General features: G+C 39.9%; 40 protein-coding genes. 21 read left to right on the plus strand and 19 right to left on the minus strand.

What is annotated here, in order from left to right; translation table 11 throughout:
* Positions 1–486: 486 nt before the first annotated feature.
* Positions 487–1,368 (minus strand): LysR family transcriptional regulator, encoded by an 882-nt coding sequence (locus H5079_RS12355; RefSeq protein WP_182684197.1) that lies wholly within the window; start codon positions 1,366–1,368, stop codon positions 487–489.
* 152 nt (positions 1,369–1,520) lie between these two features.
* Here H5079_RS12355 and H5079_RS12360 point away from each other — a divergent pair, with 152 nt between their 5' ends.
* Complete coding sequence (locus H5079_RS12360; RefSeq protein WP_058374655.1) at positions 1,521–2,126, plus strand: short chain dehydrogenase; 606 nt, start codon at positions 1,521–1,523, stop codon at positions 2,124–2,126.
* A gap of 517 nt (positions 2,127–2,643) precedes the next feature.
* On the opposite strand, the gene H5079_RS12365 is transcribed toward H5079_RS12360, so the two are convergent.
* Positions 2,644–3,288, minus strand: a complete 645-nt coding sequence (locus tag H5079_RS12365; protein ID WP_011329693.1) for a LysE family translocator — start codon at positions 3,286–3,288, stop codon at positions 2,644–2,646.
* A 104-nt stretch (positions 3,289–3,392) separates the two neighbouring features.
* On the opposite strand from H5079_RS12365, the gene H5079_RS12370 reads away from it, so the two are divergent.
* On the plus strand, positions 3,393–3,845 hold the full coding sequence (locus H5079_RS12370; RefSeq protein WP_011329694.1) for an Lrp/AsnC family transcriptional regulator: 453 nt from the start codon (positions 3,393–3,395) through the stop codon (positions 3,843–3,845).
* A 103-nt stretch (positions 3,846–3,948) separates the two neighbouring features.
* Here H5079_RS12370 and H5079_RS12375 read toward each other — a convergent pair whose 3' ends face one another.
* From H5079_RS12375 to H5079_RS12390, 4 genes are all read right to left on the minus strand, one after another.
* On the minus strand, positions 3,949–4,608 hold the full coding sequence (locus H5079_RS12375) for a class I SAM-dependent methyltransferase (protein ID WP_011329695.1): 660 nt from the start codon (positions 4,606–4,608) through the stop codon (positions 3,949–3,951).
* A gap of 73 nt (positions 4,609–4,681) precedes the next feature.
* The gene (locus H5079_RS12380) at positions 4,682–8,335 is read right to left on the minus strand and encodes an AAA family ATPase (RefSeq protein WP_182684198.1); all 3,654 of its coding nucleotides are present in this window, start codon (positions 8,333–8,335) and stop codon (positions 4,682–4,684) included.
* Positions 8,332–9,579, minus strand: coding sequence for an exonuclease SbcCD subunit D C-terminal domain-containing protein (locus H5079_RS12385; RefSeq protein ID WP_182684199.1), 1,248 nt, complete (start codon positions 9,577–9,579; stop codon positions 8,332–8,334). The genes H5079_RS12380 and H5079_RS12385 overlap by 4 nt, the downstream gene beginning before the upstream one ends.
* A gap of 92 nt (positions 9,580–9,671) precedes the next feature.
* Positions 9,672–9,914, minus strand: coding sequence for a hypothetical protein (locus tag H5079_RS12390; RefSeq protein ID WP_011329698.1), 243 nt, complete (start codon positions 9,912–9,914; stop codon positions 9,672–9,674).
* 470 nt (positions 9,915–10,384) lie between these two features.
* On the opposite strand from H5079_RS12390, the gene H5079_RS12395 reads away from it, so the two are divergent.
* The 4 genes from H5079_RS12395 to H5079_RS12410 all read left to right on the plus strand — a co-directional run bounded on the left by H5079_RS12395 (position 10,385) and on the right by H5079_RS12410 (position 15,228).
* Positions 10,385–12,835, plus strand: coding sequence for a M1 family metallopeptidase (locus H5079_RS12395; RefSeq protein WP_182684200.1), 2,451 nt, complete (start codon positions 10,385–10,387; stop codon positions 12,833–12,835).
* The gene (locus H5079_RS12400) at positions 12,835–13,329 is read left to right on the plus strand and encodes a DUF6702 family protein (RefSeq protein WP_058374662.1); all 495 of its coding nucleotides are present in this window, start codon (positions 12,835–12,837) and stop codon (positions 13,327–13,329) included. The genes H5079_RS12395 and H5079_RS12400 overlap by 1 nt, the downstream gene beginning before the upstream one ends.
* A gap of 430 nt (positions 13,330–13,759) precedes the next feature.
* Positions 13,760–14,371, plus strand: coding sequence for an HAD family hydrolase (locus tag H5079_RS12405; RefSeq protein ID WP_182684201.1), 612 nt, complete (start codon positions 13,760–13,762; stop codon positions 14,369–14,371).
* 131 nt (positions 14,372–14,502) lie between these two features.
* Positions 14,503–15,228 carry a YebC/PmpR family DNA-binding transcriptional regulator gene (locus tag H5079_RS12410; protein ID WP_011329702.1) on the plus strand — a complete coding sequence of 242 codons (726 nt, stop codon included), beginning with the start codon at positions 14,503–14,505 and terminating at the stop codon, positions 15,226–15,228.
* A 224-nt stretch (positions 15,229–15,452) separates the two neighbouring features.
* On the opposite strand, the gene H5079_RS12415 is transcribed toward H5079_RS12410, so the two are convergent.
* Complete coding sequence (locus tag H5079_RS12415; protein WP_011329703.1) at positions 15,453–17,636, minus strand: malate synthase G; 2,184 nt, start codon at positions 17,634–17,636, stop codon at positions 15,453–15,455.
* Positions 17,637–17,874: 238 nt separating this feature from the next.
* Between H5079_RS12415 and H5079_RS12420 the strand changes: the two genes are divergently transcribed.
* Positions 17,875–19,476, plus strand: a complete 1,602-nt coding sequence (locus H5079_RS12420) for an isocitrate lyase (RefSeq protein ID WP_011329704.1) — start codon at positions 17,875–17,877, stop codon at positions 19,474–19,476.
* Positions 19,477–20,570: 1,094 nt separating this feature from the next.
* Here H5079_RS12420 and H5079_RS12425 read toward each other — a convergent pair.
* The 6 genes from H5079_RS12425 to H5079_RS12450 all read right to left on the minus strand — a co-directional run bounded on the left by H5079_RS12425 (position 20,571) and on the right by H5079_RS12450 (position 28,241).
* The gene (locus tag H5079_RS12425) at positions 20,571–22,589 is read right to left on the minus strand and encodes a S9 family peptidase (protein ID WP_182684202.1); all 2,019 of its coding nucleotides are present in this window, start codon (positions 22,587–22,589) and stop codon (positions 20,571–20,573) included.
* Positions 22,590–22,740: 151 nt separating this feature from the next.
* Positions 22,741–23,469: a 5-oxoprolinase subunit PxpA gene (locus H5079_RS12430; protein ID WP_182684203.1), complete on the minus strand. Its 729-nt coding sequence runs from the start codon at positions 23,467–23,469 to the stop codon at positions 22,741–22,743.
* Between the two features lie 11 nt (positions 23,470–23,480).
* A complete protein-coding gene (locus H5079_RS12435) occupies positions 23,481–25,280 on the minus strand; it encodes a glycoside hydrolase family 3 protein (RefSeq protein ID WP_182684204.1) in 1,800 nt (599 codons plus the stop codon).
* A 196-nt stretch (positions 25,281–25,476) separates the two neighbouring features.
* Positions 25,477–26,262, minus strand: a complete 786-nt coding sequence (locus H5079_RS12440; RefSeq protein WP_182684205.1) for a heme ABC transporter ATP-binding protein — start codon at positions 26,260–26,262, stop codon at positions 25,477–25,479.
* Positions 26,263–27,318, minus strand: coding sequence for an iron ABC transporter permease (locus H5079_RS12445; RefSeq protein ID WP_182684206.1), 1,056 nt, complete (start codon positions 27,316–27,318; stop codon positions 26,263–26,265).
* A gap of 5 nt (positions 27,319–27,323) precedes the next feature.
* Positions 27,324–28,241, minus strand: coding sequence for a hemin ABC transporter substrate-binding protein (locus H5079_RS12450; protein WP_182684207.1), 918 nt, complete (start codon positions 28,239–28,241; stop codon positions 27,324–27,326).
* Between the two features lie 67 nt (positions 28,242–28,308).
* On the opposite strand from H5079_RS12450, the gene H5079_RS12455 reads away from it, so the two are divergent.
* From H5079_RS12455 to H5079_RS12485, 7 genes are all read left to right on the plus strand, one after another.
* Positions 28,309–29,061 carry an energy transducer TonB gene (locus tag H5079_RS12455; protein ID WP_220488988.1) on the plus strand — a complete coding sequence of 251 codons (753 nt, stop codon included), beginning with the start codon at positions 28,309–28,311 and terminating at the stop codon, positions 29,059–29,061.
* Between the two features lie 14 nt (positions 29,062–29,075).
* Positions 29,076–29,627 carry a MotA/TolQ/ExbB proton channel family protein gene (locus H5079_RS12460; protein ID WP_011329712.1) on the plus strand — a complete coding sequence of 184 codons (552 nt, stop codon included), beginning with the start codon at positions 29,076–29,078 and terminating at the stop codon, positions 29,625–29,627.
* Positions 29,620–30,033: a biopolymer transporter ExbD gene (locus H5079_RS12465; protein WP_182684209.1), complete on the plus strand. Its 414-nt coding sequence runs from the start codon at positions 29,620–29,622 to the stop codon at positions 30,031–30,033. Before H5079_RS12460 ends, H5079_RS12465 begins: the two co-directional genes overlap by 8 nt.
* A gap of 146 nt (positions 30,034–30,179) precedes the next feature.
* Positions 30,180–32,267 carry a TonB-dependent receptor domain-containing protein gene (locus tag H5079_RS12470; protein WP_182684210.1) on the plus strand — a complete coding sequence of 696 codons (2,088 nt, stop codon included), beginning with the start codon at positions 30,180–30,182 and terminating at the stop codon, positions 32,265–32,267.
* Between the two features lie 45 nt (positions 32,268–32,312).
* Positions 32,313–33,365 (plus strand): hemin-degrading factor, encoded by a 1,053-nt coding sequence (locus H5079_RS12475; RefSeq protein WP_182684211.1) that lies wholly within the window; start codon positions 32,313–32,315, stop codon positions 33,363–33,365.
* Between the two features lie 305 nt (positions 33,366–33,670).
* Positions 33,671–35,233, plus strand: a complete 1,563-nt coding sequence (locus H5079_RS12480; RefSeq protein ID WP_310736339.1) for a sensor domain-containing diguanylate cyclase — start codon at positions 33,671–33,673, stop codon at positions 35,231–35,233.
* A gap of 256 nt (positions 35,234–35,489) precedes the next feature.
* Positions 35,490–35,699 (plus strand): cold-shock protein, encoded by a 210-nt coding sequence (locus tag H5079_RS12485; RefSeq protein WP_002959120.1) that lies wholly within the window; start codon positions 35,490–35,492, stop codon positions 35,697–35,699.
* A gap of 1,013 nt (positions 35,700–36,712) precedes the next feature.
* Here the strand turns inward: H5079_RS12485 and H5079_RS12490 are convergent.
* On the minus strand, positions 36,713–37,936 hold the full coding sequence (locus tag H5079_RS12490) for a NupC/NupG family nucleoside CNT transporter (protein WP_011329720.1): 1,224 nt from the start codon (positions 37,934–37,936) through the stop codon (positions 36,713–36,715).
* A 17-nt stretch (positions 37,937–37,953) separates the two neighbouring features.
* Entirely contained in the window at positions 37,954–38,583 is a 630-nt protein-coding gene (gene udk / locus H5079_RS12495; RefSeq protein ID WP_011329721.1) for a uridine kinase, read from the minus strand.
* Positions 38,584–38,774: 191 nt separating this feature from the next.
* Between udk and H5079_RS12500 the strand changes: the two genes are divergently transcribed.
* The 5 genes from H5079_RS12500 (at position 38,775) to H5079_RS12520 (ending at position 43,399) form a co-directional block, all read left to right on the plus strand.
* Positions 38,775–39,992 carry a phosphopentomutase gene (locus H5079_RS12500; RefSeq protein ID WP_179807796.1) on the plus strand — a complete coding sequence of 406 codons (1,218 nt, stop codon included), beginning with the start codon at positions 38,775–38,777 and terminating at the stop codon, positions 39,990–39,992.
* Positions 39,993–40,005: 13 nt separating this feature from the next.
* Positions 40,006–40,707 (plus strand): purine-nucleoside phosphorylase, encoded by a 702-nt coding sequence (gene deoD / locus H5079_RS12505; RefSeq protein ID WP_011329723.1) that lies wholly within the window; start codon positions 40,006–40,008, stop codon positions 40,705–40,707.
* Between the two features lie 645 nt (positions 40,708–41,352).
* Positions 41,353–42,096: a ferredoxin--NADP reductase gene (locus H5079_RS12510; protein WP_182684212.1), complete on the plus strand. Its 744-nt coding sequence runs from the start codon at positions 41,353–41,355 to the stop codon at positions 42,094–42,096.
* 214 nt (positions 42,097–42,310) lie between these two features.
* The gene (locus H5079_RS12515; protein WP_182684213.1) at positions 42,311–43,051 is read left to right on the plus strand and encodes a nuclear transport factor 2 family protein; all 741 of its coding nucleotides are present in this window, start codon (positions 42,311–42,313) and stop codon (positions 43,049–43,051) included.
* Positions 43,052–43,078: 27 nt separating this feature from the next.
* Positions 43,079–43,399 carry a hypothetical protein gene (locus tag H5079_RS12520; RefSeq protein WP_011329726.1) on the plus strand — a complete coding sequence of 107 codons (321 nt, stop codon included), beginning with the start codon at positions 43,079–43,081 and terminating at the stop codon, positions 43,397–43,399.
* On the opposite strand, the gene H5079_RS12525 is transcribed toward H5079_RS12520, so the two are convergent.
* A complete protein-coding gene (locus tag H5079_RS12525; protein WP_011329727.1) occupies positions 43,389–44,282 on the minus strand; it encodes a TPR end-of-group domain-containing protein in 894 nt (297 codons plus the stop codon). The genes H5079_RS12520 and H5079_RS12525 overlap by 11 nt on opposite strands.
* Before the next feature lie 758 nt (positions 44,283–45,040).
* Positions 45,041–46,642 (minus strand): ABC-F family ATPase, encoded by a 1,602-nt coding sequence (locus tag H5079_RS12530; RefSeq protein WP_011329728.1) that lies wholly within the window; start codon positions 46,640–46,642, stop codon positions 45,041–45,043.
* 569 nt (positions 46,643–47,211) lie between these two features.
* Here H5079_RS12530 and H5079_RS12535 point away from each other — a divergent pair.
* Both H5079_RS12535 and H5079_RS12540 read left to right on the plus strand, forming a co-directional pair.
* A complete protein-coding gene (locus H5079_RS12535) occupies positions 47,212–47,811 on the plus strand; it encodes a bifunctional 2-polyprenyl-6-hydroxyphenol methylase/3-demethylubiquinol 3-O-methyltransferase UbiG (RefSeq protein WP_182684214.1) in 600 nt (199 codons plus the stop codon).
* Entirely contained in the window at positions 47,812–50,766 is a 2,955-nt protein-coding gene (locus tag H5079_RS12540) for a DEAD/DEAH box helicase family protein (protein WP_182684215.1), read from the plus strand. It begins immediately after the preceding gene.
* 288 nt (positions 50,767–51,054) lie between these two features.
* Here the strand turns inward: H5079_RS12540 and H5079_RS12545 are convergent, their stop codons facing one another.
* Both H5079_RS12545 and H5079_RS12550 read right to left on the minus strand, forming a co-directional pair.
* Positions 51,055–51,210, minus strand: coding sequence for a hypothetical protein (locus tag H5079_RS12545; protein ID WP_165744258.1), 156 nt, complete (start codon positions 51,208–51,210; stop codon positions 51,055–51,057).
* A 22-nt stretch (positions 51,211–51,232) separates the two neighbouring features.
* Positions 51,233–54,385: a DUF3427 domain-containing protein gene (locus H5079_RS12550; RefSeq protein WP_182684216.1), complete on the minus strand. Its 3,153-nt coding sequence runs from the start codon at positions 54,383–54,385 to the stop codon at positions 51,233–51,235.
* Positions 54,386–55,529 lie beyond the last annotated feature (1,144 nt).

A 55,529-nucleotide genomic window follows, 5' to 3' on the forward strand; every position in this document is an offset into this window, starting at 1 on the left:
GGATACTGCGAACACCTAAACAGAAAGCGGCGCACCAACGTGAGTAACTGCGAAAAGCTACTGGCTTAAAGCGTTACTTCAAAAAGTTACCCGTTATTTCCCTTCACTGTGAAAGCACAGTATTTTGCATGTCTAAAAATGAATAAAAACAGCGTTATTTGAATATTATTTAAATAAGCAGAGAGATTGTTAAAGCTAAGGGGATTTTAAGCTCAGTAATGTTTATTTAGATAAACATCAAAGGGATTAATTATTAGAGTGGGTGTCATTTTAATTTCTGACAGAGGTTGGTGAGGCTAGCTTGGCTTTAAATGTTAAGTGAGGGTATTTTAAGTTGATACAGCAATGATCTGAAGTGATGGTGACATTCGCCCGTTGGGTGGCGCTTCGCTTAACTGACCTGCGTTTTATGATGCTATTCCCCTAAAAGTTTTATAAAAAAGGTCTAATATCCGCTTTTTTTTATTACAAATAATAACTCTCGAATTACTCAACCACCAACTTTGATACTACCCATTTATGCAGCGGGTTTTTACTGTAGCGCGGATGCCACGCAGCTATTACGTCAAACGGGGCGGGCAATTGCTGCAAATCAATTTTTACCAGCTCTGAGCTTACCGCACGTGAAGGTAAAAATGCGATGGAGTCGGTAGTTTCTAGGTACATAGGTACAATAGAAAAACATGGCGCCGATACCACTACGTTACGCGTTAAATTAAAGCTTTTAAACCAATCGTCAATAGAACCTTTAAAGTTAGGGCGTGAAGGCGAGGCAATAATACTTGGATAACTGGCGATTTCAGCAAGGCTTGGCTTAGTACCTGCTATTGAAGAATTAGGTGATGTAACGCAAATGTGTTGCTCTTCAAACAATTTAATAATGGGATAAGTACTTGGAATATAGTCAGGAAATGCAATAGCTAGGTTTACTTTGCCGCTTTCCATTAGATCGTGCAGGTTATCTAGTTCGAAGTCTCTTATTATTAGCTTTAAATTTGGCGCTTGTGCCCGGAGTGCTTTAACTAATGCTGGTAAAACAACTTGTTGTGCATAGTCAGTAGCGGCTATTACGAAGGTGCCGTTAACTGTTTTTGGATCAAACACTTTAGGCGCAAGCAGTGCCTGAAAGTCATTTAATAGTTTGTCTATATCCACCGACAGCTCTTCAGCGTAGGGCGTGGGCACAAAGCCATTGGTTTTTCTTAAAAACAAATGATCGTCAAATACATCGCGTAGCTTTTTTAGTTGCTCACTCACTGCTTGTTGGGTTAAGCCCAATTTACTCGCTGCTTTTGAGGCGTTTTTCTCGCGAATGAGCGCTTGGAAAATACGTAATTGTTTTATATCTAATTGGTCTAACTTGCTCATACTGCTGCCAGTGTTGTTTAAGTAATAATACTTAACTTAGCACATAACCAAATTATCTTGTATCACTTACATAAAAGGGTTGTTTCTAATTGTTGAGATACCCCCTTACTATGCTCCTACACACTAAAGTGAACAAATGATTGGAGCAAACAATGAAAACAGTAATTTTAATAGGCGCGCTAGGAAAAATGGGTCAAGCGGCATTAACCGGTTTATCTAAGCATAAAGTAATTACAGCAGGTCGCTCTGGCGATGTAGATCATATTGTTGATATTACCAGCGAGCAATCAATTACTGAGCTGTATGAAAAAGTAGGCCATTTTGATGCCGTAGTTAATACCGTAGGTTTATGTGAGTACGAAACGTTCGCAGATATGAGCGAAGCCCAGTGGATGAGCACTATTATGAGCAAAATGATGGGGCAAATTAACCTTGTACGCATTGGCCAAAAGTACATTGCTGCTGGCGGTTCATTTACATTAATTAGCGGTATTTTAAACGTTAAGCCTATTCCGTTTGCGATTGCTGATGCAACAACCAGCGGCGCAATAGATACGTTTGTTAAATGCGTATCGCTTGAAATGCCACGTGGTACACGTATTAATGTTGTTAACCCTACCGTACTTGAAGAAGCATGGGACGTATACGGCGAAATGATGCCAGGTTTTCAGCCAGTACCAAGCAAACTTGTAGGTAAAGCGTTCGAGCGTTCGGTTGATGGTTTTATTACTGGCGAAGTTATTTTTGTTGATGCTTAACGGCTCATAATTAAAGCCTAATTGGTAGCCTGAAAATAATTATTCAGGCTGCTTATAAACCGACTATATAAGCCTTTTGAGAGTAAGCTAATGAAAAAATATATACTGATAATAATTTCGACACTAAGTACAGTCGCACTTTCTGGCTGCAGTAATGTGCCAGCAAGTAATATAAATAATGTTGTTGAAAGTGCTACTAATACAAAACAAGTATGTAAAAGAGTACCTAGGCATAAAACATATATTAATATTTGTAAGCCAGTAATTAAGCTTAATTGAGAAGTGTTGCTGGTTGAATAGTTTGCTTTAAAATAGTGTATTTATCTGGTTTGTTTATATCTTTGCTTACAGAGTTAAAGCTTAATGAATACCCTTAATACTTGAGAATTAAATTTTTATGAAGTTTAAATTACATGCTTATGTAGCAAAGTGGTTGATGCATATAATATTAGTAATAAAAAAGCCTAAGTGGTGTCTAAAGTACTACTTAGGCTTTATTTGTTTTATGAAGCGTATATTACTGTAAGTGTACTAGTAGCTTTTGTGCGCTATCAAACAGCATTAAAGAGCCTAAAATAAATAATATAATGGCAGAAAGTCGACCAAATTTAATCGCAAGTGCCGGGTTATTGCTTAATATTTTTCGGGCGCTAACACCAATAAACCAATATACAAAGCCACAGCCAATTAAATGAATTACGCTTAATACTAACAGCTGCTCGGTGATCGAAAATGAAAAGGTCGGAAATACAAATTGTGGCAATAATGCTAAAAATAGCAGCATTACTTTAGGATTTAACCCGCTAATAATAAAGCCTTTTTTCATCCACTTTAATGGTGTTTCGCCTAATTCACTAGCAGCGCCATTATATACTGCGGGTACTGGCGGGTTTTTATAAAGCGAAACCGCGATCCAAACAACATACAGTGCGCCAAATAAGGTTAAAAATTTCATTAACATCACATGTGAAGCTAAAATAGCACCCAAACCTACCACTACAATCAGCGCGGCAATAAGGTGGCCTAACAAGAGCCCTGAAACTGCCGGAATAATTTTATCTCCCGCAATTCCTGCGCTTATGGTATACGCCCAATCAGCACCAGGGGTAAGTACAAACAATATTGACACCAGCCAAAAAGAAAAAATAACATTAATATCCATCAACAATAACCTAAAATAATTGGGAGCTTATTTTATTGCTTTCTTATGGGGAAAAAATACTATATTTTACCTTATTAAACGCCATTATTAGGAAACAATTGAATATGGATAGCATAGATCGGAAAATTCTTGCTGAGCTGCAAGTTGATGGCCGACTCACTCTTTCAGAACTTGCAGATCGCGTGGGGCTTAGTGTTTCGCCATGTCACCGCCGAGTTAAAGAATTAGAAAAAACCAAAGCAATTGTGGGCTACAGGACGGAGATCTCTCCAGAAAAAGTAGGGCTTAATTTTTCTGCGTTGGTTTTTATTACTATTAAAGAAGGTGATAAAGCATCGTTGGCTAAACTTGAATTAGCAGTTGAAGATATTCCACAAATAACTAATGCGCAGCGTTTGTTTGGTACACCTGATTATTTAATACATGTGGTGACTAGGGATTTAGGCGCGTTTCAAAAATTATACGATGATAAACTGTCGGCGCTGCCAGGCGTGCAACGTTTAACCTCAACCATTGTGATGAAAGATATTGTTCGAGCCCGAAACCTGCATTTTTAATTATATACCCCATTAAAAAAGCCCTGCGCTAGGCGGGGCTGTTTAATATTTAAAGCTTAGCTACTAAGTGGTGTAGTTACTAAGTTACTAAGTTAAGCAGTTACTAAATTACATAGCCGCTAAAACCTAGCGCTTTAAAGTACAATTTAGGAATAGTGCTAAATCCACACTCATGCAGTAGCTCGCTAAAACGCATGCGATCTAACGGATAAAATTCATTTTCTAGGCTATGACGAATATGAGTTTGTCCGGCCTCACCTAAGCCTAGTTTTGCACAAGTTAAAAGCTGGGCATCACGCTCAAATAAGGTTTCTGGGCGCATTAAATCAGCAATATACAGTGCAGCTTCTTTGTTCAGACTTGCTTTAATGTTTTTAAGAACTTGCTTTTTATCGCCATTATCTTCTACAAACTGTAGCACTAATAAGCATAAGGCTGCATCGGCTTTAGTTTTAAGTTTTTCTAAAGGCCCGCAATGTACAGTTACTCTATCGCTTATTCCTTGCTCAGCAAACTTATCGCTAGCAACACTAAGCATGTCGTTTGAGGTATCTTGTGCGGTAAACTTCCATGTTGGATTAATGCTAGCTAATTCAATTACCTCTTTGCCAGTCCCCGCCCCTACCACTAAAATATGTGCGTTATCTTTTAATGTGGCTTGCAGTTGCGCATTAGTTAGTTGATGCAATAACTCGTAGCCTGGTACTAGTCGCGTAATGCGGCTATCGTATTGTGTTGCTTGATCATCTGTAAATGTTGGCATTATTACTTCCTTTATAGACCCCAAGTTTTTTGGGGATCATAAATACAATGGGTGTTATCAATATAAATTAATATCACACAATTTCTACGCTAGAATAACCGCCCGGCTTTTTAGCCACATGGACTTGTGTTGCTACGCGCTCACTCATTTCGCTTACATGCGATATAACACCTACTTTTCGCCCTTGTGCTTGTAATGAATCAAGTGCATCCATTGCAACACTGAGCGTTTCGCTGTCTAACGTACCAAACCCTTCGTCAATAAACAAAGAATTGATTTGTACTTTGTTTGACGACAATGAAGCAAGCCCTAAAGCCAGCGCCAAAGAGACTAAAAATGATTCACCACCAGAGAGCGTATTTACAGAGCGTTGCTCATCGGCCATGTCGCGGTCAATAATAGCAATATCTAAAGAGTGCTCAATAGCGGTTAATTCATAGCGTTTATTAAGGGTTTTTAAATGACTATTTGCATAGTGCAGCAGTATTTTTAAAGTTTGCGTTTGCGCTAAATTACGCATGGTTTTACCGGTTGCATCGCCTAATACTTTATTAAGTAAATGCCACTGATCAACTTGCGTTTTAAGCGTAGTTAACTCAGCTTGTTTGCCTTTGAGCGTTTTAGCATTTTGGTTGTGCTGCTCAATAGCGGTATTAGTGGCGAGCAAGCTATTTTGTAGCTCTGTTTGCTGGGTATTTAATACATTTAGCTGCTCAGTTAACTCATCGTGGTTTTTTGAAGGCTTGTCAGTATTTTGATGCTCAGTGTACGATTTTTGTTGCTGTTTAAGCGCTGCATTTGTATCGGTTAGCGTTTGTGATACTTGTTCAAACTGTTTTAAGTGCGCTTTAATTTGCTCGCTACTTAAGGTTAGTAAAATAGTGACCTGTTCGTGTGTTGCATCGCTATGTTGCGCTTTAAAGTCAGTAAACCACTCTAAGTAACGTGCCTCAAGGCTGGTTAGCTCCTGGGCGTGCTCTTGCAAGCGTTGCTCAACATTTTTAAGTGTTATGGCATGCTCGTCACGCTGTTTAATTGCGTTATCGTGCGCTTGTTGGCTGGCATTTAGCTGTGTTTGGCATTGCTCAAGCTGCATGGCTAGTTTGGTTTGATAGTCGCTTGCGCTTATTTGCTCATTATTAAATAAAGCTAATCGCTGGCTTTGCGTAATATTTTGCTGTTGCTGCGCTTTGGCTAAATCGTCATTTAATGCTTTAAGTGCGTGCTCACTTTTAGTCATTAATGGCGTTAATTGCTGTAGTTGCTGGTTTGCACTGTCGAGCTGTTTTTGGCTTTGCTCAAGCTGCGTTAGTGTTTGCTGGTATTGCTCAACCTGTTTGTTTAAATCGCTTAGGGTAAGCGATTCACTTTGCAGCTGCTGCCAAAAGTCGCTGTGTTCAAATTGCGCGTTAAGCGCTGCGCTTAGCTCGTTTATTTGTACGCTTAGCTCGTTATGTTTACTGCTTAATTGGTTTAGCTGATTAGTTAACTCAACATGCTGGTTTTGTAATTGCTGCTGTGCGTGTTGCTCGGTTTTTAAAGCATTAAGCTGCTGATTTACTTTTTCTTGTAAGGTACGCAGCTGTGTTTGTACTGCAAAGTACTGAGTTTTTTGCTCACTGAGTTGCTTATAGGTTTCATCAAGCTTCTCGGTTGTTAAATCGTTAAGCTCGGTGCGTGCGTCTTGCATGGTCGTTTTAATTTCTAGCTGCTTAGTCTGTGCAGTTTGTATTGCTTGGCTATGTTGCGTTTGCTCGGCTACTAACACAGCATGTTGTGTTTGGTGCTGATGCAGCTGGGTTTGGGCGCTATCGCGTTGCTGTTTTGCATTGTTATAAGCTGCTTCAAAGTCGGCTATTAAGTTATTTAATTGCTGGTTTTGAGTGCTTGCATAGGGGTGCTCAGTTGCACCGCACACTAAACATGGCTCGTTAGGAGCAAGTTGTGTACGTAAGTGTTCTACATTTTCACTGGCGCGAAGGCGTGCTTGGCTAAGCGTGTATTCGTTGTGCTTAAGCGTTTGCTCGCACGAAGCCAAATTTTGTAATAATGCGTTTTGCGCTTGCTCACTTTGGATAAGTTTTTCTGCAACGCGTGTTTGCTGTTGTGTGCTGTATTTTAGTTCATGATTAAACTGTTTATAGCGCTCGCGTTGATCTTTTAAGTAATCAATATTTTTAAGCTTTGCATCGCACTGTTCAATATTAAATTGGCGTTGCTGCTCATTTAATTGGTTAAGATTTTTTTGCTCACTAGCAAGTAGCTGTTCTTGTGACTCAACCTTTGTATTTTGCGCGGTTAAAAGCGTCGCTTGCTTAGCCTGCTCAGCCACTAATTTTTGGTTTTGATGTGCCGTTGTTTTTAATTGCTCAGTTGCGTTTAAAAACTGATTAAAACTGTGCTGATAGTAATTCCAATCATTGGCTAAAGGTTTTAATTGTGTGTGCGTAGTTAACCACTGCTGATGCTGGGCACTTAATTTTGTAGCTTCATCAAGCACAGATTGGCTTTGCTTAAATTGCTGCTGCAAATCGTTTAATTGTAATTGCTCTTTTTCGCTTTGCTGGGTAAGGCTTGCAATGGTTTGTGCTTGAATAGCTAATTGACTGTCGAGCTCGCGCGCTTTAGCAATAATAGGCTCAGCAGTTTTTTTTTGTTCTTTAGCTGTTTGTAATATCTCTTGGTGCTTACTAAGCGTATTAGCATGCGCAGTAATTATTGCAGTGTGATCTATACTTTTTAAGTCACTTACTTTCGTATTTAACTCAATATTTTGAGCTGTTAAACTTTTAAAGCGACTGCGGTTATCTTTAATTTCAAGTGCGCTTTGTGCTTGTTTAGCTTGCTCACTTTGCTGAGCAATAGCATTAAGCTCGTTTTGCGCTTGTTGCTGGTTTTGCTGTGCTTGTTTAAGAGCTTGCTCAAGCGTATTGGCTTGTTTATACCAATTTAAATTTTGCTCTGTAGTTGTTAAGGTTTTTTTAGTGTGTTCAATTTGCAGTTTTAATTCATTAAGCGAAGTTTGTTTAGCGGCTAATTCATCTTCACTTAGTAATGTGTAACTTGCTAAACTCGCTTGGAGTAATTCAAACTTTTCTTTTAGCTCTTTATTACGCTCAAAAATACGTACACCAATACGGCTAAATTTATCGGTACCGGTTAAGCATTCTAAAAGCTGTGCGCGCTCATCGCCGGTGGCTTTTAAAAACGCGGCAAATTCGTGTTGCGCTAATAACACTGCTCGCGAAAACTGATCAAAGGTTAAGCCTATTTTGGCTTCTATTTGTTTTACTGTTTTACTTTTATCTGATGAAATTAACGTATCATCAGGTAACAAATGAAGCGTATGCTGTGCTGCTTGTAAATTGCCGTCGCTTTTGCCTCGCGAGCGATTAACGCTCCAACACGCTCGGTAACTTTCTTTATCTTGTCCTACAAAGTCTACTTCAGCAAAGCCATTAGACGTTCCTCGCCTAAGTAAATTACGCGCGTCATTAAGCCTAATACTGTCGCCTTGAAACTCTACCTTATTGCCTCTATCGCCACCTAACCTTGCGGTTTTAGCATATAAAGCTAAGCAAATAGCATCTAAAATAGTGCTTTTACCTGCGCCGGTATCGCCGGTAATTGCAAATAATCCGGCGTCTTTTAGCGGGGCTGCTAAAAAGTCTATTTCGGCATCAACAATAGAAGCTAAGTTATGAATACGCACTGCGGTTATTTTCATAGTTGCTGTTGCTCCTCTAGTTCGTTAATAACATCGTTTAATAGATTTTTTAGTGCGTCGGGTACGCTTTCACCGTGCATATCTTTGTCGTTTGCAAATGCTTGTTCTAATAAATTAAGTGGGTTGAGCATTTCAACTTCACTTAAATCTTCAAATACTGCGCCGCCTTCATTGTTAGCTGCTTGTTCGCGCACGCGTTCTATGCCACAAAAACGAATATGTTTACCCTCAAGAGCTTGTTCTATTTGTTCTCTGAAGGTGGTGTCGGTATCGCTAGATTTAAGTTTTACCCGTAAATATGGTGCTATTGTATTGGCTGTGGTGTCGAGGGCTTTAATTTCCTCGCATAGCTCAGCTAGTGGTACGCACTCCCCTTTCGGTAAAACTATTACATCCGCTAAACGAGGAATGTAAAGGGGGTTTACAGTTACACTAATTTGCTGTTTTTCATCGCTATTAAATTCAACTACATTTACTTGGTGGCTGTAATTTCGCTCTGAAAACGACATAGGAATTGGCGTACCGCTGTATCTAATGCATTCATTTTTAGCAACTTGCTGCGCTTTATGTAAATGCCCCAGCGCAACGTAGTGTGCTTGTTTACCAAATACGTTAGCAGATATGGCTTCTTCGCCGCCTATTACTAAGTTGCGCTCAGAGTCACTCGATATATCGCCGCCTTTAGCATGAAGGTGCCCCATAACAATTAACGGGGTATTTTCACTTTGTAAAGTAGCTGCATGCTCAAGGGCAAGTTCATATGCCTTTTTAACGCCTTGGGCATAGCTAGGGCCGCTTTTGGTTTGGCTGAGTGTAGTTACATCGCTTGCGCGCAAAAATGGCATGGCAACGATTACAGCGCGTTTTTTGTTAGTGTTAATAGTGATTACGGTATCAGCCGCTGCTGTTGCCTCAAAACGCCCTACAACATGGGTATCAAATTGAGCGAGTAACGGTTGCGCGGCTAAAATACGATTTGCAGAGTCGTGGTTCCCAGCAATAATTACTACATGTAAATTAGGGCACTGCTTTTTGGCATCTTTAATAAATTGATAGAGTTGATTCTCGGCGCTAGCACTGGGGGTTGCAGTATGATAAATATCGCCAGCAACGAGCAGTAAATCTATTTGTTGCTCAACGAGAGTGGCTAACAGCCAAGTGAAAAAAGCAAGGTGTTCATGACGACGGTCATATTCATAAAATTGTTGGCCAAGGTGCCAATCAGAAGTGTGCAGAACTTTCATGTAGCGCTCTTAAAAAATCGTAAGAGCGCCAATATACCCAAGGCAGTTAAAGATGCAACCTTATAGGCTCATCTTGCTAGGGTGAATGGGCTTTAGCTAGCTCCTAAGCTAAACCAACCAACATAAATAAGAGGCAAGGCTAAAAGTGCCATAAATAACGGCAGTTTAATTGCTTTGGCTTTTTTAGCTTGTAACGCTTTCAATGCATTTTTTTCGTTACAAGCGGCCACTTTGTCAATATACAAATAACCTGAGTTTAAATACTGCTTACAGTTTTGCGCGTCTGCTGGAATAGCAATTAGTTTTTGCTGCTTTTTTAGAACATAAAAATCCATACACCACCACACTTTTCAACACTAAAATATTAATAAACATATTTGAAAATAATTATATTAAATTACCCTCAAATGAAAAAAGTGGGCGATTCTAAGTACAAATGGATACAAAGATCAACCTTAAACTTCACTATTGGCGGTTTCTCATACAAAGGGATTAACTTTTTTGCTAAATAATTACATTTGGCTACCTTTGAAGCCAAAATACAGAGGGAGATTTAGTAGCTGTAAGCCGTTATTTTTAGCTGATATTTGGCAATTATTTTTATTTAAAACGACAAACTGTAAAGCCCCTTTACAGTTTGTCGTTTTAATTCACGTTTAATTAATTTTATCAAAAAGAATAATGCGCTTTAATTGTAAAAAAATAGTGAAAACTAGCCTGAAAAAGTCGCACTTTATCGTTATTTTATTGAAGGAAAACGATAATTTTGTCAAAGTGCGCACACTAAAATCTAACAGGTTTAATAATGAAAAAAATAATTTATACGCTAAGTGCGGTTATATTGCCAATAGCAATGTCGAGCACTGTTTTAGCGTCTGCTATTGAGCAAACCAAAGGCAGCTATATCGATAAGTTTCGTCAACTAGACGAAGCATTGCCAACACCAAATGTTTATAGAAGTGCTGCCGGAGAACCTGGCGAAAATTATTGGCAGCAACGCGTTAATTACGATATTGACGTACAATTAGACGAAAAAAAGCGCCGTATAAGCGGTAGCCAAAAAATAGAATATAAAAACAATTCACCACACACATTAAAGTACTTATGGTTACAGTTAGATCAAAACGTTTTTAAAAATGATTCAATTGCAGAAACCACTCAAACGTTTAAAAGTACTTTAACAAGTTTACCAGCCGATAAACCCGCCAAGTTAAGTTTAGGCGACCTTCGTCGTCAACAGTTTATGAGTGACAACGAGCTTGGCTATACAATTAGCAATGTAAAAGATGACAATGGCAACGAGTTACGTGTAACCGTGGTTGATACCTTAATGCGCATTGACCTAAATAAGCCGTTAAAGCCAGGTAAAGAAGCCGAATTTAGCATGAACTTTGCATTTAATTTAGTTGAAGAAGATGCAGTAGGCGCACGCTCGGGCTATGAGCACTTTGAAAAAGATGGTAACGATATATTTTTAGTGGCGCAGTGGTTTCCGCGTTTAGCTGCTTATACTGATTACGAAGCTTGGACTAATAAAACATTTTTAGGTGGCGGCGAATTTACCTTAGAGTTTGGTGATTACGATGTTGAAATTACCGTACCTGCGGACCATATCGTGTCGGCAACGGGTAAGCTTAATAACGCAAGTAGCGTATTAACGAGCACGCAACGCAAACGTTTAAAGCAAGCCGAAAATGCTAAACGCCCTGTGTTTATTGTTAGTGAAGAAGAAGCGCTCGATAACGAAAAATCCAGTACAGATAAAACTAAAACGTGGCACTTTAAAGCTAATAACGTACGCGACTTTGCTTGGGCGTCGTCACGCAAATTTATGTGGGATGCTAAAGGCTATCAGCAAGGCGGTGATGAGCAGCCATTGGTTATGGCTATGTCGTTTTACCCTAAAGAAGGGGGCGATTTATGGAAAAAATATTCAACCGAAGCTGTTATTCACACTATGGAAGTGTATTCAAAGTATTCATTTGATTACCCATACCCAACCGCGCAGTCAGTAAATGGCCCTGTTGGTGGTATGGAATACCCAATGATCACCTTTAATGGCCCGCGCACTAAGCTGCAAGATGATGGAACTCGTACTTACTCTCAAGCAGAAAAACGATTTTTACTCGGTGTAGTGATCCATGAAGTGGGTCATATTTACTTTCCGATGATAGTAAACTCAGATGAGCGCCAATGGACTTGGATGGATGAAGGTTTAAATAGCTTTTTAGACGGTGTTGCAGGGCGAGAGTGGGATCCAAGCATTCCATGGGGTGTTGAGCCGCGCGATATAGTGGCGTATATGAAGTCAGAAATTCAAGTGCCTATAATGACCCAGTCAGACAGCGTATTGCGTTTAGGCCCTAACGCGTACACTAAACCCGCTGCTGCACTTAATATTTTACGTGAAGTTATTTTAGGCCGAGAGCTGTTTGATTTTGCGTTTAAAGAATACGCCCAGCGCTGGAAGTATAAGCGCCCTACCCCAGCTGATTTTTTTCGTACCATGGAAGAAGCTTCGGGTGTTGATTTAGATTGGTTTTGGCGTGGTTGGTTTTTTACCACAGATCACGTAGATATTGCTTTAGATAAGGTATATCAACTGCGTTTAGACACTAAAAACCCTGATATTGATTTTAGTCGATTGCGCGATATTGAAGCAAATAAGCCAACTTCGCTGTTTGTAGAGCGTAACCGCGCACAAGGTAAAAAAACCTGGGTAGAAGAAAATCCCGATGTTACCGACTTTTATGACGAAAACGACCGTTTTACCGTTACTAATAAAGAACGCAACGCGTACAACAAGTTTTTAAAGGGCTTAGAGCCGTGGGAGCGTAAAACGCTTGAGCGTGCAATAAAAGAAGACCAAAACTACTACGTAATGGAGTTTTCTAACGTAGGCGGCTTAGTAATGCCTATTCTATTAGAGCTGACTTTTGAAGATGGCAGCAAAGAAGAGCGTTATATTGCGGCCGAAATTTGGCGTCGTAATTATAAAAATGTGCAAAAACTAATAGTGACAGACAAAAATAAATCGCTGGTGTCGGTTACTATCGATCCGCGCTGGGAAACGGCTGACGTAGATATTGAAAATAATAACTACCCACGTCGTATTATTCCATCACGCATAGAAGTATTTAAAAAAGAAAAGAGCAAAGCAAAAGTAAGCCGCGATATTATGCAAGATATTAAAACCGAGCTTAAAAAAGACGAACCTAAAGGCGACGAAAATAACAGCAGTGAGGAGCAACAATAATGCGCATATTGCTAATTATTGTTAGTTTATTAATTGCTGCGCCTAGTATGGCGCATCAATTAAAGTCGTCTGTTACTACTGTGCTTTTTAATAAACGTACTAATAATATTGAGCTAATGCATCGTTTTTATTTGCACGATACTGAGCATGCTGTGGCGCACTTATTTAAAGGTAAGGTTGATATTATTAGCAATAAAATAGATCAACAACGCTTTGCTAAGTATGTAGAGTCGCATGTTGCGCTACAAACGTTAAACGGTGAACCACTGCCGCTTAACTTTGTAGGAGCACAAGTTGATGGCAAGTTTTTTTGGGTTTACCAAGAAGCGCCAATTCCGGTAAAAATTGCAGGAATTAAAATGAGTAACGGTGCACTGCGCGACTTATGGCCTTCGCAAGTTAATATGGTTAACGTTGAAGGACAAGGAAAAATAAAAACCTTAAACTTTACTCAAGACGATACTTGGCTTGAAGCAAGGTTTGAGCAACAATAATCCTACAAACTACGCGCACAGTCACTGTGCGCGTTTTTGTTATTTTCATTCCCGTTTTTCTGATCGACTTAATACTAAATTACGTTAATATACCTTGTATATTAGTGTGCTTTTTAGCAAGCTAGGTAACCTGAACTTTGGATAATAAATCTATCTCAAGCAGCTACTTTCAGCGCTAACTGCGTTGAATTTACTTGCAATAGGCCAGCTATTGACGCGTAAATTCGCCTTGTTTTCACTGAAAATCTCTGGCTAGAGAAAATAAATTTAAATATAACTATGATTTAGTATGTTAGTAAATCTCTTAACCAGAGGTCAGGTTAGGTATATAAATTTTGTTATTCATCAGTGATTTAGTTTTATAAACGATGAAGTTATTTTTATATAGGGTTTAATTCAATGGGTATTAAATACAAGGAAGGATATATAAATGCAGATTGAAGCGATTAAAGGTGTGATTTTTGATTTAGATGGCACTTTAGTGTCATCAGAATTAGATTTTTCATTAATTAAAGCGCAAATAGGGTGCCCGTGTGAGCAAGACTTACTCGATTATATTGCCCAATTGCCTTCAGCATATATGCGCGAAGAGGCAATGAATATTGTACATCAGCATGAGTTACTCGACGCTCAACATGCCAAAATGCTACCCGGTGTGAGTGAGGCTGTAAATGCCCTTAAAGCTAAAAACATTCCAATGGCGATAGTTACACGCAATTTTGACAAAGCGGCCGCTATTAAGTTACAAAATAATCCACTGCCAATAGAAATAGTGCTTACCCGAAGTGACGCGCCAGCAAAACCCGATCCGAGTGCATTAAATAATATTGCTAACTTGTGGAATATGAGCCCAAGTAATTTATTGTATGTGGGCGATTTTTTATATGATATTCAGGCAGCGCATAATGCCAATATGCGTGCATGTTTATACGCCCCCGATGTTACTCCTAGTTATGCTAGCCAGGCCGATTATGTATTACATGATTTTACGCAGTTAGTTACTTTAATTGACAATTACGCACAAAAAGTTGTGTTATGTTAAATAGCGCCTTGTTTGTTTTTTTATGTAATTAGTGTGGTGTTATAAACGTTATATATTAACGTGGTGCTAGCCCAATACGTTTTGAATTGGTAAAATGTCGACAAGTTTAACGTATTCATTAGAGGTACATGATGGGCAGAGCATTTGAAGTTCGTAAAAGTTCGATGGCTAAAACGGCTAACGCAAAAACTAAAGTAAATTCAAAATACGGCAAAGAAATTTACGTTGCAGCTAAAAACGGCGAACCTGACCCAGATGTAAACCAAACTTTGCGCCGCTTAATCGAAAAGGCAAAAAAAGATCAAGTGCCTGCGCATGTTATCGAAAAAGCAATTGAAAAAGCCGCCGGTGGAGCAGGGGAGGATTACTCAACTGCACGTTACGAAGGTTATGGCCCTGGAAATTGTATGGTTATTGTTGACTGTTTAACCGATAACCCAAATCGTACTATTAAAGATGTACGTTTGCCTTTTACTAAAACAGATTCAAAAATTGGTACACCGGGTTGTGTAGCACATATGTTTGATCATTTTGCTGTACTTGGTTTTTCAGGCGATGATGACGAAGTTGTGTTAGAAGCACTAATGATGGCTGACGTTGATGTAACCGATGTTGAAGTTGAAGACGGTAAAGTATCGGTGTTTGCCCCACATACAGAATACTTTAAAGCTAAAACAGCCCTTGAAGAGGCGTTTGAAGGCATTAATTTTGAAGTAGACGAAATTACTTTTGTCCCGCAAGTACATATTGAAATTACAGATGAAGAAGTAATTGCTAACTTTGATAAGTTCATCACTATGCTTGAGGATTGTGATGACGTACAAAATATTTATCACAACGCAATCATCAAAAACTAATTAAAGCTGTATATTAAAGCGGTAATAATTTTAGAAAAAGCGTGTTTTGTGTAAGCAAAACGCGCTTTTTTGTGGTTAAAAACTAATAACGGCTACTAAGATGAATGTTAGCCATTCACCTTAGTTATTAATAATGGCTGGTATTTTTGGCAAATAAATAAAAACCAGCACTTTGGCTGGTTTTTGTATGCTAACTAGGGTGTTTTATTACTTGAAGTTAAGTGTTAAGTACCTTGCTGCGCTTTATATTTTAAGCGGTAGCTGTGCAATAAAGGCTCAGTGTAGCCACTTGGTTGCTTAGCTCCTTCTAACACTAAGGCTAGTGCAGCTTGGTAGGCAATATTATTAGCAAGTGATTGCTCACTAATTGCCATAGGCTTATAAGCACTGTCATGTTCATTTTGGCCATCTACCACTTTTGCCATTTTAGCCATGGTTGATCTAATTTGTTGCTCGCTGCAAATACCATGATGCAGCCAGTTAGCCATATGTTGGCTTGAAATACGCAGTGTTGCTCTGTCTTCCATAAGGCCAATGTGGTTTATGTCGGGCACTTTAGAGCAGCCAATCCCTTGGTCAATCCAGCGTACTACATAACCTAAAATACCTTGGGCGTTGTTTTCAAGCTCGGTTTTAATATCTTCTTTGCTAAGTAGCTCAGGCTCGTCCATTAATGGCGGGGTAAGTAGCTCATCTAGGCTGGCAATAGCACGCTTAGCAATGCTTTGCTGCTCGCTAAATACATCTACATCATGATAATGCATAGCATGCAGAGTTGCTGCAGTGGGGGAGGGCACCCACGCGGTATTAGCACCTGATTTAGGATGAGCTATTTTTTGCTCCATCATTAATGCCATTTTATCGGGCATAGCCCACATACCTTTACCTATTTGTGCTTTATGGCTTAAGCCACAAGCCAAACCAATGTCTACGTTGCGATCTTCGTAGGCGCTGATCCACGGCTCTAATTTAATAGCGGCTTTAGGCAGTACCACACCGGCGTGCATTGAGGTATGAATTTCATCACCTGTTCTATCTAAAAATCCGGTATTAATAAATACTACACGCTCTTTTGCTGCATGAATACAGGCTTTTAGGTTAGCTGAAGTACGGCGCTCTTCATCCATAATGCCCATTTTAATGGTGTTTTTTTCTAAGCCAAGTGCTTCTTCAACCATGTTAAATAGCGTGTTAGTTAATGCCACTTCTTCAGGACCATGCATTTTAGGTTTTACAATATTTATACTTTGCGCACTGGAGTTTTTAAGCGCACTGCTAGAATTTAAATCATGCAGCGCCGCTGTTGCAGTAAACATGGCATCCATAATGCCTTCAAACACATCGTTACCGCTTACGTCGGTAATTGCTGGATTGGTCATTAGGTGGCCTACATTGCGCACAAACATCATGCTGCGGCCTTTTAAGCTTAGGGTTTCACCATTTAGCGCCGTATATTGGCGATCGCTTTGCAGGGTACGTTCAACTGTGTTATCGCCTTTTTTAAACGATTCAACTAAGTTGCCTTGCATTAAACCTAACCAGTTTTTATAAACTTGTACTTTATCCTCTGCATCAACCGCAGCTATAGAATCCTCGCAGTCCATAATAGTGGTAAGTGCAGCTTCAAGTACCACATCTTTTAAGCCAGCTTTATCTGCTTGGCCTATTGGGTGATGGTGATCTATATGTAGCTCAAGGTGTAGGCCATTATTTTTGAGCAAAATAACGCTAGGGTTTTGTGCTTCACCTTGGTAACCCACTAATTGCTCAGGCTTTTTTAGTTTGGTTTGTGAGCTGTCGCGTAGAGTAATTGACAGCGCACCGTCAACAACAGAATAATTAGTGCTCTCTATATGCGAGCCGTTTTCTAGTGGCAAGGCTTTATCTAAAAACTGCCTCGCGTATGCCATTACTTTAAAGCCACGAACTGAGTTATAAGTACGGCCTTTTTCGGCACCATCTTCTTCGCTTAGTACATCAGTGCCGTATAGGGCATCGTATAACGAACCCCAACGTGCGTTTGCAGCATTAAGTGCAAAGCGTGCATTGCTTACCGGCACTACTAGCTGTGGTCCCGCTGTTTGTGCTATTTCGGGCTCAACATTCTTTGTTTCAATACTAAAATTTTCAGGTTCGTTTACAAGGTAACCTATGTCGGTTAAAAACGTCTGGTACTGGGCTTTATCCCAGCTTTTATTAGCCAGATGATACTCATCAATTTGCTGTTGTAGCTGTTCGCGTTTAGCAAGTAGAGCTCTATTTACTGGCGTTAATGTTTGTACAATATGCGCAAAGCGCTGCCAAAATTGCTGCTCATTTAAATGTGTACCAGGTAATAGCTGGTTTTTAACAAAGTCAGCTAGTTGGTTGTCTACGCTGAGTCCTGAGTGAGTGAGAGTATGGGGCATTTTAATAATCCTTAAACGGTCGCGATATTGTAAATTTTAGTGTGCGTAGTGTAACCATAACGTAAAAAAGAGGGGTTGAGTGCATTTTGCTCATTCATGATATGTATAGCCGCAATAACAACTATAAATTTACTAAATCTGAAAAATAAGCCTAATGTTTAATTAAGCGCTGCAGAGCAACTAAAGCAGTCACTCTCATAACACTATAATAATTTACCCCGTTCAAAGGATTTTAATTATGACTACATATAAAAGCGAAACAGATACATTAGCAACACTTTGTAAAAAACAAGGTAGTGCATGGAAAACCATTAACCCTGAATATGCAACACGTATGCGTTTACAAAATCGCTTTCGTACTGGGGTAGAAATTGCACAGTTTACTGCTGACATTATGCGTGAAGACATGGCCGCATACGACGCAGATACAAGCCAGTACACTCAGTCTTTAGGTTGTTGGCATGGATTTACTGCGCAACAAATGATGATGGCTATTAAGCGCCATCAAAAAACAACTAAGCGTAGTTATGTATACTTAAGTGGCTGGATGGTTGCGGCACTTCGTTCAGAGTTTGGTCCGCTTCCGGATCAAAGTATGCACGAAAAAACCTCAGTTCCGGCACTAATTGAAGAAATTTACACCTTTTTAAAGCAAGCCGATGCACGTGAACTAGACCATTTATTTAATGACCTAGATGCAGCTAAAGCAAACGGCGGCGACGTACAAGCGGTACTAGATAAAATTGATAACTTTGAAACGCACGTAGTGCCAATTATTGCTGATATTGATGCCGGTTTTGGTAACGAAGAAGCGACTTACCTACTCGCTAAAAAAATGATTGAAGCAGGTGCTTGTGCAATTCAAATCGAAAACCAAGTGTCTGACGCTAAGCAATGTGGCCACCAAGCAGGTAAAGTAACCGTACCGCACGAAGACTTTTTAGCTAAAATTAACGCAGTACGTTACGCATTTTTAGAACTGGGCATTGATAACGGTATTATTGTTGCGCGTACCGATTCACTAGGCGCCAGCCTAACGCAAAAAGTACCGGTTTCACAAACACCAGGTGACTTAGCTAGCCAGTACAATGCATTTTTAGAAACTACGCCAATTAACGGTGTTGAAGATTTAAATGAAGGCGACACTGCAATGAAGCTTAATGGCCAACTTTGCAAACCAACGCGCCTTGATAATGGTTTATTCCAGTTCCGCGAAGGTACAGAAAAAGACCGCGTAGTACTAGATTGTGTAACTAGCCTACAGTCGGGTGCAGATTTACTGTGGATTGAAACCGAAAAACCACATGTTAAGCAAATTGCTGAGCTGGTTAATCGTGTTAAAGAGCAAGTGCCAGATGCTAAGCTTGTTTATAACAACTCACCGTCGTTTAACTGGACACTTAAGTTTCGTGAGCAAGTGTATCAAGAATGGCAAGAAGCGGGCCGTGACCTTAGCGCTTACCCAAGCTTGGGTGACAATAAAGGCCTTATGGCACCAGAAATGGATGCTACCGAGCTTGCAGTAGCAGCCGATTTACTAGTACAAAACTTCCAACGTGATGGTGCACGTGAAGCCGGTATTTTCCATCACTTAATCACATTGCCAACGTACCATACAGCAGCATTAAGTACGGATATTTTGTCAGAAGGTTACTTTGGTGACTTAGGCATGCTGGCTTATGTACGTGATGTACAGCGTCAAGAGATTCGTCGCGAACAAGCGTCTGTTAAGCACCAAGACCTTGCAGGCTCTAACATTGGCGATACACACAAAGAGTACTTCTCTGGTGATAATGCGCTTAAAGCCGGTGGTGAAGATAACACCATGAACCAATTCTAATTCAACTAGATAGTGTTACGTAAAGGGCCGAAAGGCCCTTTTTTTATGCGTATAATTAAGTAACCTGTCTGTGGGTAATAAAGCTAGCTTTAGTCACTTTTTGACGTTAACTGCATTGAATTTGTTTGCAATAGGCCAGCTATGGGCGCGTAAAGCTGCCTTGTTTCCTCCCCACTCCTCAAAAACCTCTGATTAAAGAAAATAAAATTATCATTACAGTTTAATACTTTAGTAAACCTTTTAACCAGTTCAGTTAAGTAGCTACCCACAACAGATCAGTATTTAACTAGCTGGCTATAATTACGGATCAGAGTTTAACCAAGCTTAGTGTAAAGCCCATTATTTAACCTTTTTAGCACTTTTATGGCTTTATAAACTGTAAATAAAGGCCATAAGTGACTGATTTTAGCTTTTTGAGTGAACACTCACCTTATAATAAACCGATTTTTTACTAACTTGAGCAATCCACAAAACACTTTTTTACTAACTGAGGGCCTATAAACACTAGCTCAAACCGGTTTTTTACCAACTCAGTGGGTATTTAATTGTATAAACCGAAATTTTACCAACTCAAATAATAGTTAAGTCCGATACTTAAGCTAGGCATTAAGATAGCTTAAGTATTAGTAAGCATTTAGATGGCTTTATCTCTATATTGCTGATGTTAGCGTGTAGGTGAATATAGTTAAAGTGGACTATATCCCTAAAGGGGTAGTGAGTACTTTTTGGCTATATTAACCTGATCTCCGGATAATAAACTTATCTCAAGCAGCTATTTTCAGCGCTAACTGCGTTGAATTTTCTTGCAATAGGCCAGCTATTGACGCGTAAATTCGCCTTGTTTTCACTGAAAACCTCTGGCTAGAGAAAATAAAATTAAATATAAATATGATTCAATACGTTAGTAAATCTCTTAACCAGAGTTCAGGTTAATTAACTTGCCGCGGCGTTTGTGGTTTGCCTTGGTGTTACTATTAAAAATACCTAACCTGAGTTTAGGTTACTTACTGTAAACCCCCTTTACACTTATTGGTAATGCAAAAAAGCCACTTTAAAAAAGTGGCTTTAACTTACATACCAAGCGGTATGTTTGGTTATTTAGTGTGTTTATCAAACCACCATTGAATATAGGCAACTTTAGCCATTAAATTAGACGGACGAGCAGTAATACCATGTGATGCATCGGGAATACGTACCATAGCGGTTTCAACACCTTGTAGCTTTAATGCTTGATAAAACTGTTCGGTTTCTGAAATCGGTGTACGGAAATCAGATTCACCAGTTAGTAGCATAGTGGGTGTTTTTACATTGCCGACATAACTAATTGGCGAGCGTTTCATATAATGTTCTATATGATCCCACGGCTTACCCGGAAACCAATAGTCAGCAAAGAACGGATAAAAGTCGGCAGTTAGTACAAAACTGATCCAATTAATTACAGGTTTAGCAACCACGGCTGCGGCAAAGCGGTCGGTATGGCCAACTATCCACGCGGTAAGTACGCCGCCACCAGAGCCTCCGGTAACAAACAATTTAGACTCATCAATAAAACCTTTGGCAATTAAAGCATCTACCCCAGTCATTAAGTCGTCATAATCGTTACTTGGGTAATTATGATGAATAGTTTGTGCAAACTCTTTGCCGTAAGAATCACTCCCGCGAGGGTTCATATACAATACAACGTTCCCCTTAGCCGCATATAATTGTACCTCGGCGCTAAAGTGCGGGCCGTAATTGGCTACCGGGCCACCATGAATTTCAAGAATTAATGGGTACTTTTTATTACTGTCAAAACCAGGCGGGTAGGCTACCCAAGCTTGAATTGGCAGTTGATCGTGGCTCGATTTAAGCCATAGTTCTTCTACCTTGGCTAGTTGTTTATGCCCCAGCGAGTTGTCATTTAAACTTGTCAAGCGCTGTGTTTTACCACGTTTAATTGCCGCTACATCGGCAGGGCGCTGCGTGTCGGCTAGGGTAAACACAATTTCGTCATCTTCGCTCACATCAAAGTCGCCACCAGAATAAGGACGACCAAACGAAACGCTGCCAATTTTTTCGGTAATAACTTTACGTGAACCGCTACGAGGTTGGTACGCTAACGTGGTTTGCCCTTGATCAGCGTAACTAAAGTAAATGCCTTTAGAGTTACCGCTCCATTTTATTTTAGCTACGCTGCGGTCTAAGTCAGCAGTTAAATTAGTTGTTTTACCCGAACGTAGGTCGCGAATATACAATTGGGTGTTTTCGTAATTAGTTTGTTTGTCATCGTAACCGGTATACGCAAGATAGCGGCCATTAGGCGATACTTGAGGTTGGCGGTCGGGGCCGTTTCTATCGGTTACAGCGGTTACTTCAAGCGTAATTAAATTAAGTTTATATACTTCGCTGTTAGTTGGCTTTAACAAGTAATTGTTATGCCTATTAGCCGAAAAATATAACGCTTTTTTATCTTTACTAAAGCTAACTTCGCCGCCGTTATTAAATTCATCAAAGGTAAGTTGTTTAGCATTGCCGCCATTTGCGTCAATAATAAATAATTGCTCAAAGCCCTTTTTAGAGTAACCAGCACCATCAGCACGATAATACACGTCGTCAATATATTTAGCTGGCTCTGCCCAAGTAGCGCCTTCAGGTTTACCAGGTAAGTTAATGGGTGAGCTTGATGTGGTGGCAACAAACATACTAAATGCGAGTTGCTTAGCATCTGGGCTCCAGCTTAGCGCTTTTGGCGTACTTGTAAGGTTACTTATTTTGCTAACCGCGCCAGTTTTAAGCCATTTCATGTAAATTTGGTTGCTACCGTCACGGTTTGAAATAAACGCTAAACGAGAGCCGTCCGGCGACAACTTTGGCGAATGATCCATATGTACGCCAGAAGTAAGCGGTTGAATTTGTCGTGTTTTATAATCTACTGTCCAAATATTACCTATTTTACGGTCGGTTTTTATATCCATTCTGTTACGTACAAAATAAACTGTTTTACCGTCTTTGGTAATGTCTAGCTGGTTAGCGTATTCAAGCGTAAATACATCTTCTAACTGTAGGGTGCTGCTATTGGCAAAGGCAAGATTACCTGTGCTTATTAATAGACTAAGCGCAAAAAATGTTTTCATTTCAAATCCCTGTGGTTGTTAATAATAATAGTTATATGTTAGAGAGTTTAAAAATAATAGCTAGGGCGATGAAGTAATTGCGTGGGTGACTAAATCTGTAAAACGGTTCAGCTGTAAAGGGGGTTTACAACTGAACATATTAAATAATGCTTTAACGTTTACACAATAACTTTATTTGTTGAATGAGTGCAATACCGGCAGGGTTATCGCCGTGAACGCATAAACTATCGGCATCTAAAATTAACTTTTTACCTGAACGCGTAGTTACGCTGCCATCAGCTAACAGTTGCTTTACTTGCTCAATTAAAGCTTGCTCGTTATGCACACTACCTGCTAACTGCCTTGACACTAAAAGCCCTTCGTCGGTGTATTGTCTGTCGGCAAAGGCTTCTAATATTAATTTTAACCCTAAAGTGTCGGCCATTTTTTGATGCTTTTTAGCATCAGCCGTTGCTAAAATCATTAATTTTAATGGGCTAGGGTAGTGTGCTACCGCGCTCATTACGCTAGTTAAAAGCTGCTCGTTAAGCATCATGTCGTTATAAAGTGCGCCATGGGGCTTAACATAACTAAGGCTTAAGCCTTGTACTTTGGCCATACCTTCTAGCGCAGCAATTTGATAGTGCAGACAATTTGTAAGCTCGCTTGCACTAAGTGCCATAGATCGTCTGCCAAAACCTTGTTGATCTGGGTAACTAGGATGAGCGCCAATTTGTACCTTATGCTGCTTTGCCAGCTTGAGCGTATTTGCCATTACATCGGCATCACCCGCATGAAAACCACAAGCGATGTTAGCCATATTAATGTGCGGCATAACCTCTTCATCTAAGCCCATTTTCCAAGCACCAAAGCTTTCACCTAAATCGCAATTTAATAGCATTTAAGTTCTCCTTACTTTTTTATTGTTACAGGCAAAGTGCCATTAGCTGGCAATTTGCCTAACAGTACGTGTGCTAAAGCGGTAAATGCGGGGCCTGTTACAATATCGTTTTTATCGTGATCAATATTATAGGCATACGATGCAAGTACAGCATGCGCATAATCGCTAAACTCAGCAATGTCGTAAGGCGCTCTTAGGCTAATAAATACCGTGTTTTTATTTTGCTTTTTGGCAACTTTTAATAACGACTCAAGTGCTTTTGGCTGCTGTGCGTTGCTAAGTGCAAATTGAGGATCGTTTTTTAAATCATCCATACCGCCAATTTCTACCGCACTTTGATTTGGCGTTGCATTGCCCGCTATAACAACATCGGCTTTATTAATGTCTGTGTGTGCTTGTTGCGGATCAAAGCCTTGCAAGCTGCTACAAGTATAGTTAAGCGTATGTTTACTAATGCTTTGCAGGGCTTGTTGTAGTGCCATACATTTGCGGGTGTCGGGCATTATAATATGTATATGTTGCCCGGCTTTAAGTGTAAGTGGCAGTGTATTGTGAGTGTTTTTAACTTGTGTAATAGCCTCTACCGCAAGTTGAGCTTCAATATTGCGATGCGCTTTACTACCAATAACATGCTTGGCGTTAACTAGCGCATTAATGGCGTTAAAACTGGTGTTAAGTTTTAACTTACTTTTAAGCGCTGTAATACGCTGCGCCGACTCAGTTATTTCTTGCTGATTAAGTTGCTTAGTTTTAACCGCTGTAACTAAATCTGTAATGAGCTGATCAAGTTTGGTTAAGTCATCTATGCTGCGAATTTCTATTGGCATTAAGGCAATATCGACCCCTGCAGCAAAGGTATTTATAACCGCTTGAGTAGGATTGAAAAAGTGACTAATACCTGCCATATCAAGTGCATCGGTTACTACTACGCCATTATAATTAAGCTCATGGCGTAAAATATCAGTAATTATTTTACGCGACATAGTTGCGGGCTTAATCATGCTTTTACCATCTACACTGGTAAAGGTACTGCTATCAAGCGCAGGGTACTGAATATGTGCGGTCATGATCATGCCAGGGCTTTGCGTGGCAATAATCTGTTTAAAAGGGGCTAGGTCTTGTTGGTAAATAACCTCTTTTGAATGGTTAACTCTAGGTAAGCCCGTATGGCTATCTACGTTAGTGTCGCCGTGGCCCGGAAAATGTTTAAGCGAACTAATAATGCCGTTATTTTCAAATCCAGCAACTTGAGCTGCACCTAAAGTTGCAACGCGCTTAGGATCCTCGCCAAACGAGCGTACATTAATAACGGGGTTATCTGGGTTCATATTTACGTCGATTGAAGGCGCATAATTAACGTTAATACCCAAAGCACTTAGCTCGGTGGCCATTACTCTAGCGGTTTGCGCGGCAAAATAACTGTCGTGTTTTTCAAAAGTAGCACCAATCGACATATTACCGGTAAACGAGGTTGCTACATCGCGCGGTAGGCGTGCAACACGGCCGCCTTCTTGATCTACCGAAATAAACAAAGGTAATGCCGAACTCGATTTACTTGCAGCATGTTGTAATTGTTGGTTAAGGGTAATTATTTGTTCAATAGATTGGGTGTTTTCAGAAAATAAAATCACCCCGCCAATATTGTATTTACTAATGGCGTTTGCCAGTTCATTGGGTAATTGAGTCATTGGCGTTCGGCACTGTTTGCTTGCACCTTGGTGACAAAAATAGCGAAAGTCGAGTAATAGCTTTTGGCCAAGTTGTTGTTCAAGCGTAAGCGCAGGTTGAGCTATAGAAGATTGTAATGGCATTAAACACCCGATTAAAAAAGCAATAGACGATACAGCATACTTATTTAGCAAAACACACTCCAAAGCTAAATAAAATAGATAAGTGCATGCAGCTTATCTATTTTTTAGTGCAACTGCAAAGCAGATACGCAATAGCGGTGCGTTTAAGTCTTATTGATTTTTAAAGCTGAATAAACGCTGATATTAGTTAAGTATTTTAGTAACACATTTGAATGTGTGGCATAGCCTCGCTGGTGTTATTTTCAAGCCTGGCGTTAATATTATATACCCGTTTAAGTAGCGCAGGGGTAAGCACTTCTTTTGGTGTACCGCATGCGGCTACTTCGCCACTATTAAGCATGTAAATTCGATCTGCAAAACTGGCAGCAAGCGATAGGTCGTGGATCACGGCAACCACTCCTGCGCCTTGGCTTGCAATACTTTTAGCTTGAGCCATTACATCGTATTGATGAAAAATATCTAAGCTAGAGGTGGGCTCGTCAATTAGTAAGTAAGGTGTTTTATTGGCAACTAGGCTAGGCTGAATTTGGCATAATACCCGCGCAAGTTGTACGCGTTGTTTTTCTCCGCCAGAGAGTTGTGTAAAGGTATGGGTTTTTAAGTGCGTTACACTAAGTGCTTGCATTACTTGCTCTGAAAAATGCATAAGTTGCTGTTTACTATAGTCTGCTTGATGAGCAAAGTGCGCCATATCAACCACTTCAGCTACGCTAAATGGAAAGTCGAGTTCGTAATTTTGCGTAAGCACAGCGCGTAATGTAGCCAAACTTGCTATTGAGTAGTCGCTAAGCAAGCGGTCATTAAGCGTAATATCGCCATTATTAATTTTTATATCGCCGCATAAAGCTTTTAATAACGACGATTTACCCGCCCCATTAGGGCCTATAATTACCACTAACTCGTTAGGTTTTACATAAAAGTTAATATGCTTGAGTAGTTTTTTTTGCCCAATTTGGGCCGATACATTATTAGCGCACAGCATTTATAAGCTCCGTTGCTGATAAGTTTTTAACAACATAATTAAAAAGAAAGGGCCACCAATAGCACTGGTTATTAAGCCAATAGGTAACTCTGCAGGGAGCATTACAGTGCGTGCAAATAAATCAGCAAAGCTTAATAGCAGCGCGCCGCCTAAAATACTTGCTGGCATTAAGTAACGATGATCGGGCCCTAAAACAAGCCTTACAATATGCGGCACAATAAAACCAATAAAACCAATAATACCGGTAATAGAGACAGCTGCTCCGGTGCACAATGCCGTGCAAATAAATACCTGCTTTTTAAGCCGCGTTACATTAATACCTAAGTGTTTAGCTTGCGCTTCGCCTAGTAAATATAAATTAAGCGGTTTTGCTAGGCGTAGTAATAAAACCACACTCAAAACAATAATGCATAAAGAGGGCAGCATCATTGCAAAGTGATTACCGGCTAAAGAACCCATACTCCAAAATGTTAAATCGCGCAGTTGTTGCTCGTTACTAATTAATGTAAGCCCACCAATGAGCGATCCCACAATGGCATTAACAGCAATACCAGCTAGTAATAAGCTAATAATTGTAAACTGACCACTGTGAGCGCTTAATCTATAAATAAATACACATACACTAATACAGCCAATAAATGCGCCAACCGGTACCGCATAAACGCCCAAGGTACTGCTAAAGTTAGCAAATAAACTACTGCCTAATACTATAGTGGCTACAGCGCCAAGTGCTGCACCACTCGACACACCAATTAAACCCGGATCGGCTAATGGGTTTCTAAAAATTGCCTGCATAGCACAGCCACACGCGGCTAACCCTGCACCTACCACCATGGCTAACACTATGCGTGGTAAGCGTATTTGCCAAATAATAGCGTTTTTTAAGCTATCAGTTTCAAGCTGGTTAATTATTGCGACTATTTCACTTAAGCTTAAATTTACGCCCCCTTTACTTAGTGCAATAAAAAACATAAAAACACAGGCTAAAAATAAACAGGGAATGGCCATTTTTCGCTGTTTTTGTTCGGTTAATAGCGTACTTCCTAATGCCAGCATAGTTATTACTCACTTAGCTCAATGTTAGGTTGAGAGGTTTTAGCAAAGCGAAACTTATACGTTGTAGGTAATTTAGCATTAGGGTGTAAAACACTTGCAAGCTCAACTACCGCTTGTGGTGTACGTGGGCCCATGCCTAATAAATAACTGCCATCAAAGCTATAAACTTGCTTATTTTTAACTGCATTAGAGAACTTAAAATGTGCTAGTTTTGAGACGTTTTCCATAGGGGTGTCGCCGTGTCGTCCCATAGTAATAATTGCGTCTGGATTAAGAGCAAGGGCCGCTTCAGTTGAAAGCGGTTTCCAATTTTGTATGTGCTCTGCTGCAATATTAATTGCTCCAGCGGCATTTATTAATTCATTTGCAGAGGTATTTGCCCCGGCTACAATAGGTTGCCCGCTGCGTACATTAAGAATAAAAAGTACTCTCGGCTTATAAGTACTTTGTTGTAAAACAGTGTTTAAAGCAGCTCTGTCTATTGCCAAACTATTTGCAAGTTGCTCTCCCTTTTTAGGTACATTGAGTAAACGTGCAATGTGTTTTATTTTAGCTTCAATACCTAAAAAGTTATCTTCTTGTGTAAGTATGGTCATGTTTATTCCCGTACTTTTTAGCTGCTCTACTACCTTTTGAGGTCCTGTGTCGGCTTCGCCTAAGAGTAAATCTGGGCTGAGCGATAATATCCCCTCTGTACTTATTTTTCGTACGTACCCTATTTGCGGTTTTTTAGTCGCAGCACTTGGAAATACACTGGTGCTGTCTACACCTACAATACGATGCTGCTCATTAAAGGCATAAATAATTTCAGTTATTGAGCCTCCCGAAACAACAATTCTTTGTGCCGAGAATGGAGCTGAATTACTGCTACAAGCAAATGTTAACAGGGTAAGCGTAATTAAATATGTGTATAGGGGTTTCATAACAAATCCAATGTTGATACTATCAATAAACACGAACAATAACAGTTATCATTTAGATTTAAAAGCTATGAAGTTTACTATTTTTATATTACTGTCAGCAGTTGCTCATTATATTGGGTTGTTTATGCAACCTGTCTCCCCTAAAGCTATGACATTTTCGCAGGGGCAAAAAGCCGATCGTGTGGCAATTAATATTATTAACTCAACCCAGGTTAACGCCAGTAAAGTAGCTAAAAAAATACCAGCTGAGCCAAAACTAACAGCGTCTGTAGTTAAAAACGATAATGTTAGTACTGAGTTTTCGGGCACCAAGCAGCACCTTAAAGTAGTAAAAAAAACACCTGAAAATATAAAAAAAATAATAGATAACCCGCCAAAAAAACCAGCTAAAGCCAAACCGGTTAACACAGCTAAAAACACTGAGCATAAAAAGTCTGTAAAAAACGCCCCAGCAAACAAAAATAAAATAAAGCCTGCTGCGCCCAGTTCTAGTACAACAAAACTAAGTAACCAACACTCTGCTGCTAATCAATTAGTTACCGTAACCGAATTACCATTATTTAAAGCCCCTAAGCCAATGTTAACGTATCCGTTACGGGCTAAAAAAAGAGGTTACGAAGGGGTTACGTTATTGCAAATTGAGTTAAATAAGCAGGGGCATATAGCAAAATTAACTGTGTTAAAAAGCAGCGGATTTACTGAGCTCGATAAAGCTGCTTTAAATAATGTAGCGCAGTGGCAGTTTCATCCTGTTGTTAAAAATAACCACCCGATAAAAGCACGATTTAGCGTGCCAATTCGGTTTTCGTTAAACGTATAACAAAGAGTAATAACATGCAGTCAACTTTTAATGCGGTAGGTATTATGGCTTGGCCATTACTATTGGTGTCAATTATAGCTTTGGCTATTGTGCTGGAGCGCAGCACTATTTTAATTATTGCTAAGTGGCAATTAAAGCAACATAAACTAGGTACAAGTCAATTTGCAATTACGCTGCAAGCTAAGCAGTTGTTGCACAGTGAGCAACGTCTTCAATGGTGCCAATTGTATTTACAAGACTGCTTAATTGATTGGCGAAAACGGCTAAACATATTGAGTTTATTGGCCTCTTTAAGCCCTTTAATGGGGTTACTTGGTACTGTGTGGGGGTTGGTCGTTATGTTTAAACGCATTGCCGAAACTAATCAAGCGGTTACGCCTGCTTTACTAGCTGATGGCTTGTGGGAAGCTATGTATTCAACCATGGCTGGATTAGTTATTGCTATTCCATGTTTATTAGTTAGCGGCTTATTAAACACCATACTAGAAGGGTTACAAAATGATTTTACAAGAATCATCAATCATTTAAATTATAAGTTTACCTATAGTGACTCACCTTATGCTTAGCTTGCCACCGCGTAATACAGCGGCGCAATTAGTGCCAGACTTAACCGCTTTGCTTGATGTGTTATTTATTTTATTGGTTTTTTTATTACTAACAGCAGCGGTTAAGTTAAATATGCTTGATGTAACGCTTCCCGATACAGGTAAAAACACCAGCACACCGGTACAACAAGCAGATGTAAAGGTGCTTAGTATTCGGTTAGAGCATAATAAGCTTCAATACGCCCTCGAAAAAGAATCATTTACTTCGTTAAATGAAGCGATTAACGCCTTAAAAAACAGTAAAAAAAGCTTACCTCTGTATTTAGCGGTTGATCAGCAAGTACCTAGCGGCGAATTAGTAAAGCTATTAGCTAAACTTTCTGCTGAAAAGTATCAAGTTGCAAATATTTTAGTTAAAAGCGATTGATAACCATTATCATTTAGTGTTTATTTTGTTATAGTCAAAGTGCTTTAGGCAGTAGGGGCTAACCCAAAGCGCTATGTAACTTTTTTGCATTCAATATAAGTAGAGCAAAAGAGTAAACAAAATATAATTATTAAATGGAGTAAATAATGCGTATTACCAAACTGGCAGCTTGCCTTGCCACTCTGTCTTCGCCCTTAATGGCAGCTGATCTTGAAAACCCTAACCACACTAATATGCCGGTTACAGCACTTGATGCAGTAACCGTAACGGCAACCCGTACCGCAAAGTCTGCACTAAATTCAGCTCAAGCCGTTAATGTTATTAACGCAGAACAAATAGAGCAAGTACTTGCTAGTAGCGTATTCGACAGCCTTATTAGTATTCCTAACGTTACTGCAACCGGTGGCCCACGTAATATGGGGCAAAAGTTTAATGTGCGTGGTTTTAGTGACGCAGAAGATGTGTTAATAAGCGTAGATGGTGCAATTCAAACATTTGAAAAGTATCGAATGGGGAGTTTTTTTTCAGATCCTGAACTTTATCGCTCTGTAAATGTTAAACGTGGACCAAGTACTGTTTTGCATGGCGGTGGTGCTTTAGGTGGTGTGGTAGAAATGGAACTTAAAGATGCCAGCGACTTTTTAGCACCGGGTGAGCAAGGTGGCGTTAAAGTTAAGCTAGGTCACCATGGCAATAATAATGAAAATAACGGTACCGTATATGCTTATGCACGCCCTACCGACTCATTAGATATACTTACTTCGTATGTAAAACGCAGTAGTGGCGACTTTAAGTTATCAAATGGTGAAACGCTTGATAATTCGGGTATTGAGGCAGAATCGCTGCTTTTAAAAGCAGAGTACTACTTAAACGAAGACTCCTTAATTGGATTGTCGTATACAAAAAGTGAAGACAATCAGCGCACCGAGTTTAATACTACCGATCCTGGCGCATGGGGTACGGTATATAGAGAAATAGAACAGTCGGTTACTAATTTAAGCTATGAGCTTAACCCCGCCAATAATCCTTATGTAAATTTAACAGCGCGCTTAGGGCGCACCCAAAGTCAGGTTGTTGAAAGCGATGGTTCAGGCACTTTAAAAGATTTTATTGGCTTAGAGTCTAACTACGAATACAACATAACCACACTTGATATTGCGAATACATCTTTAATTAAACAGCATGCTTTAACCTATGGCATGCAATATTCTGAAAAAGATCGAGTGGGAACCAAGTTAAGTTATCCATGCCTTAATTTAGACATGCAAACTTATCAATGTATTGATTATGCAGAGCAAGCAATACAAAACGAAATAACATCACAGCCCGGAGGTACTCAAAAACGCATAGGCGTTTACCTACAAGACGAATTTACTTGGCAGGCATTAACGCTTACCACAGGGCTACGTTATGAAAAGTATAAAACCACAGCAACCTCTAGCTTTGCCAACTCATTTAATAATTTAGATACCGATGTTGATCACTCTCAAGTGGTGCCTGCATTAACCGCTCACTATCAAATTAATAACCAGCTAGCTGTTTTTTCAAGTTATCAGCAAGGATTTAGAGCCCCATTAATAGATGAGCTTTATGATCAATATGGTGGGCGTGATCCGGCACTCGAACTTAAAGTAGAAAACAGCACCAATAAAGAAATAGGTGCGAGTTACCAAAACCAAAACATATTTACAAACAGAGATGCTTTAACTGCCCGTGTTATTTATTTTAAAGTAAAAATAGATGACGAAATTCAATCAAACACCAATATAGCCACTAATCCCGAACCCGCAGCGCGTTATAACAATAGTGGCGAAAACCAACGAGACGGCATTGAGTTTGAAATTAATTATGCACATACCCTAGGTTATGCCAACTTTTCTTATAGTCGAATATCAGGTGAAAACCAAAACAATGAACCACTTTGGTATTTACCAGCAGATAAATTTGCACTAAGTAGCGGGTTAAACTTTTTTAACGACGTGCTAAAAACAGGCTTTAATATTCAACATGTTAATGATCGCACTGTACTTGTATCAGGCATTGAGCAGCAACATAAAAGTTATGTTTTAGCCGGTATAAACGCCAGTTGGGATATTAACGACAGCTGGAATGCCCGCTTAGCAATAGATAATTTATTTGATAAAGAATACCAAGTTATAGCGGGTACTACAGGCGCCATTGGCGACTATGGTGTTGGCCGTAATATTAAAACGCAAATTAGTTTTAAATTTTAAGTTGCCGTAATGGTCACTTAGGCCATTACCTTTTAGGAGTAAATTATGAATACCTTAGTTAACCAATATCAAACATTAAAAGTAGCGCAGCCCAATATTCGCAGTGTAGATGCCGCCGTACAACTTGGCACCACAGAAGCACAACTTATTGCTTCTCAAGTAGGGCAGCAAGCAATTAAATTAAATATTAATCAAATCGAAAACATTCTCAAAGGGTTAAAAAAGCTAGAACATGTAATGGCACTTACACGCAACGGCGTTGTAGTGAGTGAAATTAAAGGCTGCTACGAAAAACTGTATACCTCACAGCGTAATAATAAAAAAATGGGGATAGCAATTAACCCAGGAGGCATAGATTTAAGGTTGTTTTTATCGCAATGGGCCAGTGTATTTGCTGTTAAGTTAAATAACATGGTGAGCATTCAGTGCTTTGATAAACATGGCCGAGCCGTTCATAAAATATTTAATACCGATAAAACTAATTTAACCGCGTATCAGGCGCTAATTAATAAATATAGCGACCCAGAGCAAAGCACTACATTAATGGTCGAGCCAATCAACCCCCAAGAGCTTGAGACCACACCGCAAGAAAATATAAATGTAGCAGGCTTTTTAACCGCATGGGAAAACTTGCAAGATGTGCATCATTTTCCGGCATTATTAACCCAGTTTAAAGTAGGCAGAATACAAGCACTTGAACTTGCACAGCCCAATTGGGCACAAGAAATACCAACCGCAAGCTTACCGTTAATATTTAGCACGTTAAAAGAGCAGCAAAGCGAGGTAATGATTTTTGTAAATAACAACGCCGCGGTGCAAATATACTCAGGAGCACTCAATAACTTAAAGCAAGTAGGGCCTTGGTATAACGTGCTTGATGAAGACTTTAATTTACATATTAAAAATGAAGATTTAGCCCGTGCTTTTGTCGTTAAAAAACCAACAGATAACGGTAATACTGTGGTGCACTCAATAGAGTTTTTTGATGAGAGCAGCAACACAGTTATGACCTTATTTGGCCGCAGGGTTGAAGGTAAAGAGCAACCGAAGCAGTGGATAACGCTGTGTAATAAATTAATCGACTGTTATAAAAGTTAACTTGATACAACACATTTATAATTATTGTCTACCGATAGGTAGGCAATAATTAACCGGAACTCTGGTTAAGAGATTTATTAACGTTTTGAATTATAATTAGATTTATTTTCTTTAGCCATAAGTTTTCAGTGAAAACAAGGCGAATTTACGCGTCAATAAATGCTTGAGATAGGTTTATTATTCGGAGCTTAGGTTAATTAGTACTGCACATTATTAAAGTTGGTTAGATTCTTGGTTTTAAAGCAGGTAGTATAAAATGTATTGAATATATTATGCATGCAAGTTGTACGTGAGGTATAAACAGGGTGTTTCACAAACTATTACCAACATTAAACCTCAGGTTTCTTATACTATTACTTGTTTTGCTTGCCTCTATTGGCACCTTAGTAAGTAGTTTTTATGCTACTTATCAAGTGCAAAAAGAGCAGTTAATCAACTACACGTTACACAGTAATTACGCTTATGCTAATAAGCTTGCTTCAGCAACAGACAGCTTTCTTGAAGCGGCCATGCAACAACTAGCTTATTCAGCAAACAAGTTAGAACAAAACATAACCGATGATGCATTTTTAAAAGAGGAAGCAGCACGGTTAAAGTTACAAACGAATAGCTTTAACTCTGTAGTTATAAATATTCACGGTATAAGCGTTGCAACTTACCCTAATTTACCCCTGGTTATTAATAAACCGCTTGGCTCAGTAGGAGCCTTACAAGCACGAAAACATAAAAAACCAATTATTAGCATGCCGTATATGTCGGCAGCAGGTAACTTAATTGTTTTTATTTCACATCCTCTGTTTTCTAACAACGGCGACTATTTAGGTTATCTTGGCGGCTCGTTGTATTTAAATGAGCGCAGCATTTTAAATAATTTATTAGAACAAGATTACTTTAAAGGCGGAACGCACATTTATGTTGTTGATAAAAACAAACAGATTTTGTATCACCCACAAGCTGCGCGTATTGGTTCTAAAATAGCTCACAACAAGGTTATAAATAAAGTTATAGAAGGACAAAGTGGCAGTGCCAACATTGTAAATAGCTTAAACGAAAGCATGCTTGCCGGTTATGCCCCAGTTAAATTAGCTAACTGGGGAGTTGTAGTGCAACGCTCTGTTAAGAGCACATTGAGCCCGCTAGATGGGTTAGTTGCACAGGTTATTAAGCGTACTTTACCAACGGTTGTAATCACATTAATTTTAATCGGCTTGTTTGCGCATTTTATTTCTAAGCCACTTAAGCGACTAGCTGATATTGCAAATAGAACTGATGAATTGAATCATGAAAGTGAGTTGAGAAAAGTTAAGTCATGGTATTTTGAAAGTCAGCAATTAAAAACAGCAATGTTAAAAGGCGAAAGTATTTTACAGCTGCAAATAGGGCAGTTACGCCACGATGCACAAACAGATCCTCTAACGGGGATTCATAATCGCAGAAGTTTAAAAGTATGGCTTGATAAACTAATCCACGAACAAACGTTATTTACCATTTTAGAAATAGACATCGACTTTTTTAAACGCGTAAATGATACATATGGCCACGACAAAGGCGATGAAGCACTCAAAGCATTAACCAAGCTTATTCAAAGTGTTGCTCGCAAAGATGATATTGTTGCGCGCATTGGCGGCGAAGAATTTGTGCTTGTAATACCTAATCAAAACAGTGAAGGTGCATTTAAAATAGCAGAAAGGCTGCGCCTTGCAGTTGAGTCGTCATATATAGATACCATTGGTTATATAACCATATCAATAGGTATTGCTAGTTACCCAGAGCACGGCACAAATATTGAACAAGTATTTAAAAAAGCCGATAACGCACTGTACTATGCAAAAGAGCATGGCCGTAATCGTAGTGTTATTGCTAATTAAATAGAGTAACTGCAAGGCCCTTAACTTAAATAAGGTTTAATATTTTAAAATTATTTAAATAATAAACTTGACACAAATTAAAATTTCTATATAGTGGGCCACAGCTAGAAAGAAAGCATGTAATCTATAAATCTCCATTTCGATGTTGTATAAGTAATACTTGTAGTACCGTCCTGAAGTTTTTAAAGTACCATCTCATTTTTTGCTACACCCGCTCATATGAGCATATTTTTTATTTTTATATCAGGATATTACAATGTCTAACATCGTATCAGGTACAGTTAAGTGGTTTAATGAGTCTAAAGGTTTTGGTTTCATCGAGCAAGAAAATGGCCCAGACGTTTTCGCACATTTCTCAGCAATCAAAAGCGAAGGTTTCAAAACTTTAGCTGAAGGCCAACGTGTAGAGTTCACTCTTTCACAAGGTCAAAAAGGTCCACAAGCTGATAACATCACAGCTGTATAATTTTACTTTTTAAGTAAAATGAAAAAAAGCGCTTAAGGCGCTTTTTTTGTGCCTAAAATTTGGTATTCCTCGGTAACTCTCCCCACAGTATTGTATTTCAACGTATTAAACTTAACTAGCCAAGCTTCGCTAAAATACAGGTGCCAGGCTCCAAGCTTTAGGCTCTAGGTTTCAGGATTTATATCTCAGGCAGAATTTGCCAAGCTCAATGTGTATAGCTTTGGCCGTAAATGCAAAAGGTAGCGCTCAGACTTGAGCTATCAATCAACTATCAGCGAGCAGTTAGAACCCCATCCAAATTAATGGCTGCGAAAGTAGGCGGGAGTTTACCTCGCGCTTTTTGCTGTGTTTTCGATGCTGGGTATAAACTTACCCTGGGCGAGTAGCTTGTTACCTGCCGCACGCTCGTAGTACGAAAAACGTATTCGTAAAGGTGATGAGATCACAAAGTAGTGATTTAAACCCTAGAGATGAAATGCCAGCATGAGGCAAAACAGGTTTTATATTTCAGGTTTTAGGCGTTTGATGCAAGCTCAATAAAGTAACTAAGCAAATTCAATGTTTAGCTTTGGCTGTAAATACGAAAAGGGACAGCACTCAGGCTTGAGCTGTCTGCCAGTCAACTATCAACTATCAGCTATCAACTTCTTAATTATTAGCGAGTAGTTATAATCTCACCCAAGTTAATGGTTATGGAAGTAGACGGGAGTTTACCTCGCACGCTTTTTACTGCTTTATATTGCGCTTATGGCAGGGGGATTGTTATCTGATGTTGATCTGTGGTCGATGGTGAATACCATTTTAGTGTTTAAAGGTGGTGGCTGGCAGGTGGTTCTTCACTTTATTATATGATTCAAAGGTTAGCCTTTAAGCTCATTATAAACCTATTTATAAGCTAAAACGATAAAAGGGCCTTGCGGCCCTTGATGAAGTATCGTTCAAGTCAGATAGAGCTTTAACCCCTTAAAGCACTATCCTATTGTTTTGCAACAGTGGTTCATCTCATTAAGTTTCTAAGCTAGCGAGAGGAAAAATCCAGCAATTGCGGCGCTCATAAGGTTAGCCATAGATCCTGCTAACACTGCTCTGAGCCCTAAGCGAGCGATATCCTTTCGCCGACTAGGCGCCATACCGCCTAATCCACCTAGTAAAATGGCTATCGATGATAAGTTAGCAAAGCCACACAGTGCAAAAGTAACAATTGCTTGAGTGTGCGCACTTAACGTATCGCGATAATTTATAAAGTCTAAGTAAGCAACAAATTCATTCACTACTAACTTTTGACCAATAAAGCTACCGGCTAGTATTGCTTCATTCCATGGCACACCAAGTAACCATGCAACAGGCGCAAATACATAACCTAAAATTTCTTGCAGCGTTAATGTCGGGTAGTCAAACCAGCCGCCAATACCGCCTAATAAACCGTTTAACAATGCAATTAATGCTACAAAAGCAAGTAGCATTGCACCTACGTTTAGTGCCAAGTGCATACCACTTGCAGCACCCGATGCGGCTGCATCAATAACGTTAACGGGCTTTTCATCATCTAAATCTAAGTCAGCTAAATTGTCTTTAGGCGTTTCGGTTTCTGGCACAATCATTTTGGCCATTAAAAAGCCGCCAGGAGCCGCCATAAAGCTAGCTGCTATTAAATACTTAAGGTCAATACCAATAATTACGTAACCGGCCATAACAGAGCCTGCTACCGTTGCTAAACCACCTACCATTACGGCAAATAATTCCGACTTGGTCATAGTGGCAATAAAAGGTTTAACAATTAACGGTGCTTCTGTTTGGCCAACAAAAATATTAGCAGTGGCCGATAACGATTCAGTACGTGAGGTTTTTAACAGCTTTTGCAAGCCGCCACCTAAAATCTTAATAACCCACGCCATAATGCCTAAATGATATAACACGGCCACTAACGCAGAGAAAAACACAATTACCGGCAGTACTTGAATAGCAAAAATAAACCCTAATGTATCTTGCGATGCTAAAGGTCCAAACAAAAAGCTTATACCGTCGTTAGCAAAACCAATAACCGATGAAACAGCGGAAGATACACTTGCTAATGCATTTTTGCCTGCATCAAAAAATAATACAAAACCACCAATAATTACTTGCATCGCAAATGCGATACCTACCGTTCTAAGCTTTATTGCTTTGCGATTAGTTGACGCCGCAAACGCAATAGCTAGCAGCATAAACATGCCAACTACGCTCATAAAAGTTGTCATACAAATGTTTCCCGTTACTATTCTTGAAGAATATGTTTAATTTTACTTTTTATTATATCAATCGCAACGCGATTCATGCCGCCTCGAGTGACAACTAGATCTGCATTATGCTTTGACGGTTCTATAAATTGATAAAACATCGGTCTAACAGTTGCTTGGTATTGTTCAACAACAGATTGTAATGTTCTGCCCCTTTGCTCCATATCGCGTTGCATTCTACGCATTAAGCAAATGTCTAAGGGAGTGTCTATAAACACCTTAATATCAAATTCTTTATTAAGCGCTTTATCGCTAAGTAGTAAAATGCCTTCTACGATTAATATTTTAGCTGCAGTTACATACCGCGTTGTTTCGCTGCGAGTATGTTGTGCATAATCATAAATAGGTACTTCTACAGCGTGGCCGTTACGAAGTTGTGTTAAATGCTCATGCATTAGCTTATATTCAAATGCATCAGGATGGTCGTAGTTAGTTTGCGTACGATGTGCAAACGGTAAATGCGACTGATCCTTATAATAAGCATCCTCTTCGATAATGGCGATAGCGCCTGGTTCAAGTTCATTAACCAATTCATTGTAAATTGTTTGGCTAAAAAGAGATTTACCCGACGCTGATGCGCCAGCAATGGCTATAATAGTTCGTGTCACTAAAGTTCTCACCCACACAGGAAGATATATTGTTGGTAGATCACAATAGCAAAAAAGACACGATTAATCTCTTTTGCTTCGCTTAAGGGCGTAAATTTATAATGTTTAGGTTATATGAAACAGGACTTATGTCCTGTGCGTAAAAATCGAAGAGCAGATAAAGTAACCATATTGAATAACGGGAGGTCACAATGGCAAGAGCAATTATCCTAATGGCAGACAGTTTAGGAATTGGCGCAGCACCAGATGCAGATAAATTTGGTGATATTGGCGCGAATACTTTAGCACATCTGCTAAAAGCATATTATGACGAAACAGGCACAGCATTATCGCTACCTAACTTATCAAAGTTAGGGTTAATTGATGCCTGCGAAGCGGCCGGTAAAGAGCCTTGTTTAGTGTCAAATCGTTCAGCATCGCAAGGTGCATGGGGATACGCTAAAGAGCTTTCGAGCGGTAAAGATACGCCATCAGGCCATTGGGAAATGGCGGGAGTACCCGTTTTATTTGATTGGGGTTATTTTCCTAAAACTCAGCCAAGCTTCCCACAAGAATTTATTGACGAGCTTATTGCCCGTACCGGTATCCCAGGCATATTAGGCAACTGCCATGCATCAGGAACCACTATTTTAGAGCAGCTAGGTGAAGAGCACGTTAAAACAGGTAAACCTATCTGTTACACCTCAGCTGACAGCGTGTTTCAAATAGCCGCGCATGAAGAGTCATTCGGCCTAGAAAAGCTTTATCAGGTTTGCGAAACTGCACGGTCGCTACTAGATGAAATGAATATAGGACGAGTGATTGCGCGGCCATTTTTGGGTTCAAATAATCAAGATTTTGCCCGTACCAGCAATCGCCGTGACTACTCGGTATTACCGCCAGCCCCTACATTGCTAGACGTACTAGCAAAAGACGGTGGCGAAGTAATAAGTATTGGCAAAATTTCAGACATATACGCGCATCAAGGTATTACCCAAAAGCATAAAGCACCAGGGTTAATAAACTTGCTGAAAAAAACCAACGAATTAATGCAAAGTGCGCCTGATCACAGCTTAATATTTACTAACTTGGTCGACTTTGACGAAATGTTTGGTCATCGTCGTAATCCTGTTGGGTATGCAAAAGCGTTAAAAGAGTTTGACGATTATTTGCCAACTATATTAAACGCACTTAAAGCCGATGATTTACTAATTATTACTGCCGATCATGGCTGCGATCCAACCTTTCCAGGTTCTGAGCACACCCGTGAATACGTACCAGTAATTGCTTACCAACCGGGTATGACCGACACCCCACTTGGTGAGCGCAATAGTTTTGCAGACATAGGTCAAACCTTAGCACAATGGTTTAACTTACCTGCGCTTGAATACGGTGATGGCTTTATAGATAAGCTAACTACATCTAAATAAAAAGGAAAGATTAATGAGTACTCCGCATATCAATGCAAACGTAGGTGATTTCGCCGAAACAGTATTAATGCCAGGCGATCCGCTACGTGCAAAATATATTGCTGAAAACTTTTTAGATGACGCAAAACAAGTAACCAGTGTACGTAACATGCTTGGCTTTACAGGCACTTACAAAGGTAAGCCAGTAAGCATTATGGGATCGGGCATGGGCATTCCATCAATGTCTTTGTATGCGCGTGAGCTAATTGTTACTTTTGGGGTTAAAAACCTGATTCGTATTGGCACGTGTGGCGGTATTGGTAGCGACGTTAAAATACGCGATGTTATTTTTGCACAAGGCGCATGTACCGATTCAAATGTAAATCGTGCCCGTGTACGCGGTACTGATTTTGCAGCAATTGCTGACTTTGACCTGCTTTTAAACGGCGTCAATGCTGCAAAAGATCTTGGTATTAAAGCAAAAGTAGGTAACGTATTTACTACCGATACATTTTATCAAGCCGACGACACTTTTTATAAAGATTTAGATAAATTAGGTGTGCTTGCTGTTGATATGGAAACAGCCGGTTTATATGGCGTTGCAGCCGAATATGGCGCAAAAGCAATGGCGCTATTCACAGTAAGTGATCATGTGATCACTGGCGAAGCAACTCCTGCTGACGAGCGTCAAAGCACATTTAACGAAATGGTTAAAATTGCTTTAGAGTCTATCTAAGTAATTGGCTATTTAAGTAAAACAGTTCCTTGGTAACGTATTCACTAAATTTTGGAGACACGCCCAAAGTGAAGTGAGACTAAACCCCAAAGCCGCATTAATGCGGCTTTTTTTATGCTTAAACTTTAGTTTTTAACGTGAGTTAGCTCTGCATCTACAAATTAAGTTTAAGCCAGATATTATTTTGCAGCCAAGCAACTTACTGGCGTAATGCGCTAAAACCTGTTTGTATACTTTCACACCTTCTGCTCTTTATACAAAAACATCTAAGCCCATTTATTCACAAAGAGAGTATGAGACGCTGCGCTTTTAGAGGAATAACAAAGCCAAGAACAATGTGTTTTATGTCTACTCATTTACTCTCATTGTCTTCTCTTTGTGCAAATTGTTGTCGCGCATTTTAAATTAAAACCTGTTCACAAAGAGGCAATGAGGCGCTGTGCTTTAGTGGGTGAAAAGAGCTGTGGGTTGTGTGAAAAATAAATCTAGCTCTACTTATTTATTTCCTATTTTCACTCGTAAAATTTGGCAGCTAATTACTCTATAAGTATTTGTTACTTAATGTTAAGGTTTAAGCTCTAAAACGCACATTTAAAGTAAGTCAGTAACCTTAATACTTTATAGCCGATAATATAGGAGCTAACTATGTCTAATTGGGTTGATGCAACAGTAAAAACAATTACTTGGTGGACAGACTCGTTATTTAGCATAACGGTAAATGCCGACGTTGAGCCATTTAAAGCGGGGCAGTTTACTAAGCTATCTATAATGGATGGTGATAAGCGCATTGCGCGGGCTTACTCCTACGTTAATGCCCCCGATGACCCCAATTTAGAGTTTTACCTAATAAACGTAGTTGACGGTTTACTCTCATCGCATTTAGCCAAGCTACAACCAGGCGATAATGTATTAATAGAGCGCCGTGCTACGGGCTTTTTTACCCTTGACGAAATACCCGCCAGCGAGCAGTTATGGATGCTTAGTACCGGCACCGCTTTGGGACCATTTTTATCCATGCTACAACAGAGCGAAGTATGGCAAAAGTATCAGCATATAAACCTAGTACATGGTGTACGTTTAAATGACGATTTAAGCTATCAGGAGCTTATAAACACGCTACTTGAAGCTCATCCTAAGCAGTTAAATTACATTCCCGTAGTGAGTCGTGAGCAAGCTGATGTAGGGTTGCACGGACGAATAACGGATGCGATAGCTAATAAGCAATTGTTTTCGCACGTTGGGCTAGATGCCACGCCCGAAAATGCACAGTTTATGATCTGTGGTAATCCGCAAATGGTAAAAGACACCACCGAATTACTAATAAGCCAAAATTACCAACGCAATCGCCGTAGAACCCCCGGCCACATAACAGTTGAGCAATATTGGTAGTTAGGCGTGTGTATTTTGCTCGCTTGAACGTGTAGCAATATGTTTGGTTTTTAGGTAAATAAGTACCTATTTAGTGTGGTTATTCCTTTAAATGGGCAATAACCATGCTAAATACCAAACATGCTCTAGTACTAAACAGATAATCACTACCCCAAAACTGTAAAATTTGCTATGTTGCGCCCTAACAGTATTTCGTGCTCATTTTAGGAAAACTATGAAATCTTTACCTATCGTTTTTGCTTTTATATTTATTGGTGCCGCGGCGCTTGTTTACGCAACAGAGCAAGAAACCAACACAACAGCGCAAAGCAGTGCAGAGCAAGCTAAGCCTGTAATTGAAAAACAGCAGCAAGCTGCCGACGAGTCAAAGCAACAAGTTACAGATAGGCTCAATACCCTAGAACATAAAGAAGCAGTATTAACAAAACCAGTTGTTGATCCTAACAAAGTAGACGACTCAAAAGTACTTGGCACCGAAACTCCTAAGCCAGTTGAAAAAATTAAAAATAAAGAAGAAAAAGCCGCCGCTATAGCCAAAGCTGAGCAAGTAGTAACGCAAGCTAAAGAAGCCTTAACGCAAAAACAGCAAACAAAAGCCAAACAATCGCGCGAATCATTAGCTGTAATTGAACAATTAGTTAAAGCCTATAACGCCCGTAATATTGAAGAGTTTATTCGGGTTTATGCCGAAGACGTTGAATTTTATATTTTTCCTAACGAGCTGCTATTTAAAGGTAAAGAAAAACTAATAGCTCGTTATGGCTTAATGTTTAAAAAGCTAAAATGCATTCATTCATCACCAATTAAACGCATAGTACATGGCGACATAGTAATTGATCATGAATTATCAGAAACCTGCTCAGTAGATAAAAACGTAATAGATAAACGCTCAGAGCTTATTTCAAGCTATCAAGTTAAAGATGGTAAAATAATTCGTGTGTTATTTTTTCGATAACTCATAACTAGGTAAGTAAGTATCAAAATGCAGTTAAACGACGAGAAAAAAATTCGCCTAGAGTATCGGGTAGAGCCAGGCTGTTTAGGCCCACAAGGGCTAAGCCACATAGAAGATTTTTGTCGCTATGCTAATAAGCATATTAAATCACCATATTATGCGCAATTTTTATTTACCCCTCGTTACGACAAGCAAAAAAGTGAACGTCAATACAGCGTAAATAGCCGTAACTTATCGCAAGTTCAGGCCAAGCTGTACTTTGATCACTTTCAAATAAATATAGTAGAGTTTGAAGAGCAGCTCGACGAGCTGCTCAGTAAAGCAATAGATCTGTACTTTAAACGCTAGTCGCACTCAAAATTTCGTTAAAGCTTTCGTTGTCGTGTAGGCTAGCAAACGCACTCTCGTGCAGTAATTCATTGCGTAAGTTAGGTGAGTAATCTAACGCCATTTTAATATCGGCCAACGCATCGGCATGTTCATGAATTAACGCATAAGCACACGCACGTTGCCAATAAGCATAGCCATAATCGCTGTCTATCTCTATTGCTTGGTTACATAGCTCAATAGCTTGTGCTGTATCGTTAATTTCTAGCAGTGCATCGGCTTTATAAGCAATAGCTTCTACGTCTTCGGGTTTACGTTTTAAAATTTCGTCAAAAATTTCAATTTTATTAGCAAAATCACTTTCTAAATTAGCCCGCATCCACAGTGAATGAACTTCATTAGTGACCGAAATACGTTCTTGGTTACTGAGTATTTCTTCAGAGCGAACGCGCAGTTTTTCTTCAAGAATTTTTAAGCGATCTTCATACTCATCGGTAATAACGCTTACTCGGGTATTTACTATGTCTTCTACTTTATTTTTAACATCGCGCAGTGAGTTCCAACCAACTAATACTAAAATTGATGCGGTAGCAGTAATAATAAAAAATACATTGTTAATGGTATCAGTAGTATAGGTAATTGCACGGTCAGCGGTATCTAGCTGGGCATGAGTTACTTGTTTAGTTACATCCTCACGCAGTTTTTGCTGATCTTGACGCACAGCTCTAAGCTCATCAAGAATATAACGCTCCATTAGCGGTTTATACATAGGAGCAGCTAGCCCATCAACAGCTTGGTTTTGTTGCTGCTCGGTGGGAGCCGAAAAAGGGTCATCTTCAGCAGCAATGATTGCTGTAGAATTAAAAGTTACGCAAATAAACAATAGTAATAAAAAGTAACGCATAGTACGCCTAATAAATAAAATCAATAAATCGCTAAGGCAACTTTAACATGCACAGATTCAGGGTACTAGAGGAGGTTGCTGTTTCGTTAAACACTTTATAGCGCAGGTTAGGTAATTAACGTTAGTTTGCAGCAATTAGACATTTTTAGACGCTATTGATAAAAATTAGGCAAAAAAAACCAGCTCAAGGTGAGCTGGCAAAAACTACTTAAAACAACATAATGTCAAAGGGAAAAACAATAAGTTAGATTGCATAATAACGCGACTAAGCTGAACAATTACTTAACTCAATTCAATACTTTAAATTAAGTTACAAAAATAAATAAGGTGTATAAATCATCAAAAAATACACCTTTTTTAACTTACATGGCGAAGGGGAATATACACAGTGACCTTGGTTACCCGACAGCCAACTTTTTAAGCCCTTCACATTACATTACGTCGCTTATTTTAAAAGCGATCATTTTTATTATTTAAAATGCGCGGCATAAAGCCCCGCCTACAAAAGTTGCACAAAGAGTAGGTAATGAGAGTAAATGAGTAGAGCAGTTCCATTTTATCTGCAGTTCGAAACTTACAGCTCTTTTCACCCTCTAAAGCGCAACGCCTCATACCCTCTTTGTGAGTTAATTACTTAAAAAACAATTGCTCACAGGCCAAAGCCCAAGCTCGAAACACAAATAACAAGCACAAAAAAACGGCGCTAAAGTTAGCACCGTTTTTACTTAATACTTAAATAGAGTATTTAAAAGCTGTTATTACGCTACTTTTTTCTCTTCACAACTGGCTAGGTACTCGTCAAACGAGCCTTGAAAGTCGATTACTTGTTTATCTTTAATATCAATAATACGCGTAGCAAGTGACGATACAAACTCACGGTCATGGCTTACAAAAATAAGCGTACCTTGAAAGTCTTTTAACGCATTGTTAAGTGCTTCAATGGCTTCCATATCCATGTGGTTTGTAGGCTCGTCCATTACTAGTACGTTAACGTCTTGCATCATTAACTTACCAAATAACAAACGGTTTTTTTCACCACCTGAACAGTTACGCGCTTTTTTGTTTGAATCGTCTGCTGTAAACAACAAACGGCCTAACATGCCACGTACCATTAAATCGTTGTGCTTAGCGGTGCGCCACTGCGACATCCAATCAAACAAGGTTAAGTCGTTATCAAAATCTTTAGTGCTGTCTTGCGGGCAATAACCAAAAGTAGCATTTTCAGACCACTTAACTTCGCCCTCTAAGCTTTTAAGCTCGTCTACTAAACAGCGTAAAAAGGTAGTTTTACCCACACCATTTTCGCCAATTACCGCAAGCTTAGCGCCGGCTTCAAGTAATAAGTCGCCGCCAGAGAACAACATTTCGCCATCAAAGCCATGGCCAATTTTATTAACTTCAAGCGCTTGGCGATACATTTTTTTACCTTCGTCAAAGCTTAGCGAAGGGCTCATACGGCTTGACGATTTAACTTCATCAAGTTTAATTTTATCCATTTTTTTAGCACGCGAACTTGCTTGTTTCGCTTTAGATGCGTTAGCACCAAAACGGTTAACAAAGTCTTGTAGTTCGTCAATTTCAGCGCTCTTTTTCGCGTTTTCAGCAAGTAATTGCTCGCGTTGTAGGCCAGCAGCTTCTAAAAATTTCTCGTAGTTACCAGGGTAAATACGCAGCTCGCCGTAATCAATGTCGGCCATGTGTGTACATACCGAGTTTAAAAAGTGACGGTCATGCGAAATAATAATCATGGTACATTTACGCTTGTTAAGCTCGTTAGCAAGCCAGGTAATTGTATGAATATCTAAGTTATTGGTAGGTTCATCGAGTAGCAAAATATCAGGGTTTGCAAACAACGCTTGTGCTAAAAGCACACGTAGTTTCCAGCCCGGCGCTACGTTTGCCATTAAGCCATAATGAAATTCTTTATCGATACCCGCTTCTAGCAAAATTTCTTCAGCGCGGCTTTCTGCCGTGTAACCGTCCATTTCTGCAAATACGCTTTCTAGCTCAGCTACTTTCATGCCATCGTCTTCGCTCATTTCTGGCAAAGAGTAAATACGTTCGCGCTCTTGCTTTACTTTCCAAAGCTCCACGTCGCCCATAATTACAGCGTCAACTACGCTAAATTCTTCAAATGCAAACTGGTCTTGGCTTAGGTTACCTACTTTTAACCCAGGAGTAATAGATACATTACCGGCACTTGGCACAAGTGCCCCGCTTAAAATTTTCATGAAAGTCGACTTGCCGCAGCCGTTAGCGCCAATTAAACCGTAACGGTTACCGTTACCAAATTTAGCTGAAATGTTTTCAAACAACGGCTCTGCGCCAAACTGCATCGTGATATTTGCGGTGGAGATCAAAAAAATGTAATCCTAGAAAAAGTACTGACAGGGATAGGCTGCAGCAAAACGCCACAAACAAGAACCAGACAATAGGGTAAATTAGCTGGCGAATTATACAGATCCAAAGCCAAAGATGAAAGGTAAAAGAAACTTAAAAAATAGCCAGTAGGGCAAGAGCAGGTTTTAGGTGTCAGGCTTGAGGTTTTAGGTAAAAATTAACCAAGGTTAATGTACAAGAGTAGCGGGAGTTTACTTCGCGCTTATGGGCTGTAGGCGTTGAGCTTGCTGACGCGAAAAGCGCAGCTTTTAATGTGTAGGCACGATTATACACTCGGATTAATTTAAACGTGTTGTGCGGTTTTTAAATTTAGTAATAACAAAAGCTTGTACTTAATTGTTTAAAAGTTAAGGCTAAATTTACATAATTGTAAAAGCAGGCGCGTATTAATGATAATGGCGTAGTTTTTATTGGTTATATAACTAATAAGCCTATATTTATTTTTACCAATCAGGTAAATTGTTTTAAATGAATACTAACTTAATAATACGTTAGTTATTAACAGATAAGCCAAGGAGCGGTGTGTCTCGTGTCAAACTCCACACTTAGTTACTACAATCAAAACGCACAAAGCTTTAGTGACTCAACCCTAAATGTTGATATGTCAGTGCTGTATGCTGAGTTTTTGCCACATGTTACCGAACACGGTCATATTTTAGATGCCGGTTGTGGCAGCGCCCGCGATGCTGCTTATTTTAAACAGCAGGGGTTTACTGTTAGCGCGTTTGATGCAAGCCCAGAGCTTGCCGCATTAGCAAGCAGTTACTTACAACAACCCGTCGACGTTAAAACCTTCCAGCAGCTAGATTGTGTTAATAAATACGATGCTATTTGGTGCTGCGCCAGTTTATTACACGTGCCAAAAGCTGAATTACCACAGGTATTTTTAAACCTACAAAATGCACTAAAACCAAACGGTGTTTTGTATGTATCGTTTAAATATGGCGATACAGAGCGTGTGCATAATGGTCGCGAATTTACCGATTTAAACGAAAATTCTTTAACGCATTTACTTAGCCATACGCAGTTAAAAGCTATTAAACAATGGCAAAGTGTTGATCAGCGCCCAGAGCGCGAAAGCGAAGTGTGGCTCAATGCCTTGTTAACGCATAGCAAAGCGAAATTATAAGTGAATAGTTTTAGTGAACATCAACACCTGCAAAGTAATAACCAGCAGCTTATTACGGGTGATAATGACCCGTTATTACCTAATCTTGTGCATGCCATAAATAATGCCACTGAGATTGAAGTTACGGTTTCATTTATTCAGCCAAGCGGCTTAGCTTTGTTGTTTGATCCACTCAGTGAAGCTTTGCAAAGTGGTGCAACACTTAAATTACTTACCTCAGATTACCTAGATATTACTCATCCTAATGCGTTGAGAGAACTCATGGCATTGGTAGATCGTGGAGCCGATGTGCGTATTTACCAAACACACAGTAATCAAAGTTTTCATATGAAGTCGTATATTTTTGTCAAAACAAACGACCAAAAAGAGATTACTGATGGCTGTGCCTTTATTGGCTCAAGTAATATTAGTGCCAGCGCATTAACCAAAGGGCATGAGTGGAATTTTAGACACGATTATACACAACCAAAAACAAGCCAAGCAGCGAAGCAGTTTTTTAGTATACGCACAGCTTTTGAAAATATTTTTAATCACGAATTTGTTACCCATCTAAGCCATGAATGGATAAATAGCTACATTACTAGGCGTAAAACACAGCAGTTTGTATCGGTAAACCACGCTGATACAGCTGAGCAAGTTATTGAAAAGAATGAAGCTAAAACACCAAGGACAGCTCAAATTGAAGCGCTTAATGCCTTAGCGCAAACGCGTACTGAGGGCTTTAAGCGTGGCTTAGTGGTTTTAGCAACGGGTATGGGTAAAACATGGTTAAGTGCATTTGATGTAAAACAATTCAAAGCAAAACGTGTTTTATTTGTAGCGCATCGTGAAGAAATACTTTTGCAAGCACAGCGTACATTTTCTGAATTACTTACTCTATCTACTGGGTTTTATAACGGTAAACAGCGAGACAAAAACGCTGAGTGTTTGTTTGCCTCTATTCAAACCATTGGCCGAAGTAATCACTTAAAGCAGTTTGCACCAACGGCATTTGATTACATTATTGTTGACGAATTTCATCATGCAAGTGCGCGCGTATATCGCCAGCTTTTAAACTACTTTGAACCCAAGTTTTTACTGGGTTTAACAGCTACACCAGAGCGTACCGACCAAGCTGATATTTTAGGGTTATGCGACAACAACCTAGTATTTGAGCGTAACTTAACGCAGGGGATAGACCAAAAAACGTTAGTGCCATTTCATTACTACGGTATTTGGGATGAAAACGTAAACTACCAAGCTATTCCGTGGCGTAATGGCCGATTTGATCCAGCAGCACTTGAAAACAAATTTGCAACCCAAAAACGGGCAGACCATGCACTTTTACAGTGGCAGCAATACAAACAGCAGCGCACATTGGGCTTTTGTATATCTACCAAACATGCCGATTATATGGCTGCTGCATTTAATAAAGCGGGTGTAAAAGCGCTATCAGTGCATAGCCAATCAAAAGTACGACGTAATGAGGCGCTTAAACAATTAGAACAGCGTAAAGTTGAAGTACTATTTACTGTTGACCTATTTAACGAGGGCACTGATTTACCAAGCATTGATACCATATTAATGCTGCGCCCAAGCGACTCTAAAATACTCTTTTTACAGCAATTAGGGCGGGGTTTACGCACCCTCGAAGGTAAAACACATTTAGTGGTGCTCGATTTTATTGGTAACCACCACAGCTTTTTAAATAAACCTTATGCGCTACTTCATGAAACCACGCCAACTGGTGTAGTTAAAAAGCTTAAAAAACCAAACCTTGCTGATGGCTGCTTTATAAATATTGACTTAAAAGTTACCAACTTTTGGCAGCAGCTAGCCAAAATACAGCGCACCACAGCGTTAGAAGATATAACACAACTTGCCGAGCAACTAGGGCATTTACCTACATTAAGTGAGTTTTACTACCACTACGGCGATATAAAAAAGGTAAACAGCAACTACACTAGTTGGTTTGATCTAATTGCTAAAATACAAAATATTGATGACGAAGCACAGCAAAGTGCCAAGCAATTAGCACCGTTTTACGACTTTTTACATAAAGGCATACAAACTACCAGTATGACCAAATGCTTCAAAGCTATTTTTCTTGAGGCTTATGTTGCTTTAAATGGCTTTGCTAACCCCCCAACAGTTGCAGAACTTGCTGTAATGAGTGCAAAGGTACTCGCGCGCCATCCAAATTTAAAGCAACACGATTTACCTATTAAAGAACAGCAAGCAGCTGCAGATTCGCAAACATGGCAGAGCTACTGGCGTAAAAATCCAATTAAAGCCTACACCAATAAAAATAAAGACGGCACACAATGGTTTACCTTACAAAACAACACCGTAAAAGCCACGTTTGACGTACCCGCAGAAAAATGCGAGTTACTAAACGGCGCCGTGTTAGAACTGGTTGAATACACCTTAGCTAAATACAGCCAGCGACTAAAAGTAAAAACGCCAACCACGGAACAAAATACAGAGCAAAAAGCTGACAATGTAACTCAGTTAGCGTTTAAAGAGTTAGCCGATACAGCAAAAGAACAAGATAACGCGCTAAAACTGCCGTTCTTTCCCAATATTAGAATTGCCTGTGGGCATTTTAAAACAGGGGATGAAAGCGGTATGGAATTGATGGACGCGCCACTTGGCGCAGGCAAGCTTGATCCAAACGTGCATTTTTTAGCACGCGCTTCGGGTAACTCTATGAACGGCGGTAAACATCCAATACTGGATGGTGATTTACTGCTACTTGAGCTTATAACATCCGATAAAGCAGGATCGTTACGCGGCCAAATAGTCGCGATAGAGCGAGACGATATAAGCGGTGATGGGCAGTATTTACTGCGCAAAGTTAATAAATTACCAAATGGGCAATATGAGTTAATCGCTCAAAACCCAGATTATGAAGTAATGATTGCTGATGAAAGCATGCGAACATTTGCGCGGTTTAAACAGGTAGTTGTGGAATAGTTGTAGGTGCGATTTTATATCGCGCTTGTTTAAATTGAAGGTTAAATGTTCGCTCGTAGGCGTTGAGCTTGCTGACGCGAAAAGCGAAGCTTTCAAATTTCGGTGTAATTAATATGTAGGTGCGATTTTATATCGCGCTCATAAATTGGTGTTTTGATGTAGGTTTAAAGGATTTAAAAACCTCTATTCGAGGTTATATCGCGTTGGCGATGGCAACCAAAGGGCGGCTGCCGCCGACCGCCCTTTGGAATCCCACGGCGCACCCGAGGATCACACTTTATCTTCAACTTACGTTAATGATGTGAACGTAACCAGCGTAGGTAGGCCATCCATGGCCAAGCTACGCTTTTTACAGCATCCATGCTGTAAATTACTCATCATTAACTCAGTTTCAGGTGTGATCACGGGGAAGGTGTGTTTGTTGATAGATTGGAGATAATTCATAGACGACTTTTCTAATTTTTAATCACCCAACCGCTAACTTCCCAGCCTCGTGCCACATTTCACTTGGCATGGGGCTGGTTAATTCCCACGTTATATTCATCGGCTGGCTGCCGTTGTGGCTTTGGTATTTAACCTCGCCGTAGTTTACAAATCCCATAGTTCTGCCGTTTTCGTCTTTGCCTTGTTCTCGCACAAATAACAGGATGGTTTTGCCAGTTTTTTGGTGCTGAATATAACTAAGGCCACGGCCGTGTTCAGGGCGAGCGCTGTTTTGCGTTTGCCAATGGAATAGGGTGGGGCTGATTGCGTAATCGTGATACAGCGTGGTGGGTGAGTAGGTTTTTTCACACTTATTAAGCGTTACAAATAATAGCTCTAGATTTTGGTTTTTAAACTCTAAAACGCCTTCGCGGGCTGTCGATTTTTTATCAAACGAGTGCGCTCCAAATGCAGAAAGTATTTGCTGGCGCGTGTAGCGGCTGTGCAATTTTATGGCGTGATTAGGTAAACACGCTAAATCGCTTTCTTGTTGGTGAATGCGGTTTAATAAAAGCGTGATTACTTGTGCAAGTTCGTGCTGTAACGCTGGATGAATAAGCGTTTGTAAGCTTTGTTCAAGCGTTTTAAAGCCTAAACTTGTGCCAGTGGAATCCCAAAAGTTGTAATGCGCCATAAGTGCGTACTGTTGGTTTTGTGCTGTTGGCATAAAGCTAAAATCGTTATTACATAAATCACGTAAAAAGCATAAGTAGCTGAGCGAGTCGCAGCCGAGTAATTGGGTGTTGATTGCGCGGTAATACGCGGCGTAAATATCGGCTTGCTCTGCAGGTATTTCACCGTCCTTTAACCAATGCCAGCCGCCGAGCTTACCGTCTTTTGGTTTGTATATGTCTTCTAGTATGACTTGTGGGTTTATGCGTAAAAAGTTACTTAGCGTTAGCGCGTCATTGGTATGTTGCGAATAGCTATTTATCAGCTGCTGTAAACGGCGTTTAGAGTTTATGGCTTGCTGAATATTTTTTAATATTGTTTGTTGTGTGCGCTTTTGTAGCTCTATACGGCAACCCAGTGGTAAATGCGGGAAGTTGTTTTCGATTTCGGTTTTTATTGGCTGGTTACTTTTACCAATGAGTGCGCGGAATTTACTCGCAAAGTCATATTCTGGGCGAGCATTACCGACAAAGTCGAGTACGGTACAGCACTGCTTTTGGCTGTTGTCGGGCAGGCGTAAACCACGGCCAAGTTGCTGCAAAAACAGCGTTAGGCTTTCAGTTGGGCGTAAAAATAATAGTGTATCGACTTCTGGAATATCGACGCCTTCGTTAAAAATATCAACCACGCAAAGTATTTGTATTTCGCCTTGGCGTAGTGCTTGCTGTTTGGTCGTGCGCTCATTAGTGTTTTTGCTGGTGAGTACATCGGCGTTTATACCCGCTAAGTTAAACTTTTTAGCCATAAATTCTGCGTGTTTTTGGCTTACGCAAAACGCGAGTGCTTTAATAGCGTGAACATTGGTAACTATATCAGCAAGGCTCGATATAATTTTGTTAGCGCGGCTGTTCTCCCCTGTATAAAGGTTACTTAGCTCGCTTATATCGTAACGGCCGCCTCGCCATGTTATTTGGCTTAGGTCGGTGTCGTCATCTAGTCCAAAGTATTGAAATGGGCATAAATGGCGTTGATTTATTGCCTCTGGTAAGCGGATTTCGGCGGCTATTACACCGCAAAAATCATCGAGTATATTTGCGCCATCTTGTCGCTCTGGTGTAGCGGTTAAGCCAAGTAATATTTTAGGCGTAAAGTGGTTTAATATAGCGCGATAACTTGCAGCGCTTACGTGGTGTACTTCATCTATCACTATGTAGTCGTAGTAATCATGCGTTAAATTAAGCGATTCAATTTGGCTATTAAGCGTTTGGATGGATGCAAATAATTGGTTATAGCGTTGTGGTTTGTAGTTACCTACCCACAGCTCGCCAAAGTCGTTATTTTTAAGCACGCCACGGTAAGCGCTTTGCGCTTGTTTTAGTATTTCTTCGCGGTGGGCTACAAACAAAAAGTGTGCGTTTGGGTTTTTATCGTAAACAGTTTTAAAGTCGAACGCCGATATTATGGTTTTACCAGTGCCGGTTGCGGCAACCACTAAATTTTTATAACGATTATGTACGCTGCGCTCAGCACTTAGTTTTTCTAAAATAGCGAGCTGATGCGTTTTTGGTGTTATATCAAAATAAAACTGGCTGTTTGCCTGGCCAACACCGCGTTGCTCGTTAAGTGAATTAATGAGCTTTTCTTTACATTCAGCTTTGCCTGTAAATAGCTCGAAATCTGGCGATTGCCAATAGGTTTCAAAGGTACTTTTGGTTTTAGCTATGATGTGCGGTATTTCTTGTGCGGTAATTTTTAAGTTCCATTCAAGGCCGCTGGTAAGCGCCGAATGCGATAAGTTAGACGAGCCAATATACCCTGTATGAAAACCCGTATTGCGCATAAATAAGTAGGATTTAGCATGTAGGCGTTCTTGCTGATTGTTATAACTTAGCTTTACTTCGGTATTTGGTAGGTTTGCTAAAAACTCAACGGCTTTAGCATCCGTTGCGCCCATGTATGAGGTGGTAATTACTTTGAGTTTGTTGCCGCTTTTGGTAAACGCTTCCAGCTCATTTTTAAATATGCGCAGCCCTGTCCATTTTATAAATGAGACCAACCAATAAATAGTGTCGGACGATTTTATCTCGCGCTTTAGCTCGGTTTCGAGCGATATACCTGCATTAGCACCGCTAAATAATTCGCTTTGCGTAAGGCCCGTTAGCGGGAATATATCGTGAGAGTATTCTTTAAGATTTGCAGCAATAGGGTTTTGGGTATTAAACAGTGCAGTAAGTATTCGGCCTTGGCTATCAATAAGGTTTTCGTTAATAAGCTCATCATCTTTTATATGATCTTTAAGCCAAAGAACAAGGTTGTTAGCAAGGCTAATTTGCTCTTGTAACCGCTCGTTTGAATTAGGAATAGCATTTATTGCATGCTCAACAAGCTTGCCTAAAAAGCGTGAAAGCCATGTTGCCGCTTCAGCAGATTCTAGTTGACGTTCACCAACATAAAATTGGTCGCGATTTAAGTTTTGCTCAATTACTTGCGTAATTAACTGCTCGTAAATACCAATTTGCTGCATTAAAACTACTCCCTGTTTGCCAGTAGTTAGTGTACTAAAAAGTGCATTGTAAACAAGCATTAACTCATTATTGAATTAAAGACCGCTGCCAAGACAACTCCCCCGTGATCACACCCGAAATTGAATTAATGGTGAGTAATTTACAGCATGGATGCTGTTAAAAAGCGTAGCTAGGCCACGGATGGCCTATCTACGCTGGTTACGTTCATATCATTAATTTAAATTGAGGAAGCAGTGTGATCCTCGGGGCGCCGTGGGGTTCCAAGGGGCGGTCGGCGGTATCCGCCCCTTGGTTGCCGTCGCCAACGCGACATCTATAAATAAAGGCGTCGAGCGCCGGGTCTCGGGCATCGAGCCAAGAGCTTCAAATTATTAAAAGCTGCGCTTTTCGCGTCAGCAAGCTGCACGCCTACAGTAAAATTTAAAGACCGCTGCTAAGACAATACTCCCGTGATCACACCCGAAATTGAATTAATGATGAGTAATAGCTGCGCATGGCGGAATTTTGTTCCCGACAAATTCCAAGTACCTAAATCCCTTTAGGCAATGCGCGATAGCCGTGACTTTGCCATGGACGGCGAATACACGGCGTTTACGTTCATATTATTAATTACAATTGAGGATATAGTGTGCTCCTCGGGGCGCTGTGAGATGACGAATGACCAAAGCGTAGCTTTGCAGCTTGAGGAAGTGGAGGCATGGAAGCCGACAGTAACCCAGCTTCATGGATGAATTATTTGCAGCAGAGATTATTTGGAGACTATGCCCCTTGGTTGCCGTCGCCAACGCGACATATAAACTCAAATTTGCAATTAAAAGCCCAAGCGCGAGGTAAACTCCCGCCTACAATTTGAAGGCTGATGCTGAGATAATTCCCCGTGATCACACCCGAAATTGAATTAATGATGGGTAATAAGATGCGCATGGCGGAATTTTGTTCCCGACAAATTCCAAGTACCTAAATCCCTTTAGGCAATGCGCGATAGCCGTGACTTAGCCATGGACGGTGAATACACGGAGTTTACGTTCATATTATTAATTACAATTGAGGATATAGTGTGCTCCTCGGGGCGCTGTGAGATGACGAATGACCAAAGCGTAGCTTTGCAGCTTGAGGAAGTGGAGGCATGGAAGCCGACAGTAA

It is taken from the genome of Pseudoalteromonas sp. SG44-5 (assembly GCF_014164175.1).
GTDB lineage: Bacteria > Pseudomonadota > Gammaproteobacteria > Enterobacterales > Alteromonadaceae > Pseudoalteromonas > Pseudoalteromonas nigrifaciens.

Bases quoted from the DNA above. Each gene is read 5' to 3' on its own strand.
- H5079_RS12355 (WP_182684197.1), bottom strand. From the start codon at position 1,368: ATGAGCAAGTTAGACCAATTAGATATAAAACAATTACGTATTTTCCAA.
- H5079_RS12360 (WP_058374655.1), top strand. From the start codon at position 1,521: ATGAAAACAGTAATTTTAATAGGCGCGCTAGGAAAAATGGGTCAAGCG.
- H5079_RS12365 (WP_011329693.1), bottom strand. From the start codon at position 3,288: ATGGATATTAATGTTATTTTTTCTTTTTGGCTGGTGTCAATATTGTTT.
- H5079_RS12370 (WP_011329694.1), top strand. From the start codon at position 3,393: ATGGATAGCATAGATCGGAAAATTCTTGCTGAGCTGCAAGTTGATGGC.
- H5079_RS12375 (WP_011329695.1), bottom strand. From the start codon at position 4,608: ATGCCAACATTTACAGATGATCAAGCAACACAATACGATAGCCGCATT.
- H5079_RS12380 (WP_182684198.1), bottom strand. From the start codon at position 8,335: ATGAAAATAACCGCAGTGCGTATTCATAACTTAGCTTCTATTGTTGAT.
- H5079_RS12385 (WP_182684199.1), bottom strand. From the start codon at position 9,579: ATGAAAGTTCTGCACACTTCTGATTGGCACCTTGGCCAACAATTTTAT.
- H5079_RS12390 (WP_011329698.1), bottom strand. From the start codon at position 9,914: ATGGATTTTTATGTTCTAAAAAAGCAGCAAAAACTAATTGCTATTCCA.
- H5079_RS12395 (WP_182684200.1), top strand. From the start codon at position 10,385: ATGAAAAAAATAATTTATACGCTAAGTGCGGTTATATTGCCAATAGCA.
- H5079_RS12400 (WP_058374662.1), top strand. From the start codon at position 12,835: ATGCGCATATTGCTAATTATTGTTAGTTTATTAATTGCTGCGCCTAGT.
- H5079_RS12405 (WP_182684201.1), top strand. From the start codon at position 13,760: ATGCAGATTGAAGCGATTAAAGGTGTGATTTTTGATTTAGATGGCACT.
- H5079_RS12410 (WP_011329702.1), top strand. From the start codon at position 14,503: ATGGGCAGAGCATTTGAAGTTCGTAAAAGTTCGATGGCTAAAACGGCT.
- H5079_RS12415 (WP_011329703.1), bottom strand. From the start codon at position 17,636: ATGCCCCATACTCTCACTCACTCAGGACTCAGCGTAGACAACCAACTA.
- H5079_RS12420 (WP_011329704.1), top strand. From the start codon at position 17,875: ATGACTACATATAAAAGCGAAACAGATACATTAGCAACACTTTGTAAA.
- H5079_RS12425 (WP_182684202.1), bottom strand. From the start codon at position 22,589: ATGAAAACATTTTTTGCGCTTAGTCTATTAATAAGCACAGGTAATCTT.
- H5079_RS12430 (WP_182684203.1), bottom strand. From the start codon at position 23,469: ATGCTATTAAATTGCGATTTAGGTGAAAGCTTTGGTGCTTGGAAAATG.
- H5079_RS12435 (WP_182684204.1), bottom strand. From the start codon at position 25,280: ATGCCATTACAATCTTCTATAGCTCAACCTGCGCTTACGCTTGAACAA.
- H5079_RS12440 (WP_182684205.1), bottom strand. From the start codon at position 26,262: ATGCTGTGCGCTAATAATGTATCGGCCCAAATTGGGCAAAAAAAACTA.
- H5079_RS12445 (WP_182684206.1), bottom strand. From the start codon at position 27,318: ATGCTGGCATTAGGAAGTACGCTATTAACCGAACAAAAACAGCGAAAA.
- H5079_RS12450 (WP_182684207.1), bottom strand. From the start codon at position 28,241: ATGAAACCCCTATACACATATTTAATTACGCTTACCCTGTTAACATTT.
- H5079_RS12455 (WP_220488988.1), top strand. From the start codon at position 28,309: ATGAAGTTTACTATTTTTATATTACTGTCAGCAGTTGCTCATTATATT.
- H5079_RS12460 (WP_011329712.1), top strand. From the start codon at position 29,076: ATGCAGTCAACTTTTAATGCGGTAGGTATTATGGCTTGGCCATTACTA.
- H5079_RS12465 (WP_182684209.1), top strand. From the start codon at position 29,620: ATGCTTAGCTTGCCACCGCGTAATACAGCGGCGCAATTAGTGCCAGAC.
- H5079_RS12470 (WP_182684210.1), top strand. From the start codon at position 30,180: ATGCGTATTACCAAACTGGCAGCTTGCCTTGCCACTCTGTCTTCGCCC.
- H5079_RS12475 (WP_182684211.1), top strand. From the start codon at position 32,313: ATGAATACCTTAGTTAACCAATATCAAACATTAAAAGTAGCGCAGCCC.
- H5079_RS12485 (WP_002959120.1), top strand. From the start codon at position 35,490: ATGTCTAACATCGTATCAGGTACAGTTAAGTGGTTTAATGAGTCTAAA.
- H5079_RS12490 (WP_011329720.1), bottom strand. From the start codon at position 37,936: ATGACAACTTTTATGAGCGTAGTTGGCATGTTTATGCTGCTAGCTATT.
- H5079_RS12500 (WP_179807796.1), top strand. From the start codon at position 38,775: ATGGCAAGAGCAATTATCCTAATGGCAGACAGTTTAGGAATTGGCGCA.
- deoD (WP_011329723.1), top strand. From the start codon at position 40,006: ATGAGTACTCCGCATATCAATGCAAACGTAGGTGATTTCGCCGAAACA.
- H5079_RS12510 (WP_182684212.1), top strand. From the start codon at position 41,353: ATGTCTAATTGGGTTGATGCAACAGTAAAAACAATTACTTGGTGGACA.
- H5079_RS12515 (WP_182684213.1), top strand. From the start codon at position 42,311: ATGAAATCTTTACCTATCGTTTTTGCTTTTATATTTATTGGTGCCGCG.
- H5079_RS12520 (WP_011329726.1), top strand. From the start codon at position 43,079: ATGCAGTTAAACGACGAGAAAAAAATTCGCCTAGAGTATCGGGTAGAG.
- H5079_RS12525 (WP_011329727.1), bottom strand. From the start codon at position 44,282: ATGCGTTACTTTTTATTACTATTGTTTATTTGCGTAACTTTTAATTCT.
- H5079_RS12545 (WP_165744258.1), bottom strand. From the start codon at position 51,210: ATGAATTATCTCCAATCTATCAACAAACACACCTTCCCCGTGATCACA.
- H5079_RS12550 (WP_182684216.1), bottom strand. From the start codon at position 54,385: ATGCAGCAAATTGGTATTTACGAGCAGTTAATTACGCAAGTAATTGAG.